This window comes from Arcicella sp. LKC2W, from assembly GCF_034931005.1.
GTDB lineage: Bacteria > Bacteroidota > Bacteroidia > Cytophagales > Spirosomataceae > Arcicella.
Map to the genome: position 1 here is coordinate 1 of NZ_JAYGIN010000020.1, position 57,671 is coordinate 57,671.

General features: G+C 35.8%; 53 protein-coding genes. 29 read left to right on the forward strand and 24 right to left on the reverse strand.

Going from position 1 to position 57,671, the window contains the following annotated elements; all coding sequences use genetic code 11:
* The 5 genes from VB796_RS16445 to VB796_RS16465 form a co-directional block, all read left to right on the forward strand.
* A partial coding sequence (locus tag VB796_RS16445; RefSeq protein ID WP_323347660.1) for an efflux RND transporter permease subunit occupies positions 1 to 1,023 on the forward strand: 1,023 nt, incomplete at its 5' end.
* On the forward strand, positions 1,016 to 2,458 hold the full coding sequence (locus VB796_RS16450; protein WP_323347661.1) for a TolC family protein: 1,443 nt from the start codon (positions 1,016 to 1,018) through the stop codon (positions 2,456 to 2,458). The genes VB796_RS16445 and VB796_RS16450, both read left to right, overlap by 8 nt.
* A 140-nt stretch (positions 2,459 to 2,598) precedes the next feature.
* Entirely contained in the window at positions 2,599 to 2,958 is a 360-nt protein-coding gene (locus VB796_RS16455) for a hypothetical protein (RefSeq protein ID WP_323347662.1), read from the forward strand.
* A gap of 6 nt (positions 2,959 to 2,964) precedes the next feature.
* Positions 2,965 to 4,140: a hypothetical protein gene (locus VB796_RS16460; protein WP_323347663.1), complete on the forward strand. Its 1,176-nt coding sequence runs from the start codon at positions 2,965 to 2,967 to the stop codon at positions 4,138 to 4,140.
* Between the two features lie 23 nt (positions 4,141 to 4,163).
* Positions 4,164 to 5,069, forward strand: a complete 906-nt coding sequence (locus tag VB796_RS16465; protein ID WP_323347664.1) for a YEATS-associated helix-containing protein — start codon at positions 4,164 to 4,166, stop codon at positions 5,067 to 5,069.
* 75 nt (positions 5,070 to 5,144) lie between these two features.
* Here VB796_RS16465 and VB796_RS16470 read toward each other — a convergent pair whose 3' ends face one another.
* The 5 genes from VB796_RS16470 to panC all read right to left on the reverse strand — a co-directional run bounded on the left by VB796_RS16470 (position 5,145) and on the right by panC (position 8,920).
* Complete coding sequence (locus VB796_RS16470) at positions 5,145 to 5,837, reverse strand: zinc metallopeptidase (RefSeq protein ID WP_323347665.1); 693 nt, start codon at positions 5,835 to 5,837, stop codon at positions 5,145 to 5,147.
* A gap of 4 nt (positions 5,838 to 5,841) precedes the next feature.
* Entirely contained in the window at positions 5,842 to 6,318 is a 477-nt protein-coding gene (rfaE2, locus tag VB796_RS16475; protein WP_323347666.1) for a D-glycero-beta-D-manno-heptose 1-phosphate adenylyltransferase, read from the reverse strand.
* A gap of 140 nt (positions 6,319 to 6,458) precedes the next feature.
* Positions 6,459 to 7,448 carry a lysylphosphatidylglycerol synthase transmembrane domain-containing protein gene (locus tag VB796_RS16480; RefSeq protein WP_323347667.1) on the reverse strand — a complete coding sequence of 330 codons (990 nt, stop codon included), beginning with the start codon at positions 7,446 to 7,448 and terminating at the stop codon, positions 6,459 to 6,461.
* Positions 7,449 to 7,544: 96 nt separating this feature from the next.
* Positions 7,545 to 7,892 carry an aspartate 1-decarboxylase gene (gene panD / locus VB796_RS16485; protein ID WP_109743636.1) on the reverse strand — a complete coding sequence of 116 codons (348 nt, stop codon included), beginning with the start codon at positions 7,890 to 7,892 and terminating at the stop codon, positions 7,545 to 7,547.
* 188 nt (positions 7,893 to 8,080) lie between these two features.
* Positions 8,081 to 8,920, reverse strand: a complete 840-nt coding sequence (gene panC, locus VB796_RS16490) for a pantoate--beta-alanine ligase (protein ID WP_323347668.1) — start codon at positions 8,918 to 8,920, stop codon at positions 8,081 to 8,083.
* Between the two features lie 371 nt (positions 8,921 to 9,291).
* Here panC and VB796_RS16495 point away from each other — a divergent pair, with 371 nt between their 5' ends.
* The 4 genes from VB796_RS16495 (at position 9,292) to VB796_RS16510 (ending at position 14,662) form a co-directional block, all read left to right on the forward strand.
* A complete protein-coding gene (locus VB796_RS16495; protein WP_323347669.1) occupies positions 9,292 to 10,101 on the forward strand; it encodes a glycogen/starch synthase in 810 nt (269 codons plus the stop codon).
* The gene (locus VB796_RS16500; protein ID WP_323347670.1) at positions 10,013 to 11,575 is read left to right on the forward strand and encodes a DUF4270 family protein; all 1,563 of its coding nucleotides are present in this window, start codon (positions 10,013 to 10,015) and stop codon (positions 11,573 to 11,575) included. Before VB796_RS16495 ends, VB796_RS16500 begins: the two co-directional genes overlap by 89 nt.
* 204 nt (positions 11,576 to 11,779) lie before the next feature.
* A complete protein-coding gene (glmS, locus tag VB796_RS16505; protein ID WP_323347671.1) occupies positions 11,780 to 13,615 on the forward strand; it encodes a glutamine--fructose-6-phosphate transaminase (isomerizing) in 1,836 nt (611 codons plus the stop codon).
* Positions 13,616 to 13,765: 150 nt separating this feature from the next.
* The gene (locus VB796_RS16510) at positions 13,766 to 14,662 is read left to right on the forward strand and encodes a phosphodiester glycosidase family protein (RefSeq protein WP_323347672.1); all 897 of its coding nucleotides are present in this window, start codon (positions 13,766 to 13,768) and stop codon (positions 14,660 to 14,662) included.
* Between the two features lie 64 nt (positions 14,663 to 14,726).
* Here the strand turns inward: VB796_RS16510 and VB796_RS16515 are convergent, their stop codons facing one another.
* The 4 genes from VB796_RS16515 to VB796_RS16530 all read right to left on the reverse strand — a co-directional run bounded on the left by VB796_RS16515 (position 14,727) and on the right by VB796_RS16530 (position 20,583).
* A complete protein-coding gene (locus tag VB796_RS16515; RefSeq protein WP_323347673.1) occupies positions 14,727 to 15,500 on the reverse strand; it encodes a DUF4397 domain-containing protein in 774 nt (257 codons plus the stop codon).
* A gap of 25 nt (positions 15,501 to 15,525) precedes the next feature.
* Positions 15,526 to 17,070 carry a SusD/RagB family nutrient-binding outer membrane lipoprotein gene (locus VB796_RS16520; RefSeq protein WP_323347674.1) on the reverse strand — a complete coding sequence of 515 codons (1,545 nt, stop codon included), beginning with the start codon at positions 17,068 to 17,070 and terminating at the stop codon, positions 15,526 to 15,528.
* A gap of 79 nt (positions 17,071 to 17,149) precedes the next feature.
* The gene (locus tag VB796_RS16525; protein ID WP_323347675.1) at positions 17,150 to 20,266 is read right to left on the reverse strand and encodes a SusC/RagA family TonB-linked outer membrane protein; all 3,117 of its coding nucleotides are present in this window, start codon (positions 20,264 to 20,266) and stop codon (positions 17,150 to 17,152) included.
* Positions 20,267 to 20,394: 128 nt separating this feature from the next.
* Positions 20,395 to 20,583, reverse strand: a complete 189-nt coding sequence (locus VB796_RS16530) for a hypothetical protein (protein ID WP_323347676.1) — start codon at positions 20,581 to 20,583, stop codon at positions 20,395 to 20,397.
* Positions 20,584 to 20,988: 405 nt separating this feature from the next.
* Here VB796_RS16530 and VB796_RS16535 point away from each other — a divergent pair, with 405 nt between their 5' ends.
* The gene (locus tag VB796_RS16535) at positions 20,989 to 21,732 is read left to right on the forward strand and encodes a DeoR/GlpR family DNA-binding transcription regulator (protein ID WP_323347677.1); all 744 of its coding nucleotides are present in this window, start codon (positions 20,989 to 20,991) and stop codon (positions 21,730 to 21,732) included.
* Positions 21,733 to 21,863: 131 nt separating this feature from the next.
* Positions 21,864 to 22,886 (forward strand): 3-dehydroquinate synthase, encoded by a 1,023-nt coding sequence (gene aroB / locus VB796_RS16540; protein WP_323347678.1) that lies wholly within the window; start codon positions 21,864 to 21,866, stop codon positions 22,884 to 22,886.
* 58 nt (positions 22,887 to 22,944) lie between these two features.
* Here the strand turns inward: aroB and gatC are convergent, their stop codons facing one another.
* The 4 genes from gatC to VB796_RS16560 form a co-directional block, all read right to left on the reverse strand.
* A complete protein-coding gene (gene gatC / locus VB796_RS16545) occupies positions 22,945 to 23,229 on the reverse strand; it encodes an Asp-tRNA(Asn)/Glu-tRNA(Gln) amidotransferase subunit GatC (protein ID WP_323347679.1) in 285 nt (94 codons plus the stop codon).
* Positions 23,230 to 23,327: 98 nt separating this feature from the next.
* Positions 23,328 to 23,504, reverse strand: a complete 177-nt coding sequence (locus VB796_RS16550; protein WP_170117760.1) for a hypothetical protein — start codon at positions 23,502 to 23,504, stop codon at positions 23,328 to 23,330.
* A gap of 94 nt (positions 23,505 to 23,598) precedes the next feature.
* Positions 23,599 to 25,107: a glutamate--tRNA ligase gene (gene gltX, locus VB796_RS16555; RefSeq protein WP_323347680.1), complete on the reverse strand. Its 1,509-nt coding sequence runs from the start codon at positions 25,105 to 25,107 to the stop codon at positions 23,599 to 23,601.
* 76 nt (positions 25,108 to 25,183) lie between these two features.
* Positions 25,184 to 25,552: a Rid family detoxifying hydrolase gene (locus VB796_RS16560; RefSeq protein WP_323347681.1), complete on the reverse strand. Its 369-nt coding sequence runs from the start codon at positions 25,550 to 25,552 to the stop codon at positions 25,184 to 25,186.
* A gap of 310 nt (positions 25,553 to 25,862) precedes the next feature.
* On the opposite strand from VB796_RS16560, the gene VB796_RS16565 reads away from it, so the two are divergent.
* The 8 genes from VB796_RS16565 to VB796_RS16600 all read left to right on the forward strand — a co-directional run bounded on the left by VB796_RS16565 (position 25,863) and on the right by VB796_RS16600 (position 32,235).
* Complete coding sequence (locus VB796_RS16565; RefSeq protein ID WP_323347682.1) at positions 25,863 to 26,252, forward strand: VOC family protein; 390 nt, start codon at positions 25,863 to 25,865, stop codon at positions 26,250 to 26,252.
* Positions 26,253 to 26,404: 152 nt separating this feature from the next.
* The gene (locus tag VB796_RS16570) at positions 26,405 to 27,220 is read left to right on the forward strand and encodes an RsiV family protein (protein WP_323347683.1); all 816 of its coding nucleotides are present in this window, start codon (positions 26,405 to 26,407) and stop codon (positions 27,218 to 27,220) included.
* A gap of 417 nt (positions 27,221 to 27,637) precedes the next feature.
* Complete coding sequence (locus VB796_RS16575; RefSeq protein ID WP_323347684.1) at positions 27,638 to 27,976, forward strand: tRNA-binding protein; 339 nt, start codon at positions 27,638 to 27,640, stop codon at positions 27,974 to 27,976.
* 76 nt (positions 27,977 to 28,052) lie between these two features.
* Entirely contained in the window at positions 28,053 to 28,385 is a 333-nt protein-coding gene (locus VB796_RS16580) for a hypothetical protein (RefSeq protein ID WP_323347685.1), read from the forward strand.
* 214 nt (positions 28,386 to 28,599) lie between these two features.
* Positions 28,600 to 29,352 carry an acetolactate decarboxylase gene (locus tag VB796_RS16585; protein WP_323347686.1) on the forward strand — a complete coding sequence of 251 codons (753 nt, stop codon included), beginning with the start codon at positions 28,600 to 28,602 and terminating at the stop codon, positions 29,350 to 29,352.
* Positions 29,353 to 29,665: 313 nt separating this feature from the next.
* Positions 29,666 to 30,100, forward strand: coding sequence for a hypothetical protein (locus tag VB796_RS16590; protein WP_323347687.1), 435 nt, complete (start codon positions 29,666 to 29,668; stop codon positions 30,098 to 30,100).
* Positions 30,101 to 30,245: 145 nt separating this feature from the next.
* Positions 30,246 to 31,481: a dicarboxylate/amino acid:cation symporter gene (locus VB796_RS16595; RefSeq protein ID WP_323347688.1), complete on the forward strand. Its 1,236-nt coding sequence runs from the start codon at positions 30,246 to 30,248 to the stop codon at positions 31,479 to 31,481.
* An 88-nt stretch (positions 31,482 to 31,569) separates the two neighbouring features.
* A complete protein-coding gene (locus VB796_RS16600; protein ID WP_323347689.1) occupies positions 31,570 to 32,235 on the forward strand; it encodes a thiamine diphosphokinase in 666 nt (221 codons plus the stop codon).
* Positions 32,236 to 32,530: 295 nt separating this feature from the next.
* Here VB796_RS16600 and VB796_RS16605 read toward each other — a convergent pair whose 3' ends face one another.
* The 3 genes from VB796_RS16605 to VB796_RS16615 all read right to left on the reverse strand — a co-directional run bounded on the left by VB796_RS16605 (position 32,531) and on the right by VB796_RS16615 (position 36,144).
* Positions 32,531 to 34,051 carry a glycoside hydrolase family 32 protein gene (locus tag VB796_RS16605; RefSeq protein ID WP_323347690.1) on the reverse strand — a complete coding sequence of 507 codons (1,521 nt, stop codon included), beginning with the start codon at positions 34,049 to 34,051 and terminating at the stop codon, positions 32,531 to 32,533.
* Between the two features lie 80 nt (positions 34,052 to 34,131).
* Entirely contained in the window at positions 34,132 to 34,920 is a 789-nt protein-coding gene (locus VB796_RS16610) for a UDP-2,3-diacylglucosamine diphosphatase (RefSeq protein ID WP_323347691.1), read from the reverse strand.
* 195 nt (positions 34,921 to 35,115) lie between these two features.
* Positions 35,116 to 36,144 (reverse strand): GntR family transcriptional regulator, encoded by a 1,029-nt coding sequence (locus tag VB796_RS16615; protein ID WP_323347692.1) that lies wholly within the window; start codon positions 36,142 to 36,144, stop codon positions 35,116 to 35,118.
* A gap of 386 nt (positions 36,145 to 36,530) precedes the next feature.
* On the opposite strand from VB796_RS16615, the gene VB796_RS16620 reads away from it, so the two are divergent.
* From VB796_RS16620 to VB796_RS16640, 5 genes are all read left to right on the forward strand, one after another.
* A complete protein-coding gene (locus tag VB796_RS16620; protein WP_323347693.1) occupies positions 36,531 to 37,364 on the forward strand; it encodes a substrate-binding domain-containing protein in 834 nt (277 codons plus the stop codon).
* Positions 37,365 to 37,454: 90 nt separating this feature from the next.
* Positions 37,455 to 38,621, forward strand: coding sequence for an aminotransferase class I/II-fold pyridoxal phosphate-dependent enzyme (locus VB796_RS16625; protein WP_323347694.1), 1,167 nt, complete (start codon positions 37,455 to 37,457; stop codon positions 38,619 to 38,621).
* Between the two features lie 89 nt (positions 38,622 to 38,710).
* The gene (locus VB796_RS16630; RefSeq protein ID WP_323347695.1) at positions 38,711 to 40,234 is read left to right on the forward strand and encodes a carboxylesterase/lipase family protein; all 1,524 of its coding nucleotides are present in this window, start codon (positions 38,711 to 38,713) and stop codon (positions 40,232 to 40,234) included.
* A gap of 180 nt (positions 40,235 to 40,414) precedes the next feature.
* Positions 40,415 to 41,002 carry a sigma-70 family RNA polymerase sigma factor gene (locus VB796_RS16635; RefSeq protein ID WP_323347696.1) on the forward strand — a complete coding sequence of 196 codons (588 nt, stop codon included), beginning with the start codon at positions 40,415 to 40,417 and terminating at the stop codon, positions 41,000 to 41,002.
* Positions 41,003 to 41,050: 48 nt separating this feature from the next.
* Complete coding sequence (locus tag VB796_RS16640) at positions 41,051 to 41,767, forward strand: hypothetical protein (RefSeq protein ID WP_323347697.1); 717 nt, start codon at positions 41,051 to 41,053, stop codon at positions 41,765 to 41,767.
* A 229-nt stretch (positions 41,768 to 41,996) separates the two neighbouring features.
* On the opposite strand, the gene VB796_RS16645 is transcribed toward VB796_RS16640, so the two are convergent.
* From VB796_RS16645 to VB796_RS16655, 3 genes are all read right to left on the reverse strand, one after another.
* Positions 41,997 to 42,929 (reverse strand): hydroxypyruvate isomerase family protein, encoded by a 933-nt coding sequence (locus tag VB796_RS16645; RefSeq protein WP_323347698.1) that lies wholly within the window; start codon positions 42,927 to 42,929, stop codon positions 41,997 to 41,999.
* Positions 42,930 to 42,952: 23 nt separating this feature from the next.
* The gene (locus tag VB796_RS16650; RefSeq protein WP_323347699.1) at positions 42,953 to 46,009 is read right to left on the reverse strand and encodes a PVC-type heme-binding CxxCH protein; all 3,057 of its coding nucleotides are present in this window, start codon (positions 46,007 to 46,009) and stop codon (positions 42,953 to 42,955) included.
* 155 nt (positions 46,010 to 46,164) lie between these two features.
* A complete protein-coding gene (locus VB796_RS16655) occupies positions 46,165 to 46,968 on the reverse strand; it encodes a M48 family metalloprotease (protein WP_323347700.1) in 804 nt (267 codons plus the stop codon).
* Positions 46,969 to 47,191: 223 nt separating this feature from the next.
* On the opposite strand from VB796_RS16655, the gene VB796_RS16660 reads away from it, so the two are divergent.
* Together VB796_RS16660 and VB796_RS16665 are read left to right on the forward strand one after the other, a co-directional pair.
* A complete protein-coding gene (locus tag VB796_RS16660) occupies positions 47,192 to 48,085 on the forward strand; it encodes an outer membrane protein assembly factor BamD (protein ID WP_323347701.1) in 894 nt (297 codons plus the stop codon).
* Between the two features lie 132 nt (positions 48,086 to 48,217).
* Positions 48,218 to 48,538, forward strand: coding sequence for a DNA-directed RNA polymerase subunit omega (locus VB796_RS16665; protein ID WP_323347702.1), 321 nt, complete (start codon positions 48,218 to 48,220; stop codon positions 48,536 to 48,538).
* Between the two features lie 75 nt (positions 48,539 to 48,613).
* On the opposite strand, the gene VB796_RS16670 is transcribed toward VB796_RS16665, so the two are convergent.
* Positions 48,614 to 49,927 (reverse strand): Gfo/Idh/MocA family oxidoreductase, encoded by a 1,314-nt coding sequence (locus VB796_RS16670; protein ID WP_323347703.1) that lies wholly within the window; start codon positions 49,925 to 49,927, stop codon positions 48,614 to 48,616.
* Between the two features lie 206 nt (positions 49,928 to 50,133).
* Between VB796_RS16670 and VB796_RS16675 the strand changes: the two genes are divergently transcribed.
* On the forward strand, positions 50,134 to 51,057 hold the full coding sequence (locus VB796_RS16675) for a sugar kinase (protein WP_323347704.1): 924 nt from the start codon (positions 50,134 to 50,136) through the stop codon (positions 51,055 to 51,057).
* A 71-nt stretch (positions 51,058 to 51,128) separates the two neighbouring features.
* Here the strand turns inward: VB796_RS16675 and VB796_RS16680 are convergent, their stop codons facing one another.
* Positions 51,129 to 53,327 (reverse strand): penicillin acylase family protein, encoded by a 2,199-nt coding sequence (locus tag VB796_RS16680; protein WP_323347705.1) that lies wholly within the window; start codon positions 53,325 to 53,327, stop codon positions 51,129 to 51,131.
* A gap of 303 nt (positions 53,328 to 53,630) precedes the next feature.
* Between VB796_RS16680 and VB796_RS16685 the strand changes: the two genes are divergently transcribed.
* A complete protein-coding gene (locus tag VB796_RS16685) occupies positions 53,631 to 54,491 on the forward strand; it encodes an SdiA-regulated domain-containing protein (RefSeq protein WP_323347706.1) in 861 nt (286 codons plus the stop codon).
* Here the strand turns inward: VB796_RS16685 and VB796_RS16690 are convergent.
* The 3 genes from VB796_RS16690 to VB796_RS16700 all read right to left on the reverse strand — a co-directional run bounded on the left by VB796_RS16690 (position 54,488) and on the right by VB796_RS16700 (position 56,813).
* The gene (locus VB796_RS16690; protein WP_323347707.1) at positions 54,488 to 54,937 is read right to left on the reverse strand and encodes a hypothetical protein; all 450 of its coding nucleotides are present in this window, start codon (positions 54,935 to 54,937) and stop codon (positions 54,488 to 54,490) included. The genes VB796_RS16685 and VB796_RS16690 overlap by 4 nt on opposite strands.
* 48 nt (positions 54,938 to 54,985) lie before the next feature.
* The gene (locus tag VB796_RS16695; protein ID WP_323347708.1) at positions 54,986 to 55,981 is read right to left on the reverse strand and encodes a zinc metalloprotease; all 996 of its coding nucleotides are present in this window, start codon (positions 55,979 to 55,981) and stop codon (positions 54,986 to 54,988) included.
* A 208-nt stretch (positions 55,982 to 56,189) separates the two neighbouring features.
* Positions 56,190 to 56,813: a hypothetical protein gene (locus VB796_RS16700; RefSeq protein ID WP_323347709.1), complete on the reverse strand. Its 624-nt coding sequence runs from the start codon at positions 56,811 to 56,813 to the stop codon at positions 56,190 to 56,192.
* A 199-nt stretch (positions 56,814 to 57,012) separates the two neighbouring features.
* Between VB796_RS16700 and VB796_RS16705 the strand changes: the two genes are divergently transcribed.
* On the forward strand, positions 57,013 to 57,516 hold the full coding sequence (locus VB796_RS16705; RefSeq protein ID WP_323347710.1) for a DUF4494 domain-containing protein: 504 nt from the start codon (positions 57,013 to 57,015) through the stop codon (positions 57,514 to 57,516).
* Positions 57,517 to 57,671: the final 155 nt, after the last annotated feature.

Below are 57,671 nucleotides of genomic sequence, written 5' to 3' on the forward strand. Positions count from 1 at the left end.
CCCGAAATCAAAGAAGCATTTTCCAGTTTTAACCCCAATTTCCCACAATACATGATTCACGTTGACCAAGACATGGCAGCGAAAAAAGGGATTTCGGTAGATGCAGCGATGAGTAATTTACAGTCCTTGATTGGTAGTTTTTACGCCACCAACTTCATTTTGTATGGTCAAATGTACAAAGTAATGATTCAGGCAGACCCCAAATATCGTGCTTTGCCCGAGGATATTATGAAGTTACGAATCAAGAATAAAAACGGTGAAATGGTTCCTTACGCTATTTTTAGCAGGATTGAGCGAGTGTATGGGCCCGAACAATTGACTCGCTACAATATGTATGTATCCGCTATGCTTAACGGAGAAGCCGCCAAAGGATACAGTTCTGGCGATGCCATCCGAGCCATTGAAGAAGTCGCCAAAACAGAATTGCCCCGTGGTTACGCCTACGAATGGTCGGGCATGACTCGGGAAGAAGTACTTTCTGGTAATCAAGTAATTGGCGTTTTTATCATCTGTTTAATATTCGTTTACCTTTTACTTTCAGCTCAATACGAAAGTTTCTTGTTGCCACTTCCCGTCATTTTATCCTTGCCCGTTGGGATTTTCGGCTCTTTGTTTTTCTTGTATTTATTCGGATTAGAAAACAACATTTATGCTCAAGTGGCCATGGTCATGTTGATTGGACTTTTGGGTAAAAATGCCATTCTGATTGTAGAATTTGCCGTTTTGCAACAGAAGCAAGGCAAAACATTACTCAAAGCTGCCGTGGGTGGAGCAGTAGCTCGTTTCCGACCCATTTTAATGACCTCATTTGCCTTTATTGCAGGTTTAGTACCGCTGATGTTTGCCTCGGGGGCGGGAGCAATTGGTAACAAAACCATCGGAACGGCAGCGGCAGGAGGAATGTTATTCGGGACAATATTTGGCGTAATTGTTATCCCAGGATTGTACGTGATTTTTGCAGGAATGGGCAAGGGAAAACGAAAGAAAAAAACTACTAAAACTATTGAAGAAGCGTATGTATAAATATAAAAGCATTTATTTCGTAGTCATAATAATGCTTTTGGGAGCGTGTAAAATCAAGCAAGAAATACCCCAAAATCGTCCATTATTGGCTATGCCCCAAAAGTTTATTGCCAAGCAAGACTCATCAGCGATAGACTTACCAACGATAAAATCCTTCTTTTCGGATTCAACCTTAGTGGCTCTGATTGATACCGCTTTTACCAATAATTTTGACCTGCAAATGACCCTGCAAAAAATTGAGATTGCTCGGGCAGGCGTTCGATTTACCCAAGGTTTAGGCAAGCCAGATTTAGCCGCTAACGTTACGATTGGACAGCGGAAATTTGGGAATTATACCGTTGATGGCGTAGGAAATTATGATACCCAGTTTTCAACCAATATTAACGAAAAGCAACAAATTCCAGACCCCATAATTCCCGATTATTACTTAGGCGTTCAATCATCTTGGGAGATAGACATTTGGGGTAAACTCAAAAGTCAGAAAGCATCGGCGGCGGCAAAATTATTAGCCAGCCAATCAGGTAAGAATTTAGTAGTCAGTGAATTGGTGGCTCTGATTACCTCGGCGTATTATGAATTATTAATCTTAGACAATGAGTTAGATTTCCTCGAAGAAAACATCATTTTACAGGAAAGAGCCGTTGAAATTACTCGTGTTTTGAAACAAGCAGGGCAAGCCAATCAATTAGGCGTGGACTTATTAAATGCCCAATTATTGAGTTCAAAAGCCCTTAAAATAGAGGTAAAACAGGAAATTGTAGAAGCCGAAAGCAAATTGAATTTCTTAGTAGGACGTTATCCGCAAGCCATTATTCGTCAGAAAGTCGCATGGGCCAAAGTAATTCCTCCGAAATTAACGGTAGGCATTCCTTCCCGTTTGCTCGAAAACCGCCCCGACATCAAACAGGCAGAATACGAACTTTTAGCCACCAATGCCAATTTATTTACGGCAAAAGCAGCGTTTTACCCATCATTAAATCTCACAGGTGGGCTTGGTTTGCAGTCATTTAAAGCACTTTTGTGGTTAAATCCTGCTTCATTGGCGATGAATACCTTTGGTGGATTAACGGCACCCTTAGCCAACAGAAGACAAATAATTGCGGATTTGATGGCATCAAAAGCCGACCAAAAAATGGCTTATCTCAACTACCAAAAAACGGTCGTTAACAGTTTTACAGAGGTTTATAACCAATTGAATTTAATACAAAACACCAACGAAATGTACGACTTGAAAGTACAAGAAGTAGATGTATTAAGACTATCCATCAACAACTCGGCGGAGCTATTTCGGTCGGGAAGGGCAACATATTTAGAGGTAATCACCGCCCAAAAGAATGCCTTACAATCTCAGATAGAATTAATTAATCTCAAAAAACGTCAGTATAGTGCCGTGATTGGATTGTACAAATCTTTGGGGGGAGGATGGAGAAAATAAAATGTTGAGTGAAGATTTGACGAATTGACCGTATAATAAGAATTTTGTTAAGTAATTGAAGCCAAGCCATTTAGGTTTGGCTTTTTTAGTTAGGTTTGGATGAAAATATCTGATTATTTAACAATTTAAAAAATAATAACATGGCAAGTACAAGACAATATTTTTATAATGTAGATGATAGTAGCAGTCCAGTAACTATTGAAGTAAGTATTTTTGGACAACCAGGCGTTATAAGTGTTCATCTTGAACAAACTAAAATTGGGAATACAGAAACTAATCATTTCCCAAAAACTTATATAGGAGTAAATAATAGTTTAAAATCAAAAACATTAATGATAGTGACAGAAATTTTTGACATTGACCCTGAAGGTGATGACGCAAAAGTAGATGTAAAACTCACAGGAGGATTAATAGATAGGATAATTAATGAACCTGTTATAATTCCAACTGACAAATCAATATTGCTTGTTTTCTTTATCACTTTTAGAAAAATAAATTAACATATCATGAAAAAAGTATTTACAATCACAGTATTTTTATTTTTAATACAAAATACCTTTGCTCAAGATACTGATAAGAAAAGTTCAGATAGTTTAACAATAAATATGTTAAAAGCCCCTTCGACTCCTGCATTGCTTCTAATGGGATTAGAAAGTTCAAATATTGAGAAACCTACAGATGTTACGGACTTTGCAGTCATCCTTAATAATGCTACCAATGGATTTAGTGCAATACCCAGAACTTTTGCTATGCAATTTGCCCCCATCTCAATTTTGAAGAAGAATAAGTTTCGATTTGACCAAACAATTAGTAATAACCCAATTGAGAATTTCAATCAAAGTTTTTTAATTTCAATTGGGTTCTCGAAAAGTGATAGTGCAAAAAAGAAAAATGATCAGTTAGGTTTAGGAGTGAAGTTTTCACTTTTTAGGGGGCAACTGAGTAAAGCAACAGAAAATGAATTAAATAATAGATATGTGTTGTCTAAATTTAAAGTTGACCAAATTGGTACTCTTATATTAAACGATTCCATTTGTAAAAGAATAACAAGTCAAATAAGTCAATTAGATGAGATTAAAGACTCTGTAAAAATTAAAAAACTAAGTAATATTCGTGATAAAAGAGTTTCTGAATTAGATAGTCTTTTGTCATTATCATCCGAGAAACAAAATATTACAAAAAAGAACGCTTTTAAAAAATTATCTGAATTATCCTTTAAGCGTTATGGTTTTAAGACGGATATTTCTTTAGGATATATTTATGATTTTTTTCATGAGCGTTTTGATAGTTCCAAAGTCACAAAAATTGGGGTTTGGGCAAATTTAGGCTATGAGTGGGAAAAAGATTATAGTATCTTGGGTGTTGCAAGATATTTGAATGAGTATGATTTCAAAACTACAAAAAATATTTCCAGTGTAGATTTTGGTTTTCGCTTTATAAAAAGTGGACTTATAGATGATAAGCTTTCTTTATCAATAGAAAGTATTTGGAGAAATCAGACTAATGCTGAAACAGGTAATGCTAAGCATACAAATCGATATGTTTTTAATGCGGAGTATCAAGTTTCTGAAAACCAATTGCTTACAATTTCGTTAGGAAAAAACTTTGATAGAACTAATATCAAAGATGGAAATTTAATAGCGGCATTAAATTTTATTGCGGGTTTTGGTGCTAAAAGATAATCATTCTATAAACTCTTCATTTCATGAAAACAGACACAATCCCCATCACAAAAGACTCTCTGAAAGCATTATTAGAAATTTCAAAGAAATATACGGCTCAAAATCAGAGTTTTGATTGGGTGAACTTTTGGGCAATTATTACTTTTATTATCGTTTCTGGGGTAATAGGAGGATGCGTAAATTATTATTATAATTTAAAGAAAGATTCAGAAGGTAATGATGGTAATACTTTATTCCGTTCCGTTATTGTAGGAATAGGAGCTTCTATAATTGTACCTATTTTCTTGGAAATAACTCAAAGTCGTATTTTAGATGGTTTGCAAAATCATAAATTGAATGACTGTATTCTTTTTATCAGTTTTTGTGTTTTAGCAGCAATTACTTCTACTCGCTTTATTTCGACAGTTTCTGACTCAGTCTTGAATAGGGTAAGTAAAGCGGAAGATACTGCAAAGGAAGCTAAACAAAAAGCAGATACATTGGTAAAAGCGACTGAACAAAGAGGAGGAACACAAAAAATTACTGAAACTACAAAACAGATTATTGAAGCATCAGGGATAGAAAATAAACCTGATGACTTAGACGACCCGTGTAAAGGAAAATTTGGACGTAGTCGAGAAGATGAAAATTATAAAATTTCAGTAGATAAAATTGCTGACCCCAGTATAAAAGGGTGGTATAATCTTACGTATAAAGTTTTTGCGAAAGATCCTTCTAAAGTAAAGTTAGAAGGTCAGGTAAGATTTCATCTACATCCTACCTTTAAGCCTGATGTAGAAACAGTTGATGTAGTAAATGGAGTAGCAAAATTAAAGAGAGTTGCTTGGGGAGCTTTTACGATTGGCATAGAAATTTTAAGCACAGGTACAAAATTAGAATTAGATTTAGAAGACGAACCTGATTTACCCGATGATTTTAAAAAACGCTAATTTTACTTTCCCAAATTGATAATCTAATCCATCTCAAAAAAAGCCAACCCATTACAGATTGGCTTTTTTGTATTTCTAATCATTACTTCGTCTCCCTGACAATAAACTCACATAATATAGCAATTGGGCTAACATACCCAAAGCCGCTGCTACGTAAGTCATGGCTGCCCACCAAAGTGCGTCTTTTGCTCCGTCTTGTTCTGGTTGAGTTACCATGTTTTTGGATTCCATCCAAGCTAAGGCTCTGCGTGATGCATCAAATTCTACGGGTAAGGTCACAAAACTGAAAAGTGTTGCTAAGGCAAACATCGCAACTCCAATAGTCAAGATTAATTTGTTACCTGTCGAATATAAAATCATCATTCCAATCATTAAAGCAATGGGCATGAAGTTGTTGGCAAGGTTCAAAACGGGAACCATTGAGCTACGAAATTGTAACATCGAATACGCCACAGCGTGTTGTACAGCGTGTCCACATTCATGAGCGGCTACGGCTGCTGCTGATACGCTTCTGCCGTGATACACATCTGGACTAAGATTTACCGTTTTGTCTGATGGATTATAATGGTCAGTCAATTGTCCTTCTACGGATACAATCCTTACATCAAAAATATTATTATCTCTCAACATTTTCTCGGCAATCTCTCTGCCCGAAAGTCCATTTTGTAAACCGACTTCTGAGTATTGCTGAAATTTACTTTTTAAACGCCATTGCACAAACATTCCAATTCCTGCAAAGACAAACGTGATTAAATAGATTCCTATCATTTTCTTAGATTGCTTTAATTTTTTCTATTAAACTGGTTGTTGAATATCCTTTTACTAAGGGAATTGTTTTTACTTCGCCTCCTTTTGCTATAACAAAATCTGCCCCTACAATAGTTTCAATGGAATAATCGTCGCCTTTTACTAAAATATTAGGTTTTACCGTTTCGATTAATTCCAAAGGGGTTGGCTCATCAAAAAGTACAACGGCATCTACAAATTCAAAAGCTGCCATCATTCTTGAGCGTGCATATTCGTTTACTACGGGGCGAGTTTCGCCTTTTAATCGTCTGACGGAAGCATCAGTATTTAAGCCTAAAACTAATTTTTGACCCAGATTACGAGCTTTTTCTAAATAGTCTATATGTCCTAAATGTACTATGTCAAAACAACCATTGGTGAAAACAATTTTTTGCCCTTCCAACTGCCACTTTGCTACTTGTTCAGCAACTGATTCTCGTGTATGTATTTTATGTTCTGTCATAATTATTTTAGAGATTAGATGATAGAGGTTAGAGAACAGATGTTAGAGATTAGATGATAGATGTTAGATTACAGAGGTCATATGATAGATTGGTGGAATTTTTTTTACCAATCTATCATATGACCTCTGTAATCTATTCTCTACTTACTTGTTTTCTTATTAGTAAATATCGAAATGATAAAAATTATTAAACCAATCACCAAAGTCGCCAACATTTGAGAACTCTGAACGAATGTCGAAAGTGTACCTGCATCGTCTTTTGAAAGTCCGTACATCGTTACAAAAACAGGCGAAACGATTGCTGTTACCGTTCCTGCTCCACCTGGTGATGGTAAAATCATTGCCAATGCTCCCGAAACCAAAAAGGTTAAACCTGCAATAGGAGGTAAGTTAGAAAACTTTGGAATGGCAAAGAAAAGTACGTATCCCATCAACCAATACATTCCCCAAATTATGACGGTATAAAACAGAAAAAGTTTCGGATTTTTTAAATGTCTAATGCTTAATAATCCATCTAAAAGTCCTTTTAATTTTTCAAAAACTACTTTCACGATTGATATTTCAAGTATTTTTTTACGGAAAATAAAAAGAATCATGCCAGCAAAAACAACCCCAATTAAAAGGAAGAATAATAGGTTTGATTTTCCGCCTTGATTACCGCTATTTTGAGCCAATTGTTGATTGACAAATGCCCAAAGTTTATCAAAATCAATAATAAAGTGAATTAATAATAAAACGAATAGTGCCACAACATCAAAAAGGCGGTCGGTAACAACCGTTCCCAATGATTTTTCAACAGGAATGTTATCACTTTTATATAACTGACTACAACGAGTTACTTCACCCAAACGAGGTACTAAATTATTGGCAAAATATCCTAACCAAACGGCATTATTGACATTAAAAAATGAAGGTTTATATCCAAGCGGCTCTAATAACATTTGCCAACGTGCCGCCCGACTTCCATGTGCCACAAATGTCAGAAGTACCATCAATCCCACCCACCAAAGATTGGCATGAGAAACATCTTCCCAGAGTTTGGTAGGATTGATAATTCCCGAAGCAATTGAGTACCAAATTAAGCCACCCCCAATTCCTAAGAAAAGAAGATACTGAAATGTTTTTTTCATAAAGGAGGTTTTAGTTGTTAGTATTTAGCTTTTGGCTGTCAATTTTACAGAAAAATAAAAGGATATTCCCAAATACTTCTGCTTAACCCCTAAAATTTAAACTAATCTATTATTACTGTCAGGGAAAACAAGATTTGGCTTGTGTTCCTTTGCCTCTTCGGGAGTCATGATACCATAAGCAATAATAATTACAATATCACCAACTTGAGCTCTACGAGCAGCTGCTCCATTCAAGCAAACAGTTCCAGAGCCACGTTCGCCAGTAATAACATAAGTCTCAAAACGCTCACCATTATTATTATTAACAATTTGCACTTTTTCGTTTTCAATAAGATTGGCAGCATCCATGAGGTCTTCGTCGATGGTTACACTTCCAACATAATTTAACTCCGCCTGCGTGATTTTCACACGGTGAAGTTTTGATTTCATAACGTGAATAAACATATTTTGATTTGATGTTTGGGATTCGATGTTTGATTTTCCTTTCAGATAAAAAAAGGGTATTAATTAAATCAAAGTACAAAGGTATTTAGAATTAATGATTCTATACTAAGCGAAAAGTAATTTGAAGAAGCGAATAAATTAATTTATAGATTCTTTAAATCATTTTTAAATTATTAATGTGTTGAACATCAAATGATTACATTGTCAATTAGCCGAGTTTTACCCATAAATGCGGCAATACACAAAGCTGTTTGTCCTTCCAAAAGTTGATTGATAGGTTGGAGTGTCTCAAAATCTGAGATTTCAAAATACTCTAATTCAATGCCATTTACGTTTGACAAATACTCGGTAACAAACTTTTGGGTTTCTGTTCCAGATTTTTTGTTTTTTAACAAATCACAGGCTTGTTGCAATGATTTATAGATTTCTGGAGCTAAATTTCTTTGTTCTGGGCTAAGGTTTCTATTTCTTGAAGACATTGCCAAGCCGTCAGATTCTCTCTGAGTTGGGCAAATATTTAAGGTCAATGAAAAGCTCAAATCCTTTACCAAACGGTTGATAACGGCACATTGCTGTAAATCTTTCTGTCCAAAATATGCACTATCAGGCTGAACGATATTGAATAGTTTTGATACCACAACGCCAACACCATTAAAATGTCCAGGACGAAATTTTCCTTCCATTACTCTTTCTAAATCTCCAAAGTCAAATTTTAGATTGGGTAATTGTGGATACATTTCCTCAACACTTGGAGCAAAAACGACATCACATCCTGCTGATTCAAGCATTTGACAGTCTGCCTCTAATGTTCTCGGATAGACTGCTAAATCTTGAGCATTATTAAATTGAGTAGGATTTACAAAAATGCTACAAACCGTAAGTTCATTTTGTTTTTTAGAGGCTTCAATCAACGACAAATGTCCATTGTGTAATGCTCCCATAGTTGGTACAAGACCAACAGATTTACCCGCAAGACGTTCTGATTTTAAAAAAACTTGGAGGGATTTTATTGTGTGAAAAACTTGCATTTTTATTTACGCTCGATGTTCTTGGAAATATACTAAAAGTGACCTTCGCTTTGGGTAATGTTATTTGAGTTTAAATAACTGATTTCTCACAAGAACGCAGAAACAAAACCAATAAGTCCATATAACGAAGCAATTTATTGTGGAATATCCGTATTTTTTTTATATTTTTGCATAATTTTTTACTTATATTTCTCTGCTTTGGTGTTAACAAAAGCATCAAGTTGACGAGTTATCAGGTTTTAGAGAAGTCTTACAAAAGTATTAAAATTACTTTTATAACAATTCAAATGACAAATAACGGTTCGCCGTTGAAATGATAATAAACGACTTAACACTTTTTAACAGCTGCAAAGCTTCTAACAACGACAACAATGTCTAAATTGCGTATCCTTTACGTTGCCAGTGAAGTTGACCCTTTTCTTTCTACGACCCAAGTCGCTGATTTTATCAGAAAATTACCCTCTGCTATGCAAGACAAAGGGTTTGATATCAGGATTTTAGTGCCACGTTTTGGGTTGATAAATGAACGAAAAAATCGCCTTCATGAAGTAGTCAGATTATCAGGTTTTACCGTGCCAGTTGGTGATTCAGATATGCCTGTTACTATCAAAGTAGCGTCATTACCTTTAGCAAGATTACAGGTTTATTTTATTGACAACGAAGACTATTTTCAAAGAAAATACGTTTTCACGGACAAAGAAAGTAAGTTTTATGAAGATAACGACGAAAGAGCAATCTTTTTTTGCAAGGGAGCTTTAGAAACCGTTAAGAAATTAGGTTGGTCACCAGATATTGTTCATTGTAGCGACTGGATGACGGCACTAATTCCTTTGTATCTGAAAACGACTTACAAAAGTGACCCAATTTTCAAAGATTCAAAAACCGTATTTTCAGTTTTTGACAATAGTTTCGAACATAAATTTCAATTTGAGGGACTTTATGAAAAAGTTAAAAATACCAATATTGAAGATGAAATGTTAGGTAGTTTAGCTTCAGCAGATTATGAAGGATTTATGAAAATTGGCATAGAGTATTCTGATATAGTTATAACGACAGAGGAAGAAGTAACAGAGAAATTTAACACTATTTTTAATGAATTACCTGACAAAAAATTTGAGTACGTTTCTGAAACAGATATCGACGGTTTTTACAATCTTTACACAGCGTTGGTGGGCGAATAAAAGCCTACTAACGAGTATCATTCTCTTCTTTTGTATTTCTTTGACTGCTTGCGAAGACCCACAAGAAATTGGCTCTGATGTTTTTGTGCAAGATATTGGAATATTATTTACCGATACATTAACAGTAGATGCTTCAACGGTTTTGTTGGATTCTGTTGCAACAAGTAATACCTCAAATCTTTTAGTTGGGCGTTATATTGACCCCAAACTTGGTTTGGTAGAAGCAAGTAGTTATTTCCATATTGCAAATGCAGATACACTTTATTCGAGTGTAGATACGGCAGGTAGAAAAAATGTTACTTGGTTGAAATATCCAAGTAAAGTAGATTCTATCCGTTTTATTATGCCTTATACGCTTTATCAAGGAGATACTTTACAGCCTCAAACGTTTAATTTGACACAATTGTCGGATGATGCTTCTTTAGATGCTACATTGTCGTATTATAGAACATCAACAGCTCCTTCATTGAAATCTACTTTGTTGGGACAAGCTAAAAATGTACGAATTAGACCTGTTAAGGATAAAAATATTATATCTGGAACGAGTAGATTTGATACCCTCAGAATCCCAATTACTGACCCTACTTTTGTTAATTTCATCGCTTCTCAGCGAGATTTACAAAGTAGCAAAGACAATGTTTTAATTGGAACTGGATTTAGAAATAAAATCAGAGGTTTGGCTTTAACTTCTGAAAGTGCCAAGAATGCAGCAATATTAGGAATTTCGTCAGATTTATCTGTGCTAAAAGTGTATTATCATTATAAATACATTTATACATTAAGAAATGCAGCAAATACTGCTGATAGTATCCGAGTGACTGTTGATACCACTAAATCAAATAATCTTTATATTGGTTTATATACTTCTTCAACAGGAGCTGCACAAAATGCTCGTTTTGTCAAAATAACACCTACGAAAACGGGAACATTTACGAAATTAGAAAAAGGTGGAGATATTGTCCCTGCTTCTTCAACAAGTAATGAAGTAGTAGTGCAAGCGGCAACTGGATTAGGGGTAAAATTGAATTTCCCAACTTTAGCAAAATTAAAGAACGGAAGAGACGTGGCTATTAATAAAGCAGAATTGGTTTTAGAGCCAAATGATAATACAGGATTGTCATTGCCGTCTGACCTTGTGATTATTGAAAGTACGCCAGCCAATCGTCCATTAAGAACAACTACTACGGGTGAAGGAACAATTTATTTTGTGTCTGGCGAAAGTTATTCAGCTGCTTATGTAGCCAAAAGTAATACTTACACTTTTAATGTAACAAGTTCATTACAAAATATCCTTTCAGGAAGAAATAAGTCAAATGGTTGGTTGTTATCATCAACCTCATTTGTGACTAATTCTTCAACTGGAACTCGTTCACCTTCTTCAAGTAAAAATATTGTTAGTCCAACGCCAGATAGAGCAGTTTTTAATAACAGTAAAATGAAATTGAAGATTTACTATACATACGTTGCAAAATAAAAGAATTGATATTTTACTAAAATAATCTGAAGCGGAGGTTCATAATCTGAAATCTCCGCTTTATTTTTGTGGCAATATATTACTGATATTAGGGGTGGGTTTTAGGTTTTAAAGGTTAGGGCTGTAACGTATTATTAATCAATACATTATGGCATAATCAAAATAAACTATAATTTTACTTCTTTAACCAAGAACTAAAAGCTTATGTGCGGAATTGTCGCTTATGTTGGGCATCGTGAAGCCTATCCATTAATTATCAAAGGATTAAAACGTCTTGAATATCGTGGTTATGATAGTTCAGGAGTTGCATTGCTGAATGATGGACTAAATATTTACAAGAAAAAAGGCAAAGTAAAAGATTTAGAAGAAACGCTCATTGAAGCAAATCTGAAAAGTACAATCGGTATTGGGCATACTCGTTGGGCTACACATGGTGAGCCAAATGATAAAAATGCACACCCTCATTATTCTTCTGATTCAAGGTTAGCAATTATTCATAATGGAATCATTGAAAATTATGATTCTATTAAAAAGAATTTAATCAAGAAAGGACACGTTTTTTATTCGGATACAGATTCAGAAGTTTTTATCCATTTCATTGAAGATATTCAACAAAATACAGGTTGTTTATTGGAAGAAGCGGTTCGTTTGGCAATGAAAGAGGTTGTTGGTGCGTATGCCATTGTAATTATGGATGCTACCAATCCTTCTCAATTGATTGCTGCTCGTAAAGGTTCTCCTTTGGTAATTGGAGTAGGAGAGGGTGAGTTCTTTTTTGCCTCTGATGCCACGCCAATTATTGAATATACCAATGAAGTTATTTACTTGAATGACTACGAATTAGCAGTAGTTCGTGATGGTGAATTGACCGTTAAGAATATTGATAATATTCTACAATCGCCTTATGTTCAGACCCTTGAAATGGAATTGGAGGCAATTGAGAAAGGTGGCTTTGAACATTTTATGTTGAAAGAAATCTATGAACAACCTCGCTCTGTGGCAGATTGTATGCGTGGACGTGTAAATGCTGATAGTGGACATTTGATGTTGGGTGGTTTACGTGATTATATTGATAAATTAGCCAAAACTAAACGCATTGTTATTGTCGCTTGTGGGACTTCTTGGCACGCAGGTTTAGTAGGTGAATATATTTTTGAAGAATTAGCTCGTATCAATGTTGAGGTAGAATATGCTTCAGAATTCCGTTACCGTAATCCAATTATTAAAGAAGGAGATTTTGTAATTGCTATTTCACAATCTGGAGAAACGGCGGATACTTTAGCGGCAATTGAATTGGCAAAATCAAAAGGAGCAACCATTATCGGTGTTTGTAATGTAGTCGGAGCATCAATTCCAAGAGCTTCACACGCAGGAGCATATACTCACGCAGGGCCAGAAATTGGGGTAGCTTCTACCAAAGCATTTACCGCTCAAGTTACTGTTTTAGCATTAATGGCGATTGCTGTTGCTCGTAAAAAAGGTACATTGCACGAGGATACTTTCAGAAGATTATTGTTTGAATTAGAGAGAATTCCTTCAAAAATTGAGAAGGTTTTACAAGCTGATGAGAAAATTAAAGTGATAGCAGAACAGTTTAAGGATGCTCGTAACTTTATCTATTTAGGACGTGGTTATAATTTCCCTGTTGCTTTAGAAGGAGCATTAAAATTGAAAGAAATTTCATATATCCATGCTGAGGGTTATCCTGCCGCAGAAATGAAACATGGGCCAATTGCTTTAATTGACGAAGAAATGCCAGTTGTATTTATTGCAACGAAAGACAGTTCTTACGAAAAAGTGGTGTCAAATATTCAAGAAGTGAAGGCTCGTAAAGGAAAAGTTATTGCAATTGTAACAGAAGGTGATAAATTAATTCCAACGATGGCTGATTATACCATTGAAATTCCTGCGGCACATGACGCATTAATTCCGTTGTTGGCAACCATTCCATTGCAGTTATTATCATATCATATTGCAGTAATGCGTGGTTGTAATGTTGACCAACCAAGAAATTTGGCGAAATCAGTTACAGTGGAATAGGTTTTAGGTATGAGTTATGACGTAGGTAATAAGAAATTTCATCTAATACCTTATTCCTAAAAAGTGCCGTTTAATAAAAGTCTTCTGAAAAAATAATTTTCAGAAGACTTTTTCGTTATATTCGTTATTATCAATATTTCGCCTAAGTATATGAAGCGGTTATTAATGACTGCATACCTCCTTACCGTATTTTTTGTTACTTCTAATGCTCAAAATTACGCTGATTCACTGATGTTAAACTATGTCAGATGGTTCACTATTGATTTAGGAAATGGACTTCTTTGGAAAAGTTATCATTTTAATCAAAAAGAGCTATTTGCTTCCAATCAAAACATCAATATTCTTCAAACAAAACGTAATAATAAAGAATTGAAATTTGCTTTTGGTTCAGCCGATACTTATGTTTCAGAGGGAGACACACTGCGTAAATTGAAGCCTACCAGTTTGTTAGCTTTAGAAAACAATGCGTTGGCTGCTGTGAATGGAGGGTTCTTTAATACAAAGCGAGGAGGGGCGGTTGATTTTATTAAAATTAATAAGAAAATTCTTGATTCTGCTTCGTATAGACCAGATAGAATAATTCCAGAGCATAGTGTTGCCGCTATTACAATTGATGACAATAATCTGAAAATTGTAAAAGGTGGAGCAAAATTGTATTGGGAGAAATCTTTACCCGAAAATAATATATTAGTTACTGGGCCACTACTTATTCATAACAATGAGGAGCAAGAATTGAGAGTGAATGCTTTTAATGATAACCGTCATCCGAGAACTTGTGCCTGTATAACGAATGATGATGATTTATTGCTCATTACGGTTGATGGACGTAACGCAATGGCTCAAGGGATGTCTTTGCATGAGTTGACTTTTATGGCAAAAGCATTGGGTTGTAAAGATGCTGTAAATCTGGATGGAGGAGGCTCAACAACGATGTACGTAAAGGGTCAAAATGAAGATAGAGTGGTTAATTATCCGTGTGATAATAAACAATTTGACCATAAAGGAGAAAGGGCTGTAAGTAATGTGGTGATGATTTTGACGAAATAGTGGCTTGTTTTCGATGTTTGATGTTCAACAAGGAAACATCAAACATCGAAAAACAAGCATAAAATTATCTGTTGATATATGCGGTTAATCTTTCAGGGGCAAATCCTGTCCGTCCGTAAGTGAAAAATGTATAAATTCTACGACTTGTTGGATTAAAATTGTTAAGACTATATAACACCTTAGTCGTTCCTGCATCCATTACATCAAGCGTATCGCTAATGCTGGCAATTGGAATCTCTGTAAAATCGGTAATACCTTTATAGGCTACATTGGTAGCAATCTTTTTTTGTTGCCTTCTTGAAAATACATCAATTGGTTTGTTGCTTGCTGATACCACCACATTGGCAAAACGAACTGCATAATAATTTTCTTTAGGGTCGGAAATTTTGTCTTCTACCAACCATAATGATTGTTTTGGTGATTCTCCAATCATAAAAATTGTATAATATTTGCTTGCTTCTAAAGTCATTTTAGCAGAAAAAGCAGTGTCTCCTTTTATAGGATTTCCATATACGTTTCCAATTCTTCTGTCTAATAAAAAATTAAACGTAGTTGAACCCGTTTTCATTGAGGAATATGTTGAAGATACAGGAAATGTACCCAACGATGCAATAGCTGTACCGTTAAGTTTACTGGCATCTTGATAAATGTAAAAGCGAGTAACGCCAACTCCAGTAGCACCAGCGGGTACATTAGAAGTATAAGCATTGACAACCTTTACATTTGCACTATTAGGGTCTGCCAATGCCCATTGTTGATTGGCTTCGATAAGCGTTTTTTCGCAGGAAAATAGTCCTATACAAATGAGTGCCAAAGCGGTGAATGATATATATTTCATGTCGTATTTCGTTTTATGATGATTCTTAATTTTTGGTCGCAAAAAAAGTAGGAATAGTATGATAATCAGCATCAAGTCCTTTTACTTTTTTAAGAGCATCTACATTCCAGAGATATTCAGAATTATATCTTGGACGCACCCGATACGCATATTTGCCTAAATTGTCGGGATAATAATTGGTAAATGTCCATGTCGGAAATACATCAGGACTATATTGATAACGGCGTAAATCTACCCATGTTTCCTCAAAACCATGTCCCCAAAGAGCAATGTATTTTTGAACCATAATGTCTTTAATGGTAATTTCTGCCGATGTTTTTGGGCTAACCGCATTGATATAATTAGTAACATCTGTTGCCGTGAATGCCTTATAGCCTGTATAATTTTTGGTAAACATATCAAAACTTGCCTTGATACCTGCCTTTAGTGCTTCCAATGCCATCACTTTATCACCTTTTATTAGAGCTGCCTCAGCTTTAATAAATTGTAATTCGGCTAAGGTCATGATTGGGAATTTTGCATCGTTTTTGAAAAAAGAACGAGCATTGGCATCAGCACCACCTGCTGGGGCAGTCGTTGCTACAAAACCAAAAAAGTTATAGGTTTTACGGTTTGCGGGTAATGTTGTTGCTTCTCCTGCATTTACCGCAATTCCTCTAAAATTTCCGTCGGTACTTGGCGTAAATAAATAAGCCATGCGTGGGTCTTTTACGCCTGTATAAACGGTACCGTCAAGTAAACGAATGAAGAAATCCGTTGGGCGATAAGACGCTAAGTTGTTACGGCGTGGGCCATAGAAATTGGCATCGTCAGAAGCTGCTGCTCCATTATTGAATTTTACTAAAGCATCATCATCAATGGTTGTAAAAGCTGCGTTTACATTTTTGATAACTTCGTCGGGTTTATAATTTGCTTTTAATGAATAACGGTGCAAAAGTTTAGCTCTAACACCACTTACAAATTTTTTCCATTTCGAGATATTGCCTTCATAAAACCATTTATCTGCCAAGACGAAATCACTTGAAACTTGTTTTGAGGCTAACTTATTGAAATAAATATCCGCAGAGTCACAGTGCATTGCTACTCTTGCATAAACATCTTCTTGAGGGTCATATTCAAAGGTTAATTTACCTGTGTCAAAAGCTTCTCTCAGAATAACATCGCCATGATAGTCAGTTAGTTGTAGCCAAGTTAAAGCAAAAAGGGCATGACCAACGCCAATGTATTCATCTTTACCTTGTTTGCGGGCATCACGCATCATATTGATGGTATTTTGACCTAAATTCCAGTAATGAGTACGCCATTTTTCACCGCCATTGTCAGAGTTGGGGTCATAACCTTGTCTGTCCCAAGTAGCACCAGAGGTGGTAATTGTCCAGTTCTGAACATAACGTCCCAAAAAGCGAGAATCAAATTGAATGCCACGAGCTAAGTTGGCATACATAGAAGGCAGTACCTCCGCTGGTGTTACTTCGGTGGGAGCATTTGGGTTTTTAAATGCTTCGTCGATGTAATTTGTACACGACATCAATCCGAAGGTTAGTATGGTTAAAAGAAATATTTTTTTCATTTGTCTTTTATCTTTTATCAGTTAAAACATTGAACAAAATCGTTTTAACAATTCTTGATGAAATCTACTGAATTTGTGATTATTTGACTTTAAAGTCAGCTTTGATACCTACTGCAAAACCTCTTGGCGTTGAAGTAGAGAACCAGTCAATTCCAAAACCACCTATTCCTTGTGTTGAGGCATTATTGCCATTTACCGAAGGGTCAGCACCTGAATAATTTGTTAGGATAAATAAATCTGTTCCATTCACGAATACATTGGCACTTTCAAAGCCTAATTTTTGGACAAATTTTGTTGGCAGATTATACCCTAAAGAGATTTGACGCAAACGAAGCCAGCTTATATTTTTCTCCATAAATACGGAAGGATATACACGCCCATCTTGATAATATGTGGTGTATTGCGGATAAATCTGAATTGTATTTTTGGTAGGATTATCGGTTTCTTGCAATCCATCATTCAAAACACCAGGTATAATTTGTGGCGTTTCACGGTTTAAAGTAAGAGCCGTTTGTCCTTGTAAAGTCCGTGCATAGGCCGTTCCGTTCATAATGTCTCCACCTTTTTTGATGTCAAATAAGAAAGAGAAATTAAATCTATCAATGATAAAACCGTTGTTAATGCCGAGTGTGAAATCTGGATTACGGTCACCAATTTTTACGTAGTTTGGATTCGATAATGGGTTTCCTGTTGCTGGGTCAATTAATATTTGTCCTTTTGTATTTCTTAAATAATCCAAACCTGTAATGGTTGTCGTTGTTCCCCCAGGAATCAAACCATTTCTAAAACTACTCAAGAAAGTGTCAGAGTTGTAATATTCTGGAATGTTGGCTGGTAAATTCAACACTTCGTTCGCTGTTTTGGAAAAGTTGAAGGTTGTATTCCAGATAACATTTTTAGATTTAATGGGTTGTCCCGTCAAAACAATTTCAACGCCTTGATTACGAGTATCAGCTACATTGAGTGTAGCTAAAATAAATCCAGAACCATAACTCAAACGCACTAAACGCACAATTTGACCAATGTTTTTAGTATTGTAATAAGCCGCATCAAGTCCGAGTCTGCCACCAAAGAATTTTAATTCTGTACCAATTTCAAATGTTCTCTGGCGTTCGGGTAAAATACCGGGATTATTATTGGTAAAACCATAACCATAGCCCAAGCCACTGGTTAATTGTTTGGCATATACAGATTGCGAGTTGTATGGAAGAATGTCTTTTGCTGTTTCTGCCAATGAACCACGCAATTTGCCAAAAGTTAATACTTTACTTTTAGGAAGTAAGTCGCTGAAAACTAAAGCTAAACTTGCCGCAGGATAGAAAAATGAACGAGCTTGGATTGGCAATGTTGATGTCCAGTCGTTTCTGCCTGTTAGGGTTAGCGTCAACCACTTATCATAACTAAATACATATTCTCCAAAAACACCTTGTAATCTTCTGAGTGTGAGCGTGTCACGTCCTAAAGAACGGCTATCCAAATAGGTAGCAGGGTCGATAGTTCTTATTTCATTGACATAGGTTTCACTTCCAACTACTTGTTTGGTTAGGCGTTGTCCTCTTTTCGAGAAAGTTTCTGTTCTGAAATCATCAATTGCCGTTCCTACTCTTAAATCCATGCTAATTTTAGGTGTGACTTTTTTACTTGCACCTAAAATGAATACGCCACTCAAACCACGATATTGTTGTGTATAGTCTTCAATTTGTCCATTTACTGAATAGAAATCATTTGAACTTGGATGATAAAACGTATTTCCGTTCATGTTATAACCATCATAACTCATTTTGGCAATTACGTCTAACCAACTCAATGGTTTATAATTGATAGATAGGTTATAATTACGACGGTAGGTTACGTCAGAGCTTTTATTTTTGTTGACAGACCAGTATGGATTATCAATTTCTGCAAAATTTTCACTATCAAAAAATCTACGACGACTTCCATCAATATTGACATAATCGCTGGCATCATCCGTTACTGGCCAATACAAAAGACCTTGTAGAAAGCCACTTGTTCCTTTCAAAGCCTTCTGATTGTAACTATATGCAAAAGACCCTGTTGCAGAAATATTAAGATTATTGTTTGGCGTATTGTATGAAATGGTTGCTCTTGTATTGTATCGGTCATAGCCCGTATTGGGTACGGTTCCGTTTTGATTTACCGAACCAAACGAACCACGATACGTAAATCTGCCCTTTCCACCATTTACTGAAAGGTTATGACTGTAAGTGATGGCATCTTGGAAAAAGCTTTTAATATTATCGTAAATAGGAGTTCCTTCTGGAATTTTTGGACCAAATGCCAAACGGGTTTGGGTTGGAGCTCCGAATGTTCCTGTTCCATAAACAGTTTGCGTTGCTTCTGGAAACAAATAGGTTTGGTCAATTCTGTATGAATTATTATAAGAAATTTTCGGTTTGCCTGCTTGTCCTTTTTTCGTTTTAATAATAATGGCACCACTACCTGCATCAATACCGTACAGAGCCGTAGCTTCTGGCCCTTTCAATACTGTCAAACTTTCAATATCATTTGGGTTAATGTCCGACAAACGATTTGAAAAGTCATTATCTCTATTAGCACCATTTGAAGCCAATAAACCTTGATTAAAAGTTGAGTTATTAATTGGCAAACCATCAATTACGATAAGAGGTGAGTTATTGCCACTCAATGAGTTGAATCCACGCAATACCAAAGTAGAAGATGCTCCAGGTGCTCCAGAAGTAGAATTAATGGTAGCTCCCGCAATTCTTGATTGAAGAGCATTGAAGATATTTTCACGCCCAGTTTCGGCAATATCATCGCCACTAACTGTTTGTGTGGCATACCCTAAAGCTCTTTTGTTTTTATCTAAACCAAAAGCTGTTGTTACAACTACTTCATCTAATTCTGATGAAGAACTATTTAATGCGACATTAATAACGGTTTGCGTACCAATTTTTACCTCTTTTTTTTCAAAACCTAATGAATTGAAAACAAGCGTTACTCCTTCTTTTACGGCAATTTTAAAAGTACCATCGTTTGAAGTTGTAGTTCCACGAGTTGTTCCTTTAACCATGATACTTACACCAGGTAAAGAATTTTTGTCGGAATCAGTAACCTTACCAGTTACTTGTCTGTCCTGCGTCCATCCGATTTGGGTAGTACAAATCACTACACAAAAAAGAAGCCACATAAATTTGTTGAGTAGTAGTTTTTCCATGAAGAAAATGGGTTGTTTATTGAATTGAAGAGATAAAATATTAGGACTAATTTCTTATTTTTTACTTGAATTAACAAAGACAAAAACTTAAAAAAGGGCGAATTATGAAGCTCGCCCTTTTACCTGAATTAAGTTTGTATTGAAGTGTTGTACTCTTTAGTCATATTGAAATTATAATTATTGATTGCTCCAATCATGGGTTGACCATTAGAGTCAGCAATTTTTCCTTTGATGGTATAATTCTGTGCAATTGTTGCGAAAGACACAAACAAAAGCCCCAAAATGCCCAACAAAGCTGTGGTAATTTTTTTCTTCATGATTTTTGATGGAAAAATAGCGTTTCAATTAATAAACAGATGCTTGTGGAGGCACGTCATGCGATAAAAAAAGTCGAAAAGCATTATCTTCGAGACTTATTTCTAATATGAGATTATCGAAGGAGATGTCTTGTCAAATTGTAAATAATTAATTGAAATCTATTGAGTTATTAAATGGTTAAAGTTAGATGCCTGTTTGTGCCTATTTGTTTTATTGAGATAAATGAAACAGGCATATTATTGCAAATAGTTTAGTCGTTTTATGAACAAATATATCAAAAGTATTTAAAATTGTGTAAATTTATCTTAAAATTTTACCAATTATAAGTATTTACCACTAAAATAATTTTATTTTTAAATAAAAACCTGCACAAACACGCAATGATTGTTACCGAAAACAGAATAATGCTTAAAAAAGAGCGTCAAGCACAGATTATAAAACAGATAAATCTTCATAACAAAGTTTTATCTTCAGATTTGAGTTTGGAACTCAATGTTTCGGAAGATACCATTCGTCGAGACTTAAACGAACTTGCCCAAGAAGGTAAAATTGTGAAGGTTCACGGTGGGGCATTGTCAAAGTCTTACAACTTCACGGCAACCCAAGCAGAAACGTATGCTTATGATGAAAAACATATCATTGCCCAAAAAACAATTTCATTATTTCAGGACGGAATGACGATTTTATGCAGCGGAGGAACGACCATCAGAACTATTGCCAATCAATTGCCCGAAAACCTGAATGTTACTTTTTTTACGGTTAGTCCATTAATTTCTTTAGAATTGGTAGAACACCCAAATACTGAAGTAATTTTATTAGGTGGTAAATTGTCAAATACTTCAAAGATTAGCGTAGGGGGAGAAGTGGTTGCAAAAATCAATGAAATCAAGGCTGACTTGTGTATTTTGGGGGTAAATGGCTTTGATGAAGACGGCATTAGTGACTCAGATTATGAGATTGTTCAAGTGAAAAAGGCAATGATAAAAGCCTCCAAAAAAGTAGTTACGCCGATGATTTCTGAAAAACTAAACTCTTCTCTGCGTTTACAGGTATGTTCCGCTGAGGAGGTTGATTATCTCATTACAGAATTACCTCCAGAACATGAATTGTTGGCGGCTTTTCATCACAAGGTTAAACATATACTTTGATTTTTTGTATTTGAGATAGATTTTGCCTGTTCATTTGAGACGGTTCAAATAAAATTGGGTAATTTTGAGTCTAATATTTAATCTCGTAGCCAAAAAATCTTAGGATTTAATGACTTACAACTCAATTAACCATGTCTGTTACTATTTCTTCAATTTCGGAAAGCCTTCCCGCATTTTTAAATGCTAATCAATATACTAAAATTCAGGTAATTGCTGATGAAAAAACCTTTCGTCATTGCTATCCTGTGATTAAGCCTTTCTTGCCAAAACACAATTTAGTAAAAATTAAATCAGGAGAATCTGAAAAGCATTTAGGAACTTGTGAAGTTATTTGGCAAGCCATGACTGATAACGAATTAGACCGCCATAGTTTGGTAATTGATTTGGGCGGAGGAGTTATCGGTGATATGGGCGGTTTTTGTGCCTCAACTTATAAGCGTGGTATTGATTTTATCCAAATTCCAACAACACTACTATCGCAGGTAGATGCCAGTGTAGGAGGGAAGTTAGGTATTGATTTTCATGGTTTTAAGAATCATATTGGAGTTTTTCAAATTCCTAAGACAGTATTGATTGATGCAGATTTTCTTAAAACATTACCATTTAGCGAATTACGTTCTGGTTTTGCCGAAATCATTAAGCATTGTTTAATCATGGACGCTGAAAAATGGGAGGAGATTCGTAGAAAAGATTTTGAAGAACAGAATTTTACGGATTTAATTGCTCATTCAGTAGCGATAAAAGAGAAGATTGTAGAGGCAGACCCAACAGAAAAAGGTCTTAGAAAAATACTAAATTTTGGGCATACGCTTGGTCATGCCATTGAAACGTATTTTTTAGGAAAACCCAAATTACATTTACTTCATGGAGAAGCCATTGCCGCAGGTATGATTTGTGAAGCCTATATTTCCTTTGAGCGTGGTATGATTGACCAAAAATTATTGGAAAATATCGAAGAATTTATCTTCTCAGTTTATGGAAAAGCTACGATTAAAGAGTCGGATATTGAGCCAATTATCGCTCTAACTGCCCAAGACAAGAAGAATAAAGGAAAAGAAGTGCGTTTTTCTTTGTTGGAAGGTGCAGGAAAATGTACTTACGATATCGCAGTTTCAAAATCCGAAATGAAAAAGGCTTTGGAATATTATATGTAAAGTAACACAGACTTCAGTCTGTTTATAAGTACACAAACAGACTGAAGTCTGTGTTACTTTACTCCATCACCTTCGGAACTCTAAAGTATTCTCCATCTTGTTTCGGGGCATTTTTCAAACCTTGTTCACGGCTAATATTTGGAATGACTTTATCTTCACGCAAAGCATTGATTTCTAAACTCATGTGAGTTAGAGGTTTTACATCATCCGTATTGATTTCGTTCAATTCTTCCATCCAAGTAAGAACGGAGTTCAGTGAGTCCATCAATTCTTTTTCAGCAGTTTCTGGCATCTCCAATCGTGCGAGATGAGCTATTTTTTGTAGTGATTCTTTGTCTATCATATTTTTAGGTTGTAGGATTGAAGATTTAGAAATTAGGTTTCTGGTTTAGTTTTCAATTCCTAAACTCCTAACCCCTAATTCCTAATTCCTAATTCCTCTTATTCTCTATTTCTCAATTTCTTATCATCCATGTTTTTATTCAAAAACTCATTGATTTTTTCAATGTCAATCGTGCGATTGATTTCACCGAATGAGTTTATTGAAATATCAAACCCTTCCAATTCTTTATGAACCTTTGGAAGGTCTTCTTTTTTTACTTCTTTTTTCTTAGCCATTGTTAGTAGCACAGGTTATTAGCCTGTTTTTGAGTTCAAAAATCATTAATCCAATTTGTAAAATGTAGCACAGGTTAGAAACCTGTGCTACATTTTACAAATTAGGCAATTCATTCAATGCTTTTGTAAGACGTGCCGTTACTTCATCTTTGCCCATAATTTCCATCGAAAGCATCAAGTCTGGGCCTGCACCCGCACCTGTAACGGCTACCCGTAACATTTGCATTACTTTTCCCATTTTGATTCCTAATTTTTCAAAAACATCGTGTAAAGTATGTTTAATTTCATCAGCAACAAAATTTTCTATACTTGGTACTGCTTCAGCAAAAGCGGTAATACTTGTTTGGGCATCAACATTCCATTTTGAAGCTACAATGGTTGCATCAAATGTTTCTGGGGCAGTAAATAAATTATTGGCCTCTTGTGTTATTTCTTGTGGAAAAGTTACTCTTTCCTTGAATAAATGTACGATTTTTATAGCTTTATCTGATTCAAAATCAGGAAGATATGTTTTAGCAAGTTCTTCATCTGATTGCAATTTTAAGTATTGTTGATTATACCATTTTGCTTTATTGATGTCAAATTTTGCTCCTGCCTTGTTGATTCTTTCCAATGAAAAAGCCGTGACTAATTCGTCCATTGAGAACATTTCTTGCTCCGTTCCAGGATTCCAGCCTAAGAAAGCCAAGAAGTTTACAAGGGCTTCTTTTAAATAACCTTCTTCTCTAAAACCTAATGCTTTTGAACCATCTGGGTTTGTCCATGCTAATGGGAAAACTGGAAAACCGCCTAAATCTGCATCACGTTTTGATAATTTTCCGTTGCCTTCGGGTTTTAATAAAAGCGGTAAATGGGCAAATTGTGGCATGGTAGATTCCCAACCAAAAGCACGGTATAAAAGTACGTGTAAAGGTGCTGATGGCAACCATTCTTCCCCACGAATTACGTGCGAAATTTCCATCAAATGGTCGTCCACAACATTGGCAAGGTGATACGTTGGCATTCCGTCTGACTTCATCAAAACCTTATCATCTATCGTTGATGAATGCACATGAACCCAGTCACGAATAATATCTTTGAAGCGAATTTCTTCTTTGGCAGGCACTTTCAACCGAATTACATAAGGCTCGCCCGCTTCAATTTTCGCCTTTGTTTCGTCTTCTGAAAGCGTTAATGAATTGTTTAATTTTACTCTTGTTACGGCATTGTATTGAAATGCAGAGCCTTGACTTTCAAGGGCTTGACGCATAGCATCCAATTCTTCAGAAGTATCAAAAGCATAATAAGCTTTCCCCGAATTTATCAATTGCATGGCATAATCCATGTACATTGGTTTACGTTCAGACTGACGATACGGTGCGTGTGGACCACCAACGCCAATACCTTCATCAATAGTAATACCCACCCACGAAAGGGCTTCAATAATATATTTTTCTGCTCCCTCTACATACCGAGTTTGGTCGGTATCTTCAATACGGAGCAACATTTTTCCTCCTAATTGCTTGGCTAATAAATAATTGTATAATGCTGTTCTGACACCACCAATGTGTAAAGCCCCTGTTGGACTTGGTGCAAAACGTACTCTAACTTGATTGTTGGACATTTTTTTATTTGTGATTTGGTGAGCGAGTGATTTAGGGATTTTTTATTCATAATTGGCTAAATCACTAATTCACAACTTAGCTAACGGCGATACAAGAAATTTCAACATTGACATCTTTTGGCAAACGTGCAACTTCAACGGTTTCACGAGCAGGAGGATTTGAAGTGAAAAATTCACCATAAATTCCATTGATTGCCACAAAATTATTCATGTCTTTTACGAAAATTGAGCATTTTACCACGTTCTCGAAAGTCATATTGGCAGCTTCTAAAATTGCCTTTAAATTTTCCATTACCTGACGAGTTTCCTCTTCGATGCTTGCACCAGCTTCTGCTAAAGCAAAGGCTATTTGTCCCGAAACGTATAATGTTCCGTTTGAAAGTACCGCTTGTGAATATGGGCCAATTGCGGCAGGTGCTTTTTCAGTAAAAATGATTTGTTTCATTGTTTTCGCTTGTTGTTTTAATTAGCCTGCAAGTTACGAAAACGTTAGGGTTTTTGAATAATATTATTGCTCATCGGAAGGTTTAAAGTTGAGATTTTGTTTTTTGATAACTTAAAAATTGAATTATAAATCTGTTGAAAATCTGTTTTGTGATTGTTCGCTTTTCGCAAATCGCTTTTCACTTACATTTGTTGAACTCTTTTTTTACCTTTGTACACAATAGTGATTGTGCTAAAATTTTAATTTTGTGAAATCAGTGCGTGAAATCTCTAACGCCTAAATTCTAAATCCCAACCCCTAAAATATTTCCATGCTTCAAATCAATCATATTCATCACATTGCCATTATTTGTTCTGATTATCAAAAATCGAAGAAATTTTATACGGAAATTTTAGGCTTCAAAGTTGAAAATGAGGTATTTCGTGCTGAAAGACAATCATATAAACTGGATTTATCGGTCAATGGGCTGTATCAAATAGAATTATTTTCTTTCCCCAATCCACCCGCACGAACTTCACGTCCAGAAGCTTGTGGTTTACGTCATTTAGCTTTTGAAGTTAATAATATTGAAGAAACTCGTGAACAATTAGTAGCCAAAGGGCTTGATTGTGAAGTGATTAGGATTGATGAAATTACGGATAGACCATTTTTCTTTACCAGCGACCCCGACGAATTACCAATAGAATTTTATCAGAAATAAATGAAATACTAAATACAGTGTTTAATAAGTTATCTGAATAATTTTCACCCTAAAATGTTTGATTGGGGGACTTCCCGAAAGTTTTTTCCACTTTCGGGAAGTTGAAAAAACTTATTAAACAGTGCACTAAATCGCTTTAATATCAAAAAATCATGAATTACAAATTACTTTATATACCCTTTTTAGCTTTGCTTTGGAGTTGTGGAAATTCTCCACAAAAAGATGCAGAAATCACTTCCGATACATTAAGTTATAGCGTCAAAAAATATGAAAATCACAGTAAAACTTGCGTAAAAGAAGATTCTTTGTGTGCAACAGTGAAATTTGAATATCCCGAATTTGAATCAGCAGATTTGAATAAAGCGATTCAGAAAGAGTTATTTAATCTTTTTCATGACGATTATGATAGTACCAATCTTGCCCCAGTTGATTTTAACGAATTAGCCAAAGGTTTCATCGTTGATTATGAGGAAAAATTACAGGAAGGTAAAGATTTTGTAAATAAAGCCAACGAAAAAAATGAAGGTGGATTTTTGGCAAACCCTTGGTATATGGAAGGTTATAACAAAGTTCAACGTCAAACGGAGAAGTATTTGATGTTGCACACAAATACTAATTGGTTTATGGGTGGGGCTCATCCCATTAGTATGGAATATTACTATGTTTATGACCGTAAGACTTTCAAAAAAGTTACTTTAGATGATGTTTTTCAAAAAGGTTTTGACCAAAAATTGCTAACCATTGCCGAAGCTAAATTTAGAAAGCAAGAAAATCTAAAACCTGCCGATAAATTGACAGAAGAAAATGGTTATTTCTTTGAGAATGGCAAATTCTTATTAAATGACAATTTTATGTTAACCGAAAAAGGGATTAAGTTTTTGTATAATGTTTATGAAATTAAGCCTTATGCCGCAGGATTAACAGAATTGGAAATTCCTTATGAAGATTTGAAAGGAATCATGAAATAAAAGACCTGAAGCGATGCCCGTTTAGCTAACCTTAAAAGGAGCATCGCAGTCTTAATTTTAAAATAGAGAGAGGTAAGCGAGAAAAATAAAGTGAACGAACTACTAATTTACAGTCTTAATACGTTGAAAGAAAGGATTATAATTCAGAATCAACGTTTGATATTTAACCTAAAAATTATTTCTTAGGAGATGAAAATCTAAAATCAATACCTAAAACATTAAGTAAAAGGTATGCTCCAAGTCCTAAAAGAGCGATTGCTAATATTGGAATTATGATATACATTACGGTTTTGAGGTATTTTTTTTATTTTTACAAAGCACGGAAGTTTTTTTGGTAGTTTTTAGCGTAGAATTACCTAATCTTCATCGAAATTTTAAAATATTTTTATTTATTAACATTTGATAATTTTTGTAAAAATGGAGACAATTTCATGGCAGGATTTTGAAAAAGTGGAGCTTCGGGCGGGAACAATTTTAGAGGTACGAGATTTTCCGAAAGCCAAGAAGCCTGCTTATCAATTGGTGGTAGATTTTGGCGAAGAAATTGGAATAAAACAGTCTTCGGCACAGATTACAAAGCTTTATACGAAAGAGGAATTACTTGGGAGGCAAGTTGTATGTGTTACCAATTTCCTACCCCGACAAATTGCCAATTTCCTTTCTGAAATTTTAGTTACAGGGTTTATTTTACCCGATGGAGAAGTCGTTTTGACATCAATAGAACGCCCAGTGCCGAATGGAACGAGGTTGGCGTAGAAAAATGGTTTGATTTTATAACAATCTATTAGTTAGTTTGTTATCTTCGCAAAGATTATTAAACCTTCTTTTAAAAATGAAACAAAAATTACTCTACATCATTTTTTCTTTTGTGGTATTGACTACCTCAACTGGCTTCGGATTTCTTGAATCTTCCACTATTATGCACGGACGAGAAAATCGTCTGATGAAAAATGACTCGCTAAAAGTAGCTTCTCAGCGAGTTAATTTTGAGCAAAATTCTCCTATCATTAAAAAAGAAGCTGAAAAACCTACCAATCAATTGACTAAATCATTAATTCAATGGGTTGCCAATTTAGTACGCAATACCTTAGAAATTATTGTTGGTATAATGGTTGAAGCTGTCAAGGTTGTTTTAATAGTTGTGATTAAGATTTTGTTTGGGTAAACTTCATTTATATAAATACTCTTCTTGTAACCTCCTAAAAATCAATTGTTTGGTATAGATATTGATATCTTGTATGTAATATCCCCAAGCCCTTTCGTATTTGCGAAATAAGTTTTGTTCCTAATCGTTATCATATTGGCGAATTGTGGTTAGTGTTGAAAAATACTCACTTCTTCCCTCCAGTCACATTTTTCACGCACTAACGTACCATTTTATGAAACGCTTACTTTCGTATGTATTGGTAGTATTTGGAATATCACCAATTTTCGCTCAAAATCCCGAAGTAAAATCTGCTGGAGAATTACGCAAAATCATGCACGATGCCGATTTGTCTGCTAAAATTCGTTTAGACACCCTTCACCGAGAAAATTTATTTGCCATTGGCGTAGTTGATAGTTTACGGGGCGAAATTTCCATTGTCAATGGAAAAGCCTTGATTTCGTCTATTAAAGAGACTTTTGTTAGAACCGATACTACCTTCAAGCATGAAGCTGCAATGCTTGTTTATGCCTACGTGAAAAATTGGAAAACGATAACAATTGAACAAGATTTAAACAATTCGGAGGAATTAGAATTATTAATAAAAAGACTTGCTTCCGAAAATGGCATTGATGTAACCAAACCTTTTCCATTCATGGCAAAAACGTGGGTGAAAAATTTGAGTTTTCATGTAATAAATTGGCAGTCGGGCATGATACATACGGCTGATACACACAAGCAATTTGCTCATGAATTGTGGCATTCGGCAGAAGTAGTGATGTTGGCAGGTTTTTATTCTGAAAATCATCAGGGAATATTTACCCCACACAGCAGTAAAATGCACGTGCATACGATAACTTCCGACCCTTTGACTTCTGGGCATTTAGAGACGATTGAGACTTTTGGAAAAATATCAGTTTATTTTCCTGACAATAATAATACGTCGAAAATAACAACGGTGGAGGCAATGAAATTGGAAGAGTATTAATTTCTGCCATGAAGGCACAAAGGTTGATATTTGCCACAAAGACACTAAGGCAAAAAGTTATTAATTAAATTTTTTGAGCCTTCGTGTCTTCGTGGCTTTATTTTTTCGTTCATGGAGATATTTTGAATTAGAACGGTGGAGGCAATGAAATTGGAAGAGTATTAATTTCTGCCATGAAGGCACAAAGGTTGATATTTGCCACAAAGACACTAAGGCACAAAGTTATTAATTAAATTTTTTGAGCCTTCGTGTCTTCGTGGCAAAACCAAAATCAACTTTGAGCCTTCGTGTCTTAGTGGCAAAAAATAAAAACATGAATATAAAAATATCAACAAAAGTAAATCAGAGCCTTCTCCAAGTTTGGGAAGGCTTTAATTTGGAATTATTTTCAGCATTAGCACCACCATTTCCACCCGTTGAGGTCAAAGAATTTGGGGGGTGCTTGAAAGGCGATAAAGTCCATTTGCAGTTAAATTTCATCCTTTTTAAGCAAGATTGGATTTCGGATATTATTGACCAACAAAGCAGCGATACTGAAATTTATTTCATTGATAAAGGAACAAAACTACCTTTTTCCTTGAGCTACTGGCAACACAAACATCGATTAGTAAAAGACGAAAGTGGGACAATTATTATTGATGAAATCGCTTTTAGAACGCCCACAATTATCACAGACTATTTATTTTATCCTCTCATGTACCTTCAATTTTTGTATCGTAAACCTATTTATCAGAAAGTATTTAAGTAGCTGATTTTGCATTAAATATCTAATATTGTGAATCAGTTGTTGAGTGAAATTGAAATTAGAAAACGTATCCAATTTGCAAAAAAGGCTTTTTTTGTGTTAATTCGTTATTACTAATTACTTATATCTCAACTCAAACTAATACTAAATGAAACTAAATATTACTTGGAAAATTTTTATAGGCATGGCACTGGGTATCCTTGTCGGCTATATTCTAAACCAAACTTATGAAGGTAATCAAGAGTCGCTTGACTCAGCGAGTACCTATCTGAATCTTCTGAGCAAAATTTTCCTCAGAATGATAAAAATGATTATTGGCCCACTGATTTTTTCTATTTTAACCGTTGGGATTGCTAAATTAGGCGACTTTAAATTGGTTGGAAGAATTGGGGCTAAAACTTTAGGATATTTTTATTTTGCTACTATTTTATCATTATTGACAGGACTTGTTGCGGTGAATTTGCTTCGTCCAGGAAAAATGATGCAAATTGATTTACCAAAAGCAGGAGCAGAAACAGGCGTTGAGGTAAAGAAAATGACTTTAGAAAACTTCATTACACACCTCTTTCCACAAAGCTTTTTTGAAGCCTTAGCAACCAATGAAATTCTTCAAATTGTAGTATTTTCGGTATTCTTCGGAATTGCAACGGCTGCCATTGGCGACCACGGAAAAATCATCATCAAAGGTCTTGATGCAGTTTCAGAAATCATGTTTAAAATTGTAAGTTACGTAATGGGTTTTGCTCCTTACGGTGTTTTTGGGGCAGTTGCGGCAGTAATTGCACAAAAAGGCTTAGGGATTTTGGGTGGCTATTTATATCTGATTGTGTGTTTCTTTGCCACATTGGCATTTTTTATTTTGGTCGTCTTGCCTGCAATCTGCCTCTTTGTAAAAGTACCGTATTGGAAATTACTTTCTTACGTAAAAGATGCCCTGTTTTTGTCGTTCAGCACGGCAAGTTCGGAGGCTTCAATGCCTTTACAAATTGAGCAATTAAAGAAATTTGGCGTTCCAGAAAAAATTGTAAGTTTTGTTTTACCGTTGGGATATTCTTTTAACCTCGACGGTTCAATGATGTACATGACTTTTGCCATTGGTTTTATTGCTCAGGCTTATGGTATTGATTTAACGATTGGTCAGCAAGTAACCATGATGCTAACCTTGTTGATTACCAGTAAAGGTATTGCGGGCGTACCACGTGCTTCGTTGGTGGTTATTGCAGGAACAATGTCGATGTTTAATTTACCTGCCGAAGGTTTAATTTTATTATTTGCCGTTGACTGGCTTTTAGATATGGGACGTTCTGCCACATCAGTAGCAGGAAATGCCGTAGCAACCGCCGTAGTTGCTAAATGGGAAGGAGAATTAACAGTGAGTGAATGATAGATTGAGTGATTGAGTGAATATTTTAATCTTTTGAAATAATCACTCAATCACTCAATTACCCAATCACTCATTTATCACAATAAATATGTCATCACACCACATCATCAGAGACTCTCAAGAACCTGCTTTGATTATTGCCAATGGGGAAGCTTGTAGCTTTGAATTAATGGGCGAATTATTGGAATGGTCGCCATTAGTAATTGTTTTAGATTCTGCCATTCATCGAGTGTTGGAATTGAACATTAAAGTTGATGTTCTTTTGGGAGATTTTGACCGAGATTTTGATGCGGAGAAAATTAGAGAAGAACAATATCCAATCGAGATTGTCCACACGCCAGACCAAGATAAAACTGACCTCGAAAAGGCTTTTGAATATATTATCGGTAGAGGTTTTCCTGCGGTAAATGTTATTTGGGCAACGGGTAGGAGGGCAGACCACACCATTACGAATATTACCAATATTGTGCGATTTCGGGAACAGTTGAAAATCGTTTTGATTGATGATTATTCGAAGATATTTCTTTTGCCTCGAACTTACGAAAAATGGTATCCTGCGGGTACCCCCATTTCACTCATACCAGTTGGAGAAGCATCAGGGATTTCGACTAAAAACTTGAAGTATCCACTTGATAATGAAAGCCTTACGATTGGTTATAGAACGGGAAGTAGTAACGAGACTCTGGAAGATGGTATTGTGAGAATCACCCACGAAAAAGGAGATTTGTTATTGATGGAATGTATTGATATTTAAGTAACACAGACTTTAGTCTGTAATATGATTGAGAATTTACAGACTAAAGTCTGTGTTACTTAGAATTTACAGACTAAAGTCTATGTTACTTAGAACTTACAGACTAAAGTCTGTGTTACTTAGAATTTATACGCCTAAATTTTCATCAGAAGAAGATTTTTTCTTAAATGAAATTAGTACGCCAGAGGCAAAAAGAGCGATGGCAATTAATGATAATGTTCTCATAGTGTATCGATTTATTTTGTGTAAATAACTGAACAGCTATAAAACAATTTTCAAGCCAACTTATTACATTTTATTTCGACAAATCAGAAATTTTCAAGGACACTACTTTTACTTTTCTTCTCGACGTAAATAACGAAAACATATTGGCTCCTTCGGTCGGAAAAATCAAATCAGAAATTACCTTTTCGCCATCATTAGCAAAAACTTCAACGGAGGTTTTATCCACTAACACTTTTAATTTCAAGGTTTTATCTTTCAATTTTAAAGACGTTTTATCTAAGGACGCAAAATTCTCTTTAATCATTACGCCCGAATTTTTACGGTCAATATACAATTGGTGAGTTTGCACATCGTAACCAACCGTAGTCTGTTGCAAAATCTTCTTATCGTCTTTTTTATCCTTCAATTGAGCGATTCTCAAACCAAAAATTAAAGCAGATTTACGTTTAAATTCAATCTCAACCATGTAAGAATTTTTAGCGAAAAGCGTCATGCCATCTAATTGCTTTTCTTTGGAAAATACAAAATTATTCTTTTCAAAAACCAAATAATCTTTCTTCGGTTTTAAGGTTGCAATTGGCTCTTGAAATAAGCGTAAACCTTCCTCTGTTTGGCGTAAACTGATATTTCTCGGAATAGCCATTTGTCCTTTCCACGGAAACGTTGGAACGGCATCTGCATATTGCCAACTCGACATCCAACCCAAAATAACTTTCTGATTAGCAGGGGCATCTGTATAAGGAATGGCAGCATAAAAATCCTTTCCGTTATCTACATAAAGCTTAGTTTCGGGCGAATTATCATTTTTGAAATTTGAACCGTCAAAATCTCCTACGAAATACTGCATACCTTCAAATTTATCGTAAGGACCATTTGACGAAACAAAAAGTATCCATTTGGTTTTCTGAGAGTTACCTTCAATTGGGACTTCTACCAAAGCTGGGCATTCCCATATTTTACGTACTTCTCCTTGATTGCCAAATTCACCTGCACGAGTCCAATCTTTTAGGTTTTTAGATGTATAAAAAATGACTTTATATTCCTTCGGGAAAACTACACTCATGACCCATTGTTGGGTTTTTTCGTGCCAAATTACGTGTGGGTCACGGAAATCTGTCATTTGTAAATCAATGATGGGATTGCCCGCATATTTTGTCCAAGTACGTCCTCTATCGTTTGAATAAGCAAGGTACTGAGCTTCCTTTTTACTGTCGTGATAATCGGCAGTGTAAAGTGCCACCATGCACGGTTCAGTACCCGTTTGGAAACCACTTGTATTATTTTTATCAACGACTGCACTTCCCGAAAAAATCCAAACGGAATCTTCTGGAATAGCCACAGGAAGGTGTTCCCATTTTACCAAATCTTTACTGACTGCGTGTCCCCAACTCATGTGTCCCCATTTGTTTTCAAACGGATTGTGCTGATAAAAAAGGTGATATTCCCCTTGATAATAAACCACTCCGTTGGGGTCATTTATCCAGTTTTTAGGAGCGGTAAAATGATAATCTGGTCGCCAATTGGGTGTTTCTTTGGGCGTTTGGGCTAATATCCAAAAGGGGAAAAGAAGAAGTGTTAGTATTTTTTTCATGGATTTTGTAACGCAGACTTTTAGTCTGTTGTTAAATCGTTTTATTTCAGAAGGTTTCCAGACTAAAGTCTGGGTTACTTTTACTCAAATTTTCTAACTACTAAATTTTCCCCATCAAAAACGGCAAAATGATTACTATTTTCATCGTCATACGCCCATTGTCCGAGGTTGATGTATCGGCTATTATCGCTAACAGGTAAATCTAACAATAAGTGACGATGCCCAAAAATATAAAAATCACGATGTTTTTGAGCTTCTTGTTCTTTGGCATACGACCAAAGCCATTCGTTATCACCTCTAAATTGTAATTCTCTTTTGATGCGTTCTTCGTCTTTTCTACTGCCCGACCACCACGTTGCTAAAGTGATTCCAACTTGTGGGTGAATCCAACCGAAAGCCCAAATCGATAATTTACTTTCAAAAACTTTTTTCAAGAATTTATAGCCGTAATCACCAGGACCAAGTCCATCGCCATGAACAACATAAAAACTGGTTGATTTTCCATTTTGCTCAATGATATAATCTTGAAAATCACGGAAAACTTTGATATTCATTTCCTTCGTAAAATAGTCAAACATCCAAATATCATGATTGCCAGAGAAAATGACGATTTCTATGCCAGCATCCGACATTTCTGCCAATTTGCCCAATAGTCGCACAAATCCTTTGGGAACAACATTTTTGTATTCAAACCAAAAGTCAAAAATATCACCTACTAAAAAGATGGTTTGAGCATCATTTTGAATTGAATTAAGCCATTTTACTAATTTTCTTTCACGGATTAAACTTGTTTGATGGTCGGGGTATCCCAAGTGAAAATCAGAGGCAAAATATATTTTTTTATTGTCTTGTAATTTTATAGTAGTCATATTTTTGAGTATTAGATAGCGATAGGCTTTGAAAACCCTGTTTTGCTAACACGTCAAAGATACGGAAAGTCTTTTTTCTTTATTGACCAAGAGATGGGAATTGTTTAGATGCAGGAGGGACGAAAACAAAAAACGGAAGTTTCTAAATCAGAAACTTCCGTAGTAGTTATTAGGTTTTAGAGGGGAGTCAATTCATTATAAAGATTTTCTCAAAATCATTTCCATTGGTACTTGAACTTGCTGGCGTTTTTCACCTTTAATCATATCAGCCGCCATTTTGCCGATTTCAGCAGGTTTTGAAGAAATAATGCTGATTCCACCCGCCAAAATTTCTTTATAACATGAGTCATTCAGAGAAATTAAACCTACGTCTTTTCCCAATTCTAAATCTTGGTTTTGAGCTGATTTAATAGCTGCTACCAAATCAATATCATCAATGGTCAGATAGACATTTCCTGCTTCAACTTCTTCTTCTTGAAAGCCATCAAGAACTTGAAAGTTGAAGTTATTATTTTCACAGAAATTTCTAAAACCAGTAATTAATTCTGAATCAAAATACTCTTCTTCGGTCAATACCAAATTTAGAGTTTTGTATTTTTTGAAATGCTTAATGTGATTTTGCATCACCGACGAAATTTCGTATTCTGAATTACTCAAAACGTGAGCCGTTGAGTTTTCAAATGCTTTCATTGATTGTTCAAGAAAGATAAGTCTTTCGCTCGAAATCTTTTTCAAACACTTAATGTTCTCATCAGTTTCGTCAATCAAATGAGGCATAATTACGTAATAATGATAATTGCCTAAATGGTTGTTGATGGTATCTCTGAAGTTTTCACTTTTATAATTGTAAGTAAAAATATCAACCGTTACGTCTTTTCCTGCTGCGTTGACAAAAGCATTGAAAATATCTTTATTGTTCTCGGTGATTTTGCCAACCAAAAAGAAAATCTTAGTTTTTGTTTTGGCGGATTTTCCAGAAATAAAATAGCCTTTTCTGAAAATTGAAGTGATTACACCTAAACGATGAAGTTCTGAATAGGCTCTCTCAACGGTGTCACGAGATAAGTAACATTCTTCACTTGCTTCATTAATTGAAGGGAGGCGTTCACCTGTTTGTAAATTTCCTTTTTCAATATCGACCAACAAAGTGTTGACCAATTGTTGATACTTAGGAGTTTTAGAATCTTGCTTGGCTTGGGCGAAGTCTCTGAAAGTTTTAATCATTATTTCGGGTCGTATATTAGTGAATAACAGAATCTAAAGGGAAAATTTTATTAATAGTAAAATCAATAGGCAAATCACAAAGGCTAAGACAAATTCAAACACGCTAATTTTGAATAATCGTTTATTCTGAATTTGTTTTAAGAGTTGCCATTTATTGTATTGCATAGGTTTAGTTAAATAAAATATCAAAATAACACAGTTTTTTGGTTCTGTAAAATTACATAATAACCCATTAGAACAGTTAGGCTATTTGTTGCAATTATTAGCACAAATCTTGCAAAATTGGATGAATATACCCCTTCCTGTCCTGTTATGCCCTGATTATTGGGGTCGTGGCAAAGCAGGATATTTTTTCAGTGAATAAGTTTTTACTTGTATATTAAAATTTGAAAATTATAAAATCTGTGAGTAATCCATTAACCAATCCCCGAAATAAAAACAGTAAAGCTGAGTTGAAGGTGTTGCTCATTTTCAATAAACTCAGTGATTTTCGTAGTGAAATTTACGACTGCTTTTTGTCGCAAATTGACGGGCGAGCTGACGTAGATTTGTACATACACCAAATCAATAATCACAATACCTCACATTTCGCTGAGGTAATTCGAGAGAAATTATCGTTCTACGACTACTTCGTTATTATGCTTCATGCCACACATATCAACGAAGATATTTTGAAAACCGTCAATAGTATTCCCAAAGAAAAGTTGTTGATTTTAGATAAGCGAAACGAATTTATTCGGGGCGAATATGCTTGCGTTTATCAAGATTTTGAAGCCGATATTTACGAGGCTCTTTCCAATGCCAAGTCATTAATAACAAAATATACTGCCTTAAATTTTGTCATTCAAGAAAGCTATTTCTATTCCATTTCAATCATGGAAGGTGTTAGCCATTTTGCTCTTGAGAATAATCTTAAATACAATATTTATACCGAAATTGAGGATAATATTATTAGGACAAATGAATTATACTTAATTCTTTCAGAGCGTTTTTTAGCCGATATTTTGAAACGTTGTAATACTCAAAACCTTAAAATTGGGAAAGATGTAGGTATTTTATCTTACAATGAAACGCCCATTAAAGAGGTTTTATCAGGAGGAATTACCGTCGTCACCACAGACCATTGTCAGTTGGGTAGAACAGCCGCTGAATTGGTTTTGAATGGTAAAAAAGAACATATTCGAAATCCGTTCTTATTTATCCAAAGAAATTCGCTTTAATCTATTTAGTGATTGGTGATTGAGTGATTTTTCTACTTGTTCATAAATCACTCATTCACGCATTACATCATTCACTAAATAAATACGTCTGTGGATAATATTTCATTCATCATCAATCAATTAGCGGAAGACCGTGAGCAATATTTTAATGCGGTTGCTCCACCCATTATTCAAACCTCCAATTTTGCTTTTAAAGATTTTAAAACACTCCGTGAGACTTTTGAAGATGAGTTTTCGGGTGAATATATTTATACAAAATCCAAAAATCCTACGGTTGATATTTTGCGAAAAAAGTTGGCGGCTTTACAAGGTGCAGAAGATGCCGTGGTGACCAATTCGGGTAGTTCTGCCATCTTTTGTAGCATTTTGGCAAATGTCAAATCAGGCGACCATATCATTTCGGTAGCTCGACCGTATTCGTGGGCGGCACGGATGTTTGAGGTTGTTTTGCCACGTTTTAATGTTACGCATACTTACGTAGATGGGCGTGATGCTGAAAATTTTGTGAAGGCTTACCAATCAAATACTACTTTGATTTATTTGGAATCGCCAAATTCTTTCGATTTTCAGTTGCAAGATTTGCAGGCAGTTGCAGATTTTGCAAAATCTAAAAGCATCACAACCATCATTGATAATTCATATTGTACACCCATTTTTCAAAAACCGCATGATTTTGGTATTGATTTGTGTTTGCACTCCGCCACAAAATATATTGGAGGACATTCAGATACAGTTGCGGGGGTAATCACGGGGTCGAGAGAGCGAATAAAGATGATTTTTGATTCGGAATTATTGAATTCTGGCACGAGTCTTTCGCCTTTTAATGCTTGGTTGTTGATTAGAGGCTTACGAACCTTAGAAATTAGACTTCAACGCATCTCAGAAACGACTACCAAAGTGGTAGATTTCTTGAAAAATCATCCTAAAGTTCAGCGACTAATATTTCCATTTGATAATGATTTTCCTCAAATTGAATTGGCAAGAAAACAAATGACAGGTGCTTGTGGCTTATTGACAATTATTCCGCATGAAGTTGATTATCAGCAAATTGAATTATTTGCGTTAAGTTTGAAAAATTTTCTTTTGGCGGTAAGCTGGGGTGGGCATGAGTCGTTGATTATGCCAAAAGCCGCAGGAATGAAGCCCGAAGATTATGATAAAAGTAATCCAGAACATCGGATGATTAGACTTTATATTGGCTTAGAAGATGCAGATTTCTTAATAAATGACTTGAAAAATGCGTTGGAAGTTTACTGAGATTTTACGTAACACAGGCTTCAGCCTGTATGATTAGACCATTGAAATTTACAGACTAAAGTTTGTGTTAGACATCAACCTTGCGAAACATGAAATTCATAAAAACACTCTCAATCGCTCTTTTTTTGATGTTTTGGGTTAATTTTTCAAATGCCCAATTCAAAACCATCAAAACTCAAAATGGACTTATTTCAGGTTTCAAAATTGGTACAGTTAACATTTTTAAAGGAATTCCATTTGCAGCTCCGCCCGTTGGAGATTTACGTTGGAAAGCTCCACAGCCTGTACAAAATTGGCTTGAAGTTCGTAAATGTACGGAGTTTTCTGCAAGCCCATTTCAAGCTAATCCAACACCATTTTATTGCTGGACAGAAGAATTTATTGCTCCTCCAAAACCACTAAGTGAAGACTGTCTGTATCTAAATGTATGGACAGCAGCGAAAACTGCCCAAGAAAAACGCCCCGTTTTTGTATGGATTTATGGCGGAGGATTTTCTTCGGGTTCGTCGGCTTGCCCTATTTATGATGGAGAGGAATTTGCCAAGAAAGGAATCGTTTTTGTGAGCATTAATTACCGTGTTGGTCCATTTGGTTTTATGGCTCATCCCGAATTGAGCAAAGAGCAAAATAATGTTTCTGGAAATTATGGATTAATGGATCAAATTGCGGCTTTGAAATGGGTAAAAGAAAATATTGCCGTTTTTGGAGGCGACCCGAACAAAGTAACCATCGCAGGACAATCAGCGGGTTCAATGAGTGTTAATTGTTTAGTTGCCTCACCTCTGGCAAAAGGACTTTTTCATCGTGCCATTGCTCAAAGCGGAGGAATGCTATCGAACAGGATTCCAACGAGTTTGAATGATGCGGAAAAAATGGGGGAGACGTTTCAGAAAAAAGCAAATGCCAGTGATTTATCAGAATTACGTCAAAAATCTGCCGAAGAAATCTTGAAAATTTCACAAAGTAGCGGTTTACGTATGGGCGTTACGCTCGACGGTTATGTATTGCCAACGGATATTGTTCAACATTTTAAAGACGGAAAACATAACGATGTACCGTTGATGACTGGTTGGGTCACGGGTGATGCGGGATTAATTCCGAATCAGGGATTATCAGCAGAAAAATTTAGACAACAGTCCACTGATAAATACGGGGCAAAATCAGAAGAATATCTCAAACTTTTCCCTGCCAATACCGACGATGAAGCTAAAACAAGCCAAAGCCGTTTGTCTTTGCTTTCGTTTGCGGCACTTTCATCACATCTTTGGGCGGGTTACAACAAAAGCCAATCGTACATTTATCAAGTATCGCACGTGCCAACAGATAAGCCTGATTTTCCAAATTATGGGGCATTTCATACCTCCGAAGTCCCTTACGCTTTGCACACGCTACATTTATGGAAAAGACCTTGGCAAGACCATGATTTGGTGGTAGAAAATTTGATGTCTTCGTACTGGATAAATTTCATCAAAATTGGTAATCCAAATGGTAAAAATTTACCTGAATGGAAAAGATACACTAAAGAAACAGGTGTCATTTTAGAAATTGACAAAGAAACCTATCAAAGACCTGCTTTACTCAAAAAAGAATTTGATTTATTGGAAAGCCTGTAACTCTATGCTTCTGCATCATAGTCTGATGCTTCCGTATCTTCTGGAACTTCGATACGGAAGCATCGTTTTACAGGTATTGATGATAAATCTCAATAAATTAAAACCAAAACGACAAAATCCCCTATATTTACGCCAATACCGCTAAAATCGTAGAAATCCTTAACTTAACTCTTGTAAAAAATGATTTTTTTGGGTCGTGGTGTCTTGTCTGACGAAGCTATTTTAAAAGGAATTATCGGTGATGGAATGCTCCAAAGAGCCACCGAGAACAAACTCTACGAGCAATATTTTTACTTCATTAAAGATGCAACATTTAAGCATCAACTCTCGGAAGACGAAGCCTCAAGTCTTTATACTGACACAATCTTAGCTTTCATTGAAAACGTTAAAAGTCAACGTTTTGAGGGAAAATCTGCGATTAAAACTTATCTCTATCAAATCTTTTCTAATAAATGTGTTGACTTTATTCGTAAAACTACGACTAACAAAATGAGCGTCCATGATGCCCAGCCTATTCAAGATTGGCTTTTGGCAATGCCTGATGAATCTAAAAATATCTTACAAAAACTTATTTCAGATAATGAAGTAAATGTTTTGTATGAGAAGATTAAAAATTTGGGAGATAAATGCCAACAAATGTTAACAGCTTGGGGCGAAGGGTTTTCGGATAATGAAATTGCGAAAGAATTGGGCTACCAAACTGCCAATGTTGCGAAAGTCAGTCGATTGAGATGTTTAGATAAATTGAAAGAATTGTATAAAAAATAGAGATAATTACCATACACAAAAACACCAACCACCTAATACAATCAAAAGATGTTAGAGCAAATTGAGAAATATTTTAATAACGAAATGGGCATTTCGGAACGGCAGGATTTTGAAAATCGGCTCGCTGCTGATGCTGAATTGGCAGAAAATACTGCATTTTATCTCAATACCATCGTTGCTGCGAAAACTTTAGCGAATGAAAAACGTAAAGCCGAGTTTGAAACGCTAAGAAAAGAAATTTCCAGCCGTCCTGTTCATAAAATTAAGCCTGTAACTTGGTTAGTAGGCATTGCCGCTTCAGTATTATTGGTAGTCGGTTTTTGGTGGATAAATCAAACTTCACCATTGAATACCGAAGAATTTGCCAATACGTATATTTATGAACATTTTGAAAATCTGCCTGTTAAAATGGATGCTAATACAGACAGTTTACAAATGGGATTGAGGCTTTTTAACGAACAAAAACTTAGAGAAGCTCAAATTGTTTTTGACAATATTCTGCACGAAAAAAATAATGATAGTGAAGCCATAAAATATGCAGGAATAACAGCTTTAAGGTTAGGGGAATATGATAAAGCTCTCGAACATTTCCATTCACTTAGTAAGCAAACTAATTTATTCTCAAATCCTGGAAAATTCTATGAAGCCATTACGCTCATGAAACGTAAGCCCGTGAATAAAAAAGAGATTGATGATTTGTTACAAGAAGTAATTGATAATAATTTAGAAGGAAAAAGCGAAGCGGAAATAATCAGTAAACAGTAAACAGTTAGCAGTTATCAGTTATCAGTTATCAGTATTTCAGTAAACAAATATAAAATAGTAAAAAAGCCAGTTTGGGGAACTAATAATTCCCAAACTGGCTTTTTTACTGCTAACTGCTAACTGCTAACTGCTAACTGCTAACTGCTAACTGCTAACTGCTAACTGCTAACTGCTAACTGCTAACTGCTAACTGCTAACTGCTAACTGCTAACTGCTAACTGCTAACTGTTCACTGATAATCGCTCCAACGATAGGCTTCTATTAATTTCATTTCCCCTTCTTTCCCTTTGATAGAATTTCCGTGTTCCATACCAAAAATGAATTCTCCTCGGTTGGTTGCTTTGGCTTTTTCTGCAATATGTTTGAATAAAAATTTATAATTTATTTCGCCTGTGGTAGGTTCATTACGTCCAGGTTCATCCCCGATTTGGAAGTACGCAATTTCATCCCAAGTCCAATCAATATGTTTGGTCATTTGCCCTTCATTTCTCTGCATGTGCCACATATCAAACAAAATTTTGCACGCAGGGCTATTTACCGCCTTACAAATCATGTATGTTTGGTCAGAATGACGAAGAAATAAATCTGGATTGTCCGATAAAGGTTCAAGTACCATCGTTAAGCCATGTGGTTCAAGAATGGCAGCTCCTTGTCGCAAGGATTCAATCACATTTGCCGTTTGGATTCCCATTGGTAAATCTCGCTGAAAATTTCCAGGAACTACCGTCATATATTTGGCATTACAACGTTTGGCAACTTCAACGGCATTTTTACAAGCTGTCAAAAACTTATTTCTCCAATCTTTATCACCCGTTGCGAGCGTACTTTTAGGAGGCCAATTATCAAAACCAACTACAAAAACACCCATCGACATACCCAATTTAGCCATTGTTTCACCAATTTTGGTTTGTAATTCGGGCGATTTTCCCATCATACCGTTGTCTTCCAATGCCCGAAAACCCACTTCGTGCATGAATTTCAATTGGTCAATTTCATCTTTTCCTGCCGAGTTTTCAAACATTCCGAAATGCGGAGCGTATTTAAGTTTAAAAGCTGGTTGAGGACTGGCAATGGTTTGATTTTCAGTTGCTTTTGTTAAAATTGGTAGTGAAGTTAATCCTGCACTTAGCATTATATTTTTGGTGAATTCTCTTCTTTGCATGATTGTTTTAGGATAAAAGGCCTTTATTTCTTTCTCAAAATCATTAAATATTCCACTAAATTAACGGCTTCGTCTTTGCTCATTCCGTCCATTAAGCCCGTTGGCATCATCGAATTATTCATCATTTTCATGGATTTAACAGCACTTGTTTTTAAGTTTTGTACCGTTCCTCCTGGCATTTTTAACACTAAATCCGTTTCGGTTTTTGACGAAATAATACCCGTTAATGTTGAGCCATCTTTCATTTTTAACTCCCAACCTTCATAACCAAAACCAATACCTGCGTCGGGATACATCACCGCTAAATATTGTCCTTCTTTTGATAATTTTGAACCAATTTCTGATAATTTAGGTCCAAAATCCATGCCTTCGCCATTTACTTGGTGGCATACTGAACAGTTCGCTGTAAATACCTCAACACCTTTTTTAGCATCGCCAGTTGTTGCTACTAATTCAGCCATTGGAGGGAGTTTGCTTTTGGTGGTTGAACTTGTATTTCCCAAATATTTTGCTGATTCTGTTCTTACATTTCTTCGCCAAGCTCTACTAACGCCTTCAACGGCAACAGGGATGAAATCTTTTTGAATTTTTCCTCCTTTTAAATAAGCCAAAATTAAATCTTCGCCACTCATACTTCCACCCAAGAAACGGGTACTTTCCTTACGCATTGCTACCGATTTAGTTTTATCAAACATGGTAGATTGTAATAAATCTAAGGAAGTTTTATTGCCATTTCCACGAATACTTCCTAATACTTTGATGGCTAATTCCTCTTTTTTAGAATTGTTAATAACCGCTTTCGTGAGGGCTAAACCTTCGGGAGAACTTACTAAAATATCACCTGCTTCACGGGTCATTTCTCCTTTTTCAATCATTGTGATTAGACGTTTATTTTCTTCTGGTAAACGATAACGTTGTTGCATGACTACAAAATCTTTACTGCCAAGTGTAGCCATTAATTTTACCAATGACTCTTTCGCAACAGGTGATGTTTTTACGAAGTCTGCATCTAAATGACTCAATGCCAGTTTGTTAATCTGGTTTTGCTCGGCCGAATTTCCTTTCAACATGGCTAACAAAGTTTCGGATTTTGATTTTCCTTTGTTAAAATCAAAAGCTCTGAAATAACGTAAACGCTCTTTTAAATCAGTTTTAGCATCGGTTGCAAGACTTGCCAAAAACTTAATAGACTCATTGGTTCTGGCACGCCAAACAATATCACGACTTGCTTCGGTTTGCGTTGGGTCAGTTACTTTTTTGAGATATGCCGAGAAATAAGCGTCCCAATTTTCTGATGCTCCAATGCCCAATGCTTCCAAATACCAACGGTCTTTTCCATCGTGTTGCGTTGCCAAAGTAGCCCAAAGCTCAGGAGCTTCGGCAGATTTACTTCCGTGTAAAGCAATCGCACATTCACGACGAATTTGTGGGTCAGTATCTTTTACAAGATTTTTTAGGTATGAAATTACGTCTAATTTCAATTGACGAGCCGCTCTTAATCCTGCAATTCTGATGTCTGGATTGGTATCTGATAATGCTAATTCTGTGTATTTTTTCCCGTCAATTAATTTGCATAAAGCCCAAAATGCACGGGCTTTCATGCGTTGATTTTCAGAGTTGTATAGTTTAACTAATTCGCTTTCAGATGATTTGCCGAATTTTTCTAATGCCTTCCACGCTAAGTAACGAGTTGCCAAGTTTGGGCTTTGCAAAGAAGCAACTGCACCCGCTGGCGTTGATAAATCCATCGCAGGAACTTTGTAAGGTGTATTTGCGGGAGCAATTCTATAAATTCTACCACGATTTTGGTCGCCCGCTTGATGACCGCCAACTCCTGGGTCGTACCAATCCGCTACAATTAATGAACCATCAGGTGCTACGCAAACATCGGCAGGACGAAACCACTGGTCTTTTTCTTGTTTCATAATGTTCACAATTTCAGCCGAATAGCCCGCTCCTGATTTTTGAACTGGATACGAACGTACCACATTATGCCCAGGTTCGCAGTGAATCATTTGTCCTTGAAAAGTCTTTGGTAATAAATTTCCTTCATAAATCACCATGCCCGTTGGCGAACCTGAGCCTGTTTGAAGAAGATTTGGCACCGTTCCTGGGTCATTCAAATGCCAGTGACGCTTTGGCGTTTCACTTTCAATATTGGTACGCTCCACGTTCCACGAAGCATGATTCATTTCATCTTTGTACCCAAAACTTCCGTACTCCATCACGTAATTAATTCTTACGCCCTTATTGCCATCGTCGTCATTATCCGACTGCCACATTGTTCCGTAAGAATCTACCGCTACTTCATAATTATTTCTAAAATTATTCCCTAAACATTCCACTTCCGAACCGTCCAAATTGCAACGAAACACCATGCCTTCTTGGTAATTTTTAGGGGAAATTTCCTTGCCAAATTGGTCTTTAACGATATTTCCTTGAGCATCTTTCAACTGTCGTCCTTCGTTGCCAAAATTGAAATATAATTTTCCATCAGGACCAAAAACAAAGGCGTGCATACCGTGGTCGTGTTGTTCGCCTTCCATTCCTTGAAATAGAATTTCTTTTTTATCTGCTTTATCGTCGCCATCAGTATCGGTCAATTTCCAAACGTAAGGACTTTGAGAAACGATAACGACATTACCCAAAACGGCAATTCCCAAAGGGGCATTCAATGATGGGTCTTGATAAAATACTTTAGAATTATCCGCTTTTCCATCCCCGTCTTTATCTTCCAAAATAACAATTCTATCGCCATCTTTATGGGTTGGGTTTCCTGTGATAGCTGGGCGATAGTTGTACGCTTCCAAAACCCAAACCCGTCCACGAGCATCGACTTCAATATCCGTAGGATTCATAAGCATCGGTTCAGTAGCAAAGGTTTTTACTTCTAAACCATCCGCCATTGTTACGCCCGATAGTGAATTTTCTGGTTGGCGTTTTTGTGTTTCAGTCAATACTGAATCGACATAATGATTGATGAAACGACTGGTTGATGAATTTTGGTAAGCCGATGAAAACAATGCTCCTCCCAATAAAATAGTTGGGATTCCGTAGCGTAGTTTTTTAGATAATTGCATAGTATTGGAAAGGTTTTAACAGTTCAATCAATAAAGAGGATAATGACCGTTTTCTAACGATTGGTTAGCAAAATAAGTTTTGAAATTATAAAAAATCCCTGACAGAATTGTACTTATCTGTCAGGGATTGTCGAATATTCATTTGATTACTTTTATTATTCAAACGTTCCTGTCTTTTTATAAACTTCCAATGCCTTTTTGATTTCAGCAATACGATGGTCTGGGTCTGGGTGAGTGCTTTGAAATTCTGAAGGACGGTCAGCTCCTCCCGAAGCCGCTTTTAAAATCTCCATTACATCAATCATTTTTTCTGGGTCATAGCCAGACTGAATCATGTATTTTACCCCAAATTTATCAGATTCCAATTCATCATCACGTCCGTATTTCATCGTTATCATTTTTCCTACATATTGAGCAATTGCCGCTGAATTATTAGGACTGTATGGGTCAGACGTTGCCGCAACGGCAGCACCCAAAAGTCCATTAGTCAATTCATCTTTCGCCATTTGTTGTGCCGAATGCCTACCAATGACATGACCAATTTCGTGTCCTAAAACACCTGCTAATTGGTCTTCAGAAGTTAATCTTTTTAATAAACCAACTGTAATAAAAATTTGTCCACCTGGTAAAGCAAAAGCATTAATTGTTTCAGGGTCAGCGAGGAGGTGAAAGTTATATTGGTAATCTGATTTTGCAGCATCCGAATTGTTGACCAATTTCATGCCTACATTTTTAATCATATCCTGAGATTTCTGGTCTTGGTATAAACCGCCAAATTCAGCAGCCATTTGCGGGGCAGATTGCAAGCCCATCGCTATTTCCTGTTGCGGAGTCATCGTTACGGCTTGGCGTTTACCCGTAATTGGATTCACCTGCATTTTTGAATAATACGAAAATAGGGCGATTCCCGCCATAATTAGCCCAACGATAAGGCGAGATTTCAAACTTCCAGAATTCATTTTTTAGTTGATTGGTTTTATTCTAACGAAAATTAAAAAAGTATCCGCATTTTTCCAAAACCTCATAATTGATGCCTACTACCTCATACCTCCCAAACAATTATGTTAAATTTTCTTAAAACAGGTATCAATCGCAATTTTCTATGCGTTTTAATGACGAAATTTGAGAATACTTAAACGCTTGATTTCCAATCTACCAATTTTTACTTAACTTTGTACCCTTATGTACAGAACTAATAAATTTTTATTATTTATACTGTTTGCCGTAACCTTAACTGCTTGTAGTAATTTTGAGAAAGTCAGAAAAATGACCGACGAAAAGAAAAAGTATGAAGCAGCAGTAAGATTCTTTAAAAAGGGTCAATACGACAAGGCAAGCATTCTTTTTGAAGAGCTATTGCCGATTCTAACAGGAACAGACCAGCAAGAAGTAGCCACTTTCTATCAGGCCTATTGTGACTATCACATGGGAAGCTATGAAACGGCAAACTTTCACTTTAAAAGATTTGCGGAAACTTTCGCTCGTAGTGAATATTACGAAGAGGCGGTTTATATGTCTGCATACTCATTATACAAAAATTCGCCAGATTTCAATCTTGACCAAAGTGGAACGATTACTGCTATAAACGAGTTACAAAGTTTTATCAATAACTATCCTGATAGTAAATTTAGAGACGAAACTTCGGAATTGATTAAGTCTTTAAGAGTAAAACTTGAGAAAAAAGCTTACGAAAAAGCTAAATTGTATATCAAAACGAGTTCATTCAATATTGCTACCTTAAAATCGGCAGTTATTGAAATTAGTAATTTTCAAAAGGAATATCCTGACTCTGAATTTAATGAGGAAATGGCATTTTTGAAAGTTCAAGCACAATACAATTTGGCAGAAAGTACCATTGAAAGTAAACAAAAAGAGCGTTTTGACGAAGCTGTTAAGTATTATGAAGCTCTAATCGATAAATATCCGCAAAGTGCATTTTTGAAAAAAGCTGAGAAATTGTACGATGTAAGTATTAAAGAAAGTGAAAGAATTGCGAAGTTAGAAGCTGATTATAAAGCTGCTCGTGATAAAGAAAAATCAAATACTGCCAAAGTTGGGGCAGCCGATAAACAGTAAGATGTTAGGTATGAGGTATGAGGTATGAGGTATTAGGTATTAGGTATTTACAATTTATGAGTAAAGTACCTGATTTTAATATTTTAGAGTCAAACACCTAAAACCAAACACCTAAAACCAAATAAAAACAAAATGGCAACAAATCCATCAATCATTACCAGAAATGTAGCTGAATTAGCTATCAAAGCAGGAGGCAATACTTACGAAGCAGTAGCGATTATTTCAAAACGTGCCAGACAAATTGCTTTGAAATCGAAAGAAGAATTGAATAATAAATTATCTGATTTCGCTTCTTCGGTAGATAATTTAGAAGAAATCTTCGAAAACCGTGAGCAAATCGAAATTTCTAAATTCTACGAGCGTTTACCAAAACCAACATCTTTGGCAATCGACGAATTTTTAGAAGATAAATTTACCTTTACTTTGCCAAGTCAAGACGAAAGTGCTGAGTAATAATTAATTTTAAATACAAAAAAGGTCGTTCAGATTATTCTGAACGACCTTTTTTGTATTTAAAATTTGGGTTATTTACGATGGTAATTTCCAACCATTTTTATAATCTGGAATAATTAATTTATTGGCATTTTTACTGGTGAATTTTCCTGTTATTTCGTCATAATAAATCTTTTCACCTACACGATACGCCATATTTCCCATGTGTGAGTTTACCGCTACTTTCACCGCAGCTTCAATTGGACAATTTAATTTGGTCAAATCTCTACTTTTCATAACACTGATAAAGTTTTCAGTATGTTTTACCAAGCCAACGTCTGATTGTTTGGTAAAAGGAACAGCCTCCATTAGGTCTTTACCATTTACTTTTTCTGGAATGACCTCCCAACCTTGACGGTTTACCACCAACGTTCCATTTTTACCGATGAAAGCAATTCCGTGTTGTTTACCGTAAAGTCCACCCGTAATTCCCATGATATTTTCCCATGACATCGTAAATTTCCCATAGTCGTAAATTACGTTTAAATAATCAGGTGTTTCACGAGCATCGTTTGGAAATGCAATTTTAGAACCTGTCGCCATAACTGATTTTGGTGTATTCACACCCGTTGCCCAAAGGACAATATCAATTAAATGGACACCCCAGTCGGTCATTAAACCACCTGCATAATCCCAAAACCAACGGAATTCATAATGAAAACGATTTTGGTTGAAATCACGCATGGGAGCAGGGCCAAGCCACATTTTATAATCCACACCTGCTGGTATTGGCGAATTTGGCACAACTGGAAGAGGATTAGAATTCCCACGATACATCCACGTTTTGGTCGTCAATAAATCTCCCAATTTTCCTGATTGTACAAAAGCTACTGCATCTTGAAAATGTTGCTGAGAACGCTGCCATTGAGCCACTTGCACCACTCTGCCCGAAGCCTTCGTGGCTTTTTCCATTAAACGAGCCTCTCCGATTGAATTGGCGGCAGGTTTTTCACAAAAAACATCTTTTCCTGCTGATAAAGCATCAGTAAATTGTAAACAGTGCCAATGGTCAGGCGTAGCCACAATCACGAAATCAATGTCTTTATTTTCGAGCATTTTGCGGTAATCCTTATAAATAATAGGATTTCCGATACCTGCTTTGGCAAGGTCAGCTTTGCGGTTATTGAGGATAGAATCGTCAATATCGCAAATTGCTAAACAGTTTACTTCGCTGATTTTTAGAAAGTTAGTTAAGTTGCTCCAACCTTGTCCTTTACAACCGATAAGTCCAACGTTAATTTTATCATTTGCTCCAACACGTGTGCGGAGATTAGCCAAAAGTTCTAAAGGTAAAAATGCTGCTGATGATGCAATTGCGGTATTTTTTAAAAATTGTCTTCTATTGTTCATTGAATTGGATTTTTTTATTAAAAAGTAAAATTATTTCAAAAACTACTGATAAAGTAGTATAGGAATCTTTTCTGGGTATAAAATCTATATCAGAGGAAATATTTCTGTGCTACCTTAAAACAAAAGTTTCGTTATAGCCTCATTAAATCTACTCAATTTTACAGAATAATTATTAATTTGCAGACAAACCATTTTTATATCAATACATGAAAAAATATGCACTGCTCTCCGTTGGGGAATTATTAGTTGATGTTATCGGGACTGAAATTCACCATAGTATTTTGGATACCGATGTTTTTGAGCGTTTTCAAGGAGGAAGTCCAGCCAATATGGCAGCAAATATGGCTCGTTTGGGCATGAATACCGCCATTGTTTCTTGCGTTGGGAATGATAATTTAGGGATTTTCTTGAAAAATGAAGTAGCTAAAACGGGCATCGACATTAGCCATATTGCGACTGACGAAATTCAACCAACAAGTATTGTCATCGTTTCTCGCACGAAAGGTACGCCTGATTTTATCGCTTACCGCACGGCAGACCGCATGATTCAGCCGCATCATATTCCAGATAATTTATTGGCAGAATCAGCCATTTTTCATACCACTTGCTTTGCTTTAAGTCAAGACCCTGCCCAATCTGCTATTGTTGATGCAGCCAAAAGAGCCAACGCTTTGGGGTGTCGGGTTAGTTTGGATGCTAATTATGCACCTCAAATCTGGCCAGACAGAAAACAGGCTTGGGAGACTATTTCAGCGTATTGTTCGCACAATGCTTTAGTAAAATTGAGTGAAGACGATGCCGAAAGAATTTACGGACATAAAGTATCAGAAGAGCAAGTTATCAAAGATTTTCACGCAATGGGAGCTGATTTGGTTTGTTTTACGAAAGGTGGCGATGGTTCTACGATTTCTTACGAAAAAGGCACCAAGAAAATTCATTTGGGCGTAAAACCGATTGACGTAATTGATGCCACAGGAGCAGGAGATGCTTTTTGGGCGGGTTTCTTAACCGCTTGGACAGAAGGGAAATCGGTAGAAATTTGTGCTAATGCAGGTGGAAATTTAGCGGCTTTGAAATTAGTAACTAAAGGTCCTTTACCTGCGGTGGTAGATAAGGCGGTTTTGTATTAGGTTGTTATTATTCGTATAAAGTAAGAAAGCCGAATGCTCTTTTAATGAGTACATTCGGCTTTCTTACTTTATCACTCCCCAACCCAATACCGTCTCTCCACATTCTTCAACACATCTTCCTTATAAAATAGCACATCTTTAAACTTTCCTTGCGTGTACATGAGTGCTTGGTCGGTGAAGTGTTTTGAGTTTTTATCGCCACTATTACCACCCGCTAATAAGGATTTTGCTTTGATTTTTTTGCCAAATTCTACGGCACAAACAAAGCTGTTACCGCCCAATCCATAGCGTTTTTGCGTACCGTAATATCGACTGTTAAATGAAGGTAATGAACCCCACAATGCTGATGCGAAACCTACGGGTAAACTCGCTTGCGTATCATCGTATTTTTCTTGAAATTCTCCCGTAATTCGTTGAAAGTGATTAAGTTCTCCCCACGGTTTTTGCCAAGTGCCAAATTTGTTTTTTAGCTCGTTGACGGTTTTCAAAAGAGGTAATAACAAGTCCTCTTTTGTGGCATTGGCGGCAAAACGTTTGGTACTTTCTACTTGGTCAGTTTCTCCCTGTTCTATGTAAATTTTGGTAATTTGTGGACTTAATTTTTGTGCTGTTTCAATGGCTAAAGTAGTCGCCACTGAACTTTCCTCAGCATAATAATTCCAGTTTTTCAAGGTTGACATTGGTTCAGCTAAGGCTTGATGTAAAGTATCGCTTGGTGGCAAGGAATCAAACGCTTTCGTGATGGCAGGAATCAAAACGGCAAAGGCTGACAAATACGTATCATAACCCGCCGCAATGACTTTTTCAATGGTATAATCTTTCTCTCTGCTCAATACTCTTACGGCATTTATTCCTCTGAAATTTTCACCATCGGGAGCCATGTATGGGCGGAAATTGGTACGTTTTGGGCTATTTTCTCCTGCAACGGTATAAGGCGTTGAATTACAATTTTGTAGCCAACCATTCACTGGATTATAACTATGCACGGTTTCGTCAACGGCGTGCAAGCCTTTCCATTCGGTTTTAGAAGTTGTGCCGTCAACTACTTTTCCCCAATTGTAGTTGGTGTCTCGCACGGGTACATAATTGCCGTGCCAATAGGCAATATTTCCTTGAGCATCCGCAAAAACGGTGTTATTTGAGGTATTTGCTTTCAAGTCCATCACTTTTTTATAATCTTCAAAACCTTTGGCTTTAGTGCGTTTCCACGACTGAACTAAACTCGTCATTGAACGATTATACGACCGCAAACTAATCCATTTCCCGTCTCTTTTTGCCATGACTGGTCCATGATGTGTGTAATAGGTCGTGAATTTTTTCTTGATTAATTTGTCATCTTCGAGGTATTTTAGCGTTACGTTTTTCTGTGTTATGGGACGTAATTTTTGGTCGTATTCGTAGAAAAGTTTATCATTTTTCTTCACGATTTTTTCGGCGTACATATCCGCTACATCAACGTTGCTTGAGGTGTGCATCCAACCACAATATTGGTTAAATCCTTGATAAACAAATATTTGTCCCCAAGTCACTGCTCCGTAAGCGTTTAAGCCTTCTTCGCTAACCACTTGCACTTCTGGACGAAAATAGAAAGTTACGTGCGGATTGATGTACAAAATAGCATTGCCCGAAGCCGTTTTAGACGGAGCAATCGCAAAGCCATTTGAGCCTGTTTGTTGGTAGTCTCCGAACTGTTCAGAAGGATTCTGCATCTTAGTTTTTGACAATCCTTCTAACTGACCTCCAGAATAAAATTTCTTGATTTCATCATTAGAAATATCTGCCGTTGAAATGGCTCCGATACTGCCATCTGTCCATAAAAGCGGATACCACGGCTCAAAACGATTCAGTAAAGCAGGTTTAACTTCGGGGTGTTTATGGAGATAGAAATTGATTCCGTCGGCATAAGCATTGAGTAATTTTTTTAGCCAAGGTTCAGCTTTTTTATAGTCGGTAATGGCATCAACTGAATCAATTAACAATCTGATTTGTAAATCGTTATATAATTCTTTTTCGCCTTTGATTTCAGAAAGTCTGCCTAACTTTTCGATATAATTCATTTCTACACGCTTGAAATCATCTTCACATTGAGCGTATAATAAGCCAAAAACGGCATCCGCATCTGACTTTCCGTATATGTGTGGAATTCCCCAAGTATCACGGATAATTTCAACCCGTTTAGCTTGTTGTTGAAAACGGGAAACTTCAGTTTTAGTAAATTTTTGGGCGAAAACTTGAGTGGTGAAAAGGAGGAGGATGAATAGTTTTTTCATTTGTTTTTAGGGTTGATGACGATGGAATTACGAAGGGGGTGATTGCACGCAGATGAGACTTGCCGTCTGCCACGATATAAGTAACGCAGATTTTACGGATTTTTTAATAAACCTGCTATTGTCAGTATCCCAAATTTAACATATAATCTTTTGTACTGTATATTGAACCCAATAAATATCGCTAATTCATTAATACTTCCTTTATTGTGAAAATCCTTTCTCAGTTCACTACTTGAAAATTATCACTGAATCTTAATAAATCCTCCTTATTTTTACTTCCAAATCAAACAAAAATCTATCAAAATGAAACTTTCATCTATACTCATTTACGTTGCTGTTGTCATTTTAGGAGTTTTCCTTATTTATGCTTGTACACCTAAAAAACAAAAAGAAGAGGGAAGCACTTCTGAAAAAATCGAAACTATCAGTTTGCCTTATGATTTAGAAAATCCGTCTGATAAGTATGTTTTACCAAAGAAACTCAAAGAAATTTCGGGGCTTTCGTATTTCAAAAACAATCAATTAGTGTGTGTAAATGACGAAGAAGGTAAGATTTTTATCTATGATTTATCGAAAAAAGACATTGTTGATAAAATTCCTTTTGGCAAAGATGGAGACTACGAAGGCGTGGAAGTGGTAGGCGATGAAGTTTTTGTTTTGAAAAGTAATGGTAGGGTTAAGGGCTTTAAAATCGGCTTACCTTTTGAGCGAGAAATTGACTGTACCAATCCAGATGTAATTGAATATGAAGGACTTGCTTATGACCCTAAAAATAAACATTTACTGTTGGCTGCCAAAGAAAGAGTAAAGGATAAGGACGATAAAAAGATGATTTATGCTTACGATTTTGAGAAAAAAGTGCTTTTCAAAAATATCGGCATTCCCGAAGAACAAGTGACAGATAAAGCTAACGGAAAGGAATTTAAGCCTTCAGGTATTGCAGTTCACCCAAAAACAGGTCAAATTTTTATCATTGCTTCAAGTGGTAAAAAGTTGCTGGTTTTAGCCGAAGACGGACATAAAGAAGCTTTGATTTCCTTAAATCCAAAAACCTTTCGGCAGCTTGAAGGCATTTGTTTTTCTCCCGAAGGCGATTTATTTATTTCTTCTGAAGGTAAAGATGAAGAAGGTTATATTTTGAAATTTTCGCTTCAAAATAACTAAAAATCAATGCGTTGCTTTTTTTCCAAAAGTGTTGCTTTCATTGTTTTAATCAATAATGACAGTTCGGTAGGAGGGGTGTGGTGGTCGAAAGAAATGGATTCGTATTCTTGCGATGATGTATTTACTTTTAAGACTGCCTCAAAAGCGGCATCCGAGTAAGATTTTGAAGATGGACGTTTTAACGTTGAAATATCCTTCAAACTAACCTTTTGAGTTGCCAAAACAATTTTATTCCATTGGGCGGGTTTGATTTTATAATTGGTTATTTCCCCGTTAATAGTAACACTGACTTTTTCGGAAGTGATATGTAGATTTTTTTGCATACCCCGTGTCTGATACGATAAATCTACCGAATTGAGGGCTTCTTTCTCCGTGAGATTCATGCCTAAGATTATGAACAGAATGATTAGAATTTTCATCATAAAAAAAGCCTTCTCTTCGTGCATAGAGAAGGCTTGAGTTTTAAAATTTATAGTTAGATTGTGACAAATAGTCTATGGATTGAAACTTGCTCTTGCTCCACCTACTGCAAAAATAGCTCTTGAACGAGTTTTCTGACCAGCCGAGAACATATACATACAAGCATCGTCGGTATAGTCCATGTAGTTCATAAACATATCTCCGTTTGCACCATTGCTACAAGTTACGTGCGGGAATGCAGGGCAACCATAATTAGCCGTTTGCTGAGTAGGCGTATCTGCAACTTGGTCGTTTCCACAGCTTGCATCACCCCAAATGTGGCGTAAATTTAACCAGTGACCAACTTCGTGTGTAGCAGTTCTACCTTTGTCATAAGGGGCTGCTAAATATCCTGTATTTCCAAAATATTGAGGTCCAATTACCACACCATCAGTTGCTGAACTACCGCCAGGAAATTGAGCATAGCCCAAAATACCACCACCAATGTTACAAATCCAGATATTAAGCGTTGTTGTTGGTGATGTTGGATTGATACCTCCTTTTTTCGCACTTTTCATCGCATCTCTTGTTCCCCAAGATGTTTTAGAACTTTGTTTACGTACAACAGTTTGTAAAGAAAATTGAAGTTCCATGTTTGAGAATGCAGCAGTAAAAGCACTTGGTACTAAGGTTTTGTCGGGGTTTGTTCCGCTAAAATCCTGATTTAAAATATCAATTTGTGATTGAATTTGTGCCAAGCTGATATTCTGTTGAGCCGTATTATAAAGAACATTTACAACCACTGGAATAACCAATGTGCCTGTTGCTCCAACTCTACTATTTTTATTTTTCTTCTCGAATTCTTTCGTGTCATCCTCAATTTTTTTCATTTTAGCTTCGAGTGATGGATCTTCTAACATATTCTGTTTCAACACGTCCATCGAAGCACAAGAACGTTCTTCTCCAGATTCTTTTGCACTTTTACTAAGAGAATTTGACGATAAATCTGAAGAATCTAAAGAGACATCAGAACATGATACAATGGCATAAGACATGGCAACGAATGCCATTAATTGGAAAGCTTTTTTCATTGGATAAAGTTTATTTGTGAAGTAATAAAGTAATAAATGATGCTTTATTGGTTTTAATGCACGAAAAACAAAAAAGCATAGTTTGCAAATGTATTGATAATATTATTAAATCAAAATAAATTATGATATATTTTATCTATTTAACAGTGTATTAAGTGCTATTGATTTATCAAGTGAAAAATAAATTTGAGGAGGAGACAGAGGGTTATTAATAAGTAAATACTTTTCCATTGACCATCATAACGGCGGTACATCTTAATAAATAAAGTTGAGTAGAATCAGTTGTTTCTTGTGTGAGGACTTTGAATTTTGTGACTTGCTTATTGTATCGTTTTAACGAGACATTAGTTTCGTTGGCAATATGAAGTGCCAATTTTGTAGGAATAGCGTATTTAATGACAGTTTTGACCGATTTATTTACCTCTATTAATTCTTTTAACGTAGATGGTAATTTCTTATGTCCAAAATTTTTCTTAAAAGTTACAACTTCGCTTCGCCATTTGCAATATTGATGAGCAAAATTTATACTTAATGGTGTTGGAACGAAGCGATTATTGAAATCATACAAGTAAGAAATTTTACTTTCTCCTTGTGTATTTTGAGCTGTTTTGAGTTGAATATTTTTGTATATTTCTTTTGAACTACTATCCGATTCAAGATATTGCAAAAATTCTACGGCATGAATATTTTCAATATATGAAATATCAATAAAGCGGTCGTAAGTTAAATTTTTGGTATTGGGAGGAGTATATTTTTTGCTACAAGCACAAAGAAAAAATGCACAAAGAATACCTGAAAGTATGAATTTATATATTTTATCAGCGTTTGCCATTTTCCCGAATTGTTAAATTTTATAGATAACGAATTAAAAAGCCTATTTAGTTTTAGGATGAAATTAGTGGCTCGTTTATTCTATTTTATTGGCTCTTTGAGTTCTGAGATAAATAGATAATTGCTCATAAAAAACATCGAATGATTCCGCTTTTCCCGCCATTCTTAATAGTTTTGTAAAAACTTTAAAAATAATATAAATGGCTACTTGGTATTTAGGTAAAATACGTTTTCAGCGAGAAGACGAAGCGGGTTCTTTAAAAACAATTAATGAAGCATATTTAGTAGATGCTGTTTCTTACACCGAAGCAGAAGCAAGAATGTTTGAGGTTGTAGCGAGTAATACGCCTGACTTTCAATTGATTAATCTTGCAAAAATGAAATTGAGTGAAGTTTTCTTTGAAGAAAATGGCTCAGAAACATGGTTCAAAGTAAAGGTGATGTATATTTCTTTTGATGAAAAAACTGCCAAAGAAAAGAAAACACCACACATGATGCTTATCAATGCCGATACGCCAAAAGATGCGTTTGAAGCTTTGACAAAAAATTTAGGTAATTTGAATGATTACCAAATTACAGACATCAATATCACGACAATTTTGGAAGTTTGTCCTTATGTTCCAGAAAATGAATTATTGAAAAAAGGTAATTTCAGACCAGTAGCGGAGGTTTTAGCGGAGCAAGAAGCCGTAACTGAGGCATAAAATTGACCACATATAGACCCACAATGGAATTGAAATTAAACAGATTTTCGCAGATAGAATTTATTATAGACTAATCGACATAACTTATTTGAATTAAAGGAAATCGTCTCAAATTTCGATAACTTATATCATTCTCTATAAATCAGTGAAAATCT

Bases quoted from the DNA above. Each gene is read 5' to 3' on its own strand.
- VB796_RS16450 (WP_323347661.1), top strand. From the start codon at position 1,016: ATGTATAAATATAAAAGCATTTATTTCGTAGTCATAATAATGCTTTTG.
- VB796_RS16455 (WP_323347662.1), top strand. From the start codon at position 2,599: ATGGCAAGTACAAGACAATATTTTTATAATGTAGATGATAGTAGCAGT.
- VB796_RS16460 (WP_323347663.1), top strand. From the start codon at position 2,965: ATGAAAAAAGTATTTACAATCACAGTATTTTTATTTTTAATACAAAAT.
- VB796_RS16465 (WP_323347664.1), top strand. From the start codon at position 4,164: ATGAAAACAGACACAATCCCCATCACAAAAGACTCTCTGAAAGCATTA.
- VB796_RS16470 (WP_323347665.1), bottom strand. From the start codon at position 5,837: ATGATAGGAATCTATTTAATCACGTTTGTCTTTGCAGGAATTGGAATG.
- rfaE2 (WP_323347666.1), bottom strand. From the start codon at position 6,318: ATGACAGAACATAAAATACATACACGAGAATCAGTTGCTGAACAAGTA.
- VB796_RS16480 (WP_323347667.1), bottom strand. From the start codon at position 7,448: ATGAAAAAAACATTTCAGTATCTTCTTTTCTTAGGAATTGGGGGTGGC.
- panD (WP_109743636.1), bottom strand. From the start codon at position 7,892: ATGTTTATTCACGTTATGAAATCAAAACTTCACCGTGTGAAAATCACG.
- panC (WP_323347668.1), bottom strand. From the start codon at position 8,920: ATGCAAGTTTTTCACACAATAAAATCCCTCCAAGTTTTTTTAAAATCA.
- VB796_RS16495 (WP_323347669.1), top strand. From the start codon at position 9,292: ATGTCTAAATTGCGTATCCTTTACGTTGCCAGTGAAGTTGACCCTTTT.
- VB796_RS16500 (WP_323347670.1), top strand. From the start codon at position 10,013: ATGAATTACCTGACAAAAAATTTGAGTACGTTTCTGAAACAGATATCG.
- glmS (WP_323347671.1), top strand. From the start codon at position 11,780: ATGTGCGGAATTGTCGCTTATGTTGGGCATCGTGAAGCCTATCCATTA.
- VB796_RS16510 (WP_323347672.1), top strand. From the start codon at position 13,766: ATGAAGCGGTTATTAATGACTGCATACCTCCTTACCGTATTTTTTGTT.
- VB796_RS16515 (WP_323347673.1), bottom strand. From the start codon at position 15,500: ATGAAATATATATCATTCACCGCTTTGGCACTCATTTGTATAGGACTA.
- VB796_RS16520 (WP_323347674.1), bottom strand. From the start codon at position 17,070: ATGAAAAAAATATTTCTTTTAACCATACTAACCTTCGGATTGATGTCG.
- VB796_RS16525 (WP_323347675.1), bottom strand. From the start codon at position 20,266: ATGGAAAAACTACTACTCAACAAATTTATGTGGCTTCTTTTTTGTGTA.
- VB796_RS16530 (WP_323347676.1), bottom strand. From the start codon at position 20,583: ATGAAGAAAAAAATTACCACAGCTTTGTTGGGCATTTTGGGGCTTTTG.
- VB796_RS16535 (WP_323347677.1), top strand. From the start codon at position 20,989: ATGCTTAAAAAAGAGCGTCAAGCACAGATTATAAAACAGATAAATCTT.
- aroB (WP_323347678.1), top strand. From the start codon at position 21,864: ATGTCTGTTACTATTTCTTCAATTTCGGAAAGCCTTCCCGCATTTTTA.
- gatC (WP_323347679.1), bottom strand. From the start codon at position 23,229: ATGATAGACAAAGAATCACTACAAAAAATAGCTCATCTCGCACGATTG.
- VB796_RS16550 (WP_170117760.1), bottom strand. From the start codon at position 23,504: ATGGCTAAGAAAAAAGAAGTAAAAAAAGAAGACCTTCCAAAGGTTCAT.
- gltX (WP_323347680.1), bottom strand. From the start codon at position 25,107: ATGTCCAACAATCAAGTTAGAGTACGTTTTGCACCAAGTCCAACAGGG.
- VB796_RS16560 (WP_323347681.1), bottom strand. From the start codon at position 25,552: ATGAAACAAATCATTTTTACTGAAAAAGCACCTGCCGCAATTGGCCCA.
- VB796_RS16565 (WP_323347682.1), top strand. From the start codon at position 25,863: ATGCTTCAAATCAATCATATTCATCACATTGCCATTATTTGTTCTGAT.
- VB796_RS16570 (WP_323347683.1), top strand. From the start codon at position 26,405: ATGAATTACAAATTACTTTATATACCCTTTTTAGCTTTGCTTTGGAGT.
- VB796_RS16575 (WP_323347684.1), top strand. From the start codon at position 27,638: ATGGAGACAATTTCATGGCAGGATTTTGAAAAAGTGGAGCTTCGGGCG.
- VB796_RS16580 (WP_323347685.1), top strand. From the start codon at position 28,053: ATGAAACAAAAATTACTCTACATCATTTTTTCTTTTGTGGTATTGACT.
- VB796_RS16585 (WP_323347686.1), top strand. From the start codon at position 28,600: ATGAAACGCTTACTTTCGTATGTATTGGTAGTATTTGGAATATCACCA.
- VB796_RS16590 (WP_323347687.1), top strand. From the start codon at position 29,666: ATGAATATAAAAATATCAACAAAAGTAAATCAGAGCCTTCTCCAAGTT.
- VB796_RS16595 (WP_323347688.1), top strand. From the start codon at position 30,246: ATGAAACTAAATATTACTTGGAAAATTTTTATAGGCATGGCACTGGGT.
- VB796_RS16600 (WP_323347689.1), top strand. From the start codon at position 31,570: ATGTCATCACACCACATCATCAGAGACTCTCAAGAACCTGCTTTGATT.
- VB796_RS16605 (WP_323347690.1), bottom strand. From the start codon at position 34,051: ATGAAAAAAATACTAACACTTCTTCTTTTCCCCTTTTGGATATTAGCC.
- VB796_RS16610 (WP_323347691.1), bottom strand. From the start codon at position 34,920: ATGACTACTATAAAATTACAAGACAATAAAAAAATATATTTTGCCTCT.
- VB796_RS16615 (WP_323347692.1), bottom strand. From the start codon at position 36,144: ATGATTAAAACTTTCAGAGACTTCGCCCAAGCCAAGCAAGATTCTAAA.
- VB796_RS16630 (WP_323347695.1), top strand. From the start codon at position 38,711: ATGAAATTCATAAAAACACTCTCAATCGCTCTTTTTTTGATGTTTTGG.
- VB796_RS16635 (WP_323347696.1), top strand. From the start codon at position 40,415: ATGATTTTTTTGGGTCGTGGTGTCTTGTCTGACGAAGCTATTTTAAAA.
- VB796_RS16640 (WP_323347697.1), top strand. From the start codon at position 41,051: ATGTTAGAGCAAATTGAGAAATATTTTAATAACGAAATGGGCATTTCG.
- VB796_RS16645 (WP_323347698.1), bottom strand. From the start codon at position 42,929: ATGCAAAGAAGAGAATTCACCAAAAATATAATGCTAAGTGCAGGATTA.
- VB796_RS16650 (WP_323347699.1), bottom strand. From the start codon at position 46,009: ATGCAATTATCTAAAAAACTACGCTACGGAATCCCAACTATTTTATTG.
- VB796_RS16655 (WP_323347700.1), bottom strand. From the start codon at position 46,968: ATGAATTCTGGAAGTTTGAAATCTCGCCTTATCGTTGGGCTAATTATG.
- VB796_RS16660 (WP_323347701.1), top strand. From the start codon at position 47,192: ATGTACAGAACTAATAAATTTTTATTATTTATACTGTTTGCCGTAACC.
- VB796_RS16665 (WP_323347702.1), top strand. From the start codon at position 48,218: ATGGCAACAAATCCATCAATCATTACCAGAAATGTAGCTGAATTAGCT.
- VB796_RS16670 (WP_323347703.1), bottom strand. From the start codon at position 49,927: ATGAACAATAGAAGACAATTTTTAAAAAATACCGCAATTGCATCATCA.
- VB796_RS16675 (WP_323347704.1), top strand. From the start codon at position 50,134: ATGAAAAAATATGCACTGCTCTCCGTTGGGGAATTATTAGTTGATGTT.
- VB796_RS16680 (WP_323347705.1), bottom strand. From the start codon at position 53,327: ATGAAAAAACTATTCATCCTCCTCCTTTTCACCACTCAAGTTTTCGCC.
- VB796_RS16685 (WP_323347706.1), top strand. From the start codon at position 53,631: ATGAAACTTTCATCTATACTCATTTACGTTGCTGTTGTCATTTTAGGA.
- VB796_RS16690 (WP_323347707.1), bottom strand. From the start codon at position 54,937: ATGCACGAAGAGAAGGCTTTTTTTATGATGAAAATTCTAATCATTCTG.
- VB796_RS16695 (WP_323347708.1), bottom strand. From the start codon at position 55,981: ATGAAAAAAGCTTTCCAATTAATGGCATTCGTTGCCATGTCTTATGCC.
- VB796_RS16700 (WP_323347709.1), bottom strand. From the start codon at position 56,813: ATGGCAAACGCTGATAAAATATATAAATTCATACTTTCAGGTATTCTT.
- VB796_RS16705 (WP_323347710.1), top strand. From the start codon at position 57,013: ATGGCTACTTGGTATTTAGGTAAAATACGTTTTCAGCGAGAAGACGAA.